Source organism: Sphaerospermopsis sp. FACHB-1094 (genome assembly GCF_014696195.1).
GTDB classification, from domain to species: Bacteria; Cyanobacteriota; Cyanobacteriia; order Cyanobacteriales; family Nostocaceae; genus Sphaerospermopsis; species Sphaerospermopsis kisseleviana.
This window is the reverse complement of record NZ_JACJPT010000039.1, coordinates 1-42,210: the sequence shown is the minus strand read 5'-3', so window position 1 is coordinate 42,210 and position 42,210 is coordinate 1. Positions and strand designations below refer to the sequence as shown.

The 42,210-nt window shown below is 37.2% G+C and carries 30 protein-coding genes, 2 pseudogenes and 2 CRISPR repeat arrays; of the genes and pseudogenes, 22 read left to right on the top strand and 10 right to left on the bottom strand.

All coding sequences use genetic code 11. The annotated features are described in order from the left end of the window. Nucleotides 1-65 precede the first annotated feature (65 nt). A complete protein-coding gene (locus H6F47_RS13855; protein ID WP_190346978.1) occupies nt 66-272 on the top strand; it encodes a DUF29 family protein in 207 nt (68 codons plus the stop codon). On the opposite strand, the gene H6F47_RS13850 is transcribed toward H6F47_RS13855, so the two are convergent. After that, the gene (locus H6F47_RS13850) at nt 269-1,723 is read right to left on the bottom strand and encodes an NAD(P)/FAD-dependent oxidoreductase (RefSeq protein WP_190346979.1); all 1,455 of its coding nucleotides are present in this window, start codon (nt 1,721-1,723) and stop codon (nt 269-271) included. The two genes, H6F47_RS13855 and H6F47_RS13850, sit on opposite strands and share 4 nt — an antisense overlap. 475 nt (nt 1,724-2,198) lie before the next feature. Here H6F47_RS13850 and H6F47_RS13845 point away from each other — a divergent pair, with 475 nt between their 5' ends. Next, nucleotides 2,199-3,353: an XdhC/CoxI family protein gene (locus H6F47_RS13845; protein ID WP_190649619.1), complete on the top strand. Its 1,155-nt coding sequence runs from the start codon at nt 2,199-2,201 to the stop codon at nt 3,351-3,353. 43 nt (nt 3,354-3,396) lie between these two features. Continuing rightward, nucleotides 3,397-4,032, top strand: coding sequence for a nucleotidyltransferase family protein (locus H6F47_RS13840; RefSeq protein ID WP_096569867.1), 636 nt, complete (start codon nt 3,397-3,399; stop codon nt 4,030-4,032). A gap of 68 nt (nt 4,033-4,100) precedes the next feature. Here H6F47_RS13840 and H6F47_RS13835 read toward each other — a convergent pair whose 3' ends face one another. After that, entirely contained in the window at nt 4,101-6,920 is a 2,820-nt protein-coding gene (locus tag H6F47_RS13835) for a substrate-binding domain-containing protein (protein ID WP_190649616.1), read from the bottom strand. Between the two features lie 794 nt (nt 6,921-7,714). Further along, nucleotides 7,715-9,646, bottom strand: coding sequence for an ATP-binding protein (locus tag H6F47_RS13830; protein ID WP_190649614.1), 1,932 nt, complete (start codon nt 9,644-9,646; stop codon nt 7,715-7,717). A gap of 381 nt (nt 9,647-10,027) precedes the next feature. Between H6F47_RS13830 and H6F47_RS27935 the strand changes: the two are divergent. The 11 genes and pseudogenes from H6F47_RS27935 to H6F47_RS13775 all read left to right on the top strand — a co-directional run. Next, nucleotides 10,028-10,258, top strand: a pseudogene (locus tag H6F47_RS27935) (dihydrofolate reductase family protein); the annotation flags it as partial. A gap of 219 nt (nt 10,259-10,477) precedes the next feature. Beyond that, a complete protein-coding gene (locus tag H6F47_RS13825; RefSeq protein ID WP_190649612.1) occupies nt 10,478-11,659 on the top strand; it encodes a GNAT family N-acetyltransferase in 1,182 nt (393 codons plus the stop codon). 75 nt (nt 11,660-11,734) lie between these two features. Next, the gene (locus H6F47_RS13820; protein WP_096569859.1) at nt 11,735-12,118 is read left to right on the top strand and encodes a DUF4346 domain-containing protein; all 384 of its coding nucleotides are present in this window, start codon (nt 11,735-11,737) and stop codon (nt 12,116-12,118) included. A gap of 122 nt (nt 12,119-12,240) precedes the next feature. Further along, entirely contained in the window at nt 12,241-13,011 is a 771-nt protein-coding gene (locus tag H6F47_RS13815) for a COP23 domain-containing protein (protein ID WP_096569857.1), read from the top strand. A 1,350-nt stretch (nt 13,012-14,361) separates the two neighbouring features. Next, nucleotides 14,362-16,575: a calcium-binding protein gene (locus H6F47_RS28545; RefSeq protein ID WP_277877153.1), complete on the top strand. Its 2,214-nt coding sequence runs from the start codon at nt 14,362-14,364 to the stop codon at nt 16,573-16,575. A gap of 708 nt (nt 16,576-17,283) precedes the next feature. Continuing rightward, on the top strand, nt 17,284-18,000 hold the full coding sequence (locus H6F47_RS13800) for a peptidylprolyl isomerase (protein ID WP_137669413.1): 717 nt from the start codon (nt 17,284-17,286) through the stop codon (nt 17,998-18,000). A 230-nt stretch (nt 18,001-18,230) separates the two neighbouring features. Then, nucleotides 18,231-21,233, top strand: coding sequence for a peptidase domain-containing ABC transporter (locus H6F47_RS13795; RefSeq protein WP_190649610.1), 3,003 nt, complete (start codon nt 18,231-18,233; stop codon nt 21,231-21,233). A gap of 485 nt (nt 21,234-21,718) precedes the next feature. Next, nucleotides 21,719-23,296: an HlyD family efflux transporter periplasmic adaptor subunit gene (locus H6F47_RS13790; protein ID WP_190649608.1), complete on the top strand. Its 1,578-nt coding sequence runs from the start codon at nt 21,719-21,721 to the stop codon at nt 23,294-23,296. Between the two features lie 465 nt (nt 23,297-23,761). Further along, nucleotides 23,762-25,003, top strand: a complete 1,242-nt coding sequence (locus H6F47_RS13785) for a glycosyltransferase family 4 protein (RefSeq protein ID WP_190649620.1) — start codon at nt 23,762-23,764, stop codon at nt 25,001-25,003. Between the two features lie 485 nt (nt 25,004-25,488). Next, on the top strand, nt 25,489-25,719 hold the full coding sequence (locus H6F47_RS13780; RefSeq protein ID WP_190649605.1) for a hypothetical protein: 231 nt from the start codon (nt 25,489-25,491) through the stop codon (nt 25,717-25,719). Then, nucleotides 25,700-25,981, top strand: a complete 282-nt coding sequence (locus H6F47_RS13775) for a type II toxin-antitoxin system YafQ family toxin (protein WP_137669284.1) — start codon at nt 25,700-25,702, stop codon at nt 25,979-25,981. The genes H6F47_RS13780 and H6F47_RS13775 overlap by 20 nt, the downstream gene beginning before the upstream one ends. A 581-nt stretch (nt 25,982-26,562) precedes the next feature. On the opposite strand, the gene H6F47_RS13770 is transcribed toward H6F47_RS13775, so the two are convergent. The 5 genes from H6F47_RS13770 to csx18 all read right to left on the bottom strand — a co-directional run bounded on the left by H6F47_RS13770 (nt 26,563) and on the right by csx18 (nt 30,661). Then, nucleotides 26,563-27,609, bottom strand: a complete 1,047-nt coding sequence (locus tag H6F47_RS13770; protein ID WP_190649604.1) for a DUF1611 domain-containing protein — start codon at nt 27,607-27,609, stop codon at nt 26,563-26,565. Continuing rightward, nucleotides 27,593-28,645 (bottom strand): dipeptide epimerase, encoded by a 1,053-nt coding sequence (locus tag H6F47_RS13765; RefSeq protein ID WP_190346986.1) that lies wholly within the window; start codon nt 28,643-28,645, stop codon nt 27,593-27,595. The genes H6F47_RS13770 and H6F47_RS13765 overlap by 17 nt, the downstream gene beginning before the upstream one ends. Nucleotides 28,646-29,051: 406 nt before the next feature. After that, nucleotides 29,052-29,330, bottom strand: a complete 279-nt coding sequence (gene cas2, locus H6F47_RS13760; RefSeq protein ID WP_096569840.1) for a CRISPR-associated endonuclease Cas2 — start codon at nt 29,328-29,330, stop codon at nt 29,052-29,054. A gap of 7 nt (nt 29,331-29,337) precedes the next feature. Beyond that, the gene (cas1, locus tag H6F47_RS13755; RefSeq protein ID WP_096569838.1) at nt 29,338-30,330 is read right to left on the bottom strand and encodes a CRISPR-associated endonuclease Cas1; all 993 of its coding nucleotides are present in this window, start codon (nt 30,328-30,330) and stop codon (nt 29,338-29,340) included. Between the two features lie 73 nt (nt 30,331-30,403). Then, entirely contained in the window at nt 30,404-30,661 is a 258-nt protein-coding gene (csx18, locus tag H6F47_RS13750) for a CRISPR-associated protein Csx18 (RefSeq protein ID WP_096569836.1), read from the bottom strand. A gap of 284 nt (nt 30,662-30,945) precedes the next feature. Continuing rightward, nucleotides 30,946-31,507: a CRISPR direct-repeat array (repeat unit 36 nt; unit sequence ACCGCTTCCTTAACAAGAAGTGGAATTAATGGAAAC). Between the two features lie 72 nt (nt 31,508-31,579). Further along, nucleotides 31,580-32,519: direct repeats of the CRISPR family, unit length 36 nt; unit sequence ACCGCTTCCTTAACAAGAAGTGGAATTAATGGAAAC. Between the two features lie 41 nt (nt 32,520-32,560). Here csx18 and H6F47_RS13745 point away from each other — a divergent pair. The 3 genes from H6F47_RS13745 (at nt 32,561) to yidD (ending at nt 34,143) form a co-directional block, all read left to right on the top strand. Beyond that, complete coding sequence (locus H6F47_RS13745) at nt 32,561-32,722, top strand: hypothetical protein (RefSeq protein ID WP_190649602.1); 162 nt, start codon at nt 32,561-32,563, stop codon at nt 32,720-32,722. A 299-nt stretch (nt 32,723-33,021) separates the two neighbouring features. Beyond that, nucleotides 33,022-33,387, top strand: coding sequence for a hypothetical protein (locus tag H6F47_RS13740; RefSeq protein WP_096569834.1), 366 nt, complete (start codon nt 33,022-33,024; stop codon nt 33,385-33,387). A 219-nt stretch (nt 33,388-33,606) separates the two neighbouring features. After that, entirely contained in the window at nt 33,607-34,143 is a 537-nt protein-coding gene (gene yidD / locus H6F47_RS13735; RefSeq protein WP_199291168.1) for a membrane protein insertion efficiency factor YidD, read from the top strand. Nucleotides 34,144-34,690: 547 nt separating this feature from the next. Here the strand turns inward: yidD and H6F47_RS13730 are convergent. After that, nucleotides 34,691-34,843 (bottom strand): annotated as a pseudogene (locus tag H6F47_RS13730) (tetratricopeptide repeat protein); the annotation flags it as partial. 171 nt (nt 34,844-35,014) lie between these two features. On the opposite strand from H6F47_RS13730, the gene H6F47_RS13725 reads away from it, so the two are divergent. The 3 genes from H6F47_RS13725 to H6F47_RS13715 all read left to right on the top strand — a co-directional run bounded on the left by H6F47_RS13725 (nt 35,015) and on the right by H6F47_RS13715 (nt 37,894). After that, nucleotides 35,015-36,718: a histidine kinase gene (locus tag H6F47_RS13725; RefSeq protein WP_190347185.1), complete on the top strand. Its 1,704-nt coding sequence runs from the start codon at nt 35,015-35,017 to the stop codon at nt 36,716-36,718. Between the two features lie 101 nt (nt 36,719-36,819). Further along, complete coding sequence (locus H6F47_RS13720) at nt 36,820-37,281, top strand: BON domain-containing protein (RefSeq protein WP_096565443.1); 462 nt, start codon at nt 36,820-36,822, stop codon at nt 37,279-37,281. Between the two features lie 172 nt (nt 37,282-37,453). Beyond that, nucleotides 37,454-37,894: a CAAD domain-containing protein gene (locus tag H6F47_RS13715; protein ID WP_096565445.1), complete on the top strand. Its 441-nt coding sequence runs from the start codon at nt 37,454-37,456 to the stop codon at nt 37,892-37,894. A gap of 207 nt (nt 37,895-38,101) precedes the next feature. On the opposite strand, the gene H6F47_RS13710 is transcribed toward H6F47_RS13715, so the two are convergent. Beyond that, nucleotides 38,102-39,070 (bottom strand): YegS/Rv2252/BmrU family lipid kinase, encoded by a 969-nt coding sequence (locus H6F47_RS13710; protein ID WP_096565447.1) that lies wholly within the window; start codon nt 39,068-39,070, stop codon nt 38,102-38,104. Nucleotides 39,071-39,669: 599 nt separating this feature from the next. Here H6F47_RS13710 and hemC point away from each other — a divergent pair. Both hemC and glgA read left to right on the top strand, forming a co-directional pair. Beyond that, nucleotides 39,670-40,638: a hydroxymethylbilane synthase gene (hemC, locus tag H6F47_RS13705; protein WP_096565449.1), complete on the top strand. Its 969-nt coding sequence runs from the start codon at nt 39,670-39,672 to the stop codon at nt 40,636-40,638. A 121-nt stretch (nt 40,639-40,759) separates the two neighbouring features. Further along, complete coding sequence (gene glgA / locus H6F47_RS13700) at nt 40,760-42,145, top strand: glycogen synthase GlgA (RefSeq protein WP_096565451.1); 1,386 nt, start codon at nt 40,760-40,762, stop codon at nt 42,143-42,145. The last annotated feature ends 65 nt before the right edge of the window (nt 42,146-42,210 follow it).

Genomic DNA, 42,210 nt, shown 5'->3' with positions numbered 1-42,210 from the left:
ACACTTTTTCCGGTATACCCTTCAAAACCCTTGCACTAATTTCTGTGTTTATCAGCCTCTAACCTTTGATATATCAAGGTTTTAGGTTTATTCAGCAAACCCTATATAATTATTTTTTGGGTTGTTTAGATGCTGTTTATCTCAAAGCGAAAAGACAAGCAATTAATAAAACAGGTTTACCAAGTGCAACTTTTCCTGAACAATGTCCTTTTACTCCTGAAGAAATTTTAAATAGTGATTATTTTCCTGATTCAGACAAAAACGAGAATTAACTATAATTTATCATCATCAAAATACCCAATATTATCACTCCTGCTAAAATTGATAAATTCCGAGTAGTTCTATTGCTTTTATGCAATATTTCCCAATACGATAACTCATGATTTTGAATCAATAAAAAGCAATGGGGAGAAAATAAAAACGGAAATAACCGATTTAAAAGTAACCGCAAAAAGAAATTAATACTCCATAATCTTTTTTGTACTTGATCCTGATTATACTGCCAAGGATAACCAATTTGTACTAAACGAATTAAAGCTTTAATATCCAGTTCACGTAAGTTTTGATAACGTGGAAGTGCAGCAGTAAGATTATCTTGAGTTTCTTGTAAAATTTCCTGGAAAATATAAATATCTTCCAATGCAGAATTAACACCTTGTCCAATATCAGGGGGGAAACAATGCACCGCATCCCCTAATAAAATTACTGCTGTTCCTTGGTTATCTTCGGGTTTGCCAAAAATTTGATATAGTCCTGAACAATATTGAGGAACAGGAAATTTACCACCTTCACTAAATGTAAATCTGGCAATTTCTTCAGAAGAGATGATTTTTTCTACAGGAAGTTGGGGAAATGCTTGTTTAAAAAATTCCTCAACTTCTACTGGTGTTGATAATTGCCAAATTTGATGGTTTGGGTAGGTAATAATATTCGCTGTTCTGGGTTGTTGGGGATTTTTGAAAGGTAATAAACCTAAAGAAATTGCTTTTTTAGGTTCTTTAAAACTTGACCGAATCGCATAAGCCATTGTAGATTGTGATAAATCCCCCTCTGTTTCTGATAAGGGAAATTGAGGAGGTAAGGTCAAAACTTTGTATTTTAACCCAGCACTAGGAGAAGGAAATTTTTGCATTTCAAATAAATTTGATTCTCCTGATATTTCAGACAATGTTTTTCTGACAATGGAATTTAAACCATCACAACCTAAGATTAAATTAGGAACAAAAGATACTGGTTCTTGATTTTGAGATTTGGTAATAACTTCTAACTGTTCTGAATTTTGCGAATGGGGTTTAATTTCTACACATTCAGTTTTAAATAAAACTTGAATTTTATCTTGCCAATTTTGCTGAATTTCTTGGTAAAGTAATTCTACAAAAGCTGCTCTAGGTAGCCAATAAGCTGTTTTGCGTTTAGAATCAGCAATAGGTAGTTTTGTGGTTTTACGTATTCCGTCTTTTTGAATGACAGTTAAGTAAAATTCAGTATTAGGAACACTTAAATCCGCAAGTTTATCAGTTATTCCTAAAAAATCTGTTAGTTTTTGTCCTCTTCCATCAATTTGATAATTAAATGATTTATCGGGTTCATAATAATCTGCTGATGGTCGTTTTTCAATGACTGTAATATTTTTCCAGCCTCGTTTAGCTAACATTAACGCTGCACCTAATCCCCCAGGACCACCACCGATAATAATAACGTTTTGTTTGTGAGAATTATTCATTAGACCTCTCCAAAATAGAATTTAGTAATTTGTCATAAGTTGTAGGGGCGAAGCTTATGGGTGATAATTTGACAGAAAAATCAGACATCTCTAGATATCCCATAAGCTTCGCCCTGCCCCCATAAATAAGTTCCATAATTTCTTTTCTGGAGAAGTCTATTGTATTTAGGGGTTGCTGAGAAAGTCTTTCCGTGATGGCATAGGAGTCAGGAGTCAGGAGTCAGGAGTCAGGAGGAGATTTGAAAATTTCTTTGCCATCTCTTGAAATCCCCAAAAATGCACACTTTTTCCGGTATACCCTTCAAAACCCTTGCACTAATTTCTGTGTTTATCAGCCTCTAACCTTTGATATATCAAGGTTTTAGGTTTATTCAGCAAACCCTATTTAATCTTCAGTAATTGGCACTAAACTGTTATACTAAATATAAAATTTATATTCATGATATTTGTTAACATCACAGGATTCTCCAACAATATGAAAGAGATAAATTCTATTATTACATCATTTGTAGACAATCAACATAATAACGAAGAATTATTTCTGGCAACTGTTGTCAATGTTCAAGGTTCTACCTATCGTCAACCGGGTGCGCGAATGTTGATTACATCATCAGGTAAAATAATGGGAACTATTAGCGGAGGTTGTTTAGAAAATGATGTCATTGAACATACCCGCTTAATGACGACAGATGAAAAAGCAAAGATCATTACTTATGATACCAATGCTGAGGAAGATATTATTTGGGGTTTTGGTTTAGGTTGTAATGGTGTGGTAGATATTTTAATTGAGCGTATTTATCACGATGATCCTTTGAATCCTTTAGCTTTTATTCATCAATGTTTATCTCATCAACAACCAGGTATTATTGCTTCTGTTTTTAGTGTTTCTGGTAATATTAATGTTTCTTTGGGGGCGCATTTAACACTTAATTCTGATGGTTTTGTAAATAGTAATATTTCTGAACCTGTGATCAATAATGCTTTAATCAAAGATGCAGAATTAGTATTAAAAAATCAATCCTCTAGTTTTCATAAATATCAACTTTATTCAGGTGAGGTAAGTGTTTTTATTGAGTTGATTCAACCACCACCAAATTTAATGATTTTTGGTGCTGGCCGTGATGCAATTCCATTAGCGGAGTTTGCTAAAGCGTTAGGTTGGAAAGTGACAATTTTTGATTGTCGTGCTTTAGAATTAAGTAAAGAACGTTTTATTATGGCTGATGAAATTATTCTTACTCGTCGAGATATTTTACCTCAACAATTATCTGTGAATGCAAATTCTCTTGCTGTGGTAATGACTCATAATTATTTTGATGACTTGGCAATTCTCAAACTTTTAATACCAGTTAATATTAAATATTTAGGTTGTTTGGGTTCAAAACAGAGAATTGCTAAATTACTGACAGATGTACAGGAAGCGATGGGAGAATTTAACCCTGAAAAATTAGCTAAATTTTATGCTCCTGTAGGTTTAGATATTGGTGCAGATACACCAGAAACTATAGCTTTATCTATTATTGCGGAAATTCAAACTATACTTAAAAATCGCACTGGTGGTTTTTTGAAACATCGGACAAAACCAATAAATCAAAGAAATGAAATTAAGGAAATAGAGATTAATAATTAATTCAGATTTGAGAAAATATAGAAATTAGAAGTTATAAATAAATATGAGCAATTACCAATTACCAATTACCAATTACCAATTACCAAACGTTGGTATTATTATTTTAGCTGCTGGTGCATCAACTCGTATGGGTTCACCAAAACAATTGTTATCCTATCAAGGAGAAAGTTTAGTTAACAAAACTATAAAACAGGCGATCGCTTCAGTCTGTCATCCTGTAATGTTAGTATTAGGAGCAAATTCAGAAAGTATACTTTCTCAACTGGAGCAAATTCAACTACCGAATCTTATAATAGTTGAAAATCCAGATTGGCAGTTAGGAATGAGTGCTTCTATTTGTTGGGGAATGACTGCACTTGTAGACAATTATCCTACCATAGAAGCGGTAGTAATTACTGTTTGCGATCAACCTTTTTTAAATGCGGAAATCATTAATAATTTAGTGGAATCATATCATTCTACAAATCAACAAATTATTGCTTGTGAATATGCAGATACATTAGGAGTACCTGTTTTATTTAGTAGAAAATACTTTTCAGAATTAGCCAATTTAACGCAGGATATGGGCGCAAGAAAACTCATTAAAATCTATAAAAATGATGTTTTTAGTATTCGCTTTCCTTTAGGTGCAATTGATATTGATACACCACAAGATTATCAAAAACTTCTGGAAAATTGAATTGGGAAATGGTCAGCATTCAGCAGTCAGTAAGACATACTGAAATGCTTCACTCCGCTATCCTGGGTTCAGGATGACTCTGAACTTTCTTGGAAAAATTTCTTGAGGATAGTAATACTTTGCTCTCCATCATCAGTAGTAGCTTTCATCAGATAATTAAATAATTTATCTGAAAATGGAACACGCAAATGGAAAGTACCATCAGAGTGGAGTTTAATTTTATGACCATCAATAGTCACAGTTGCACCTGGTTCTGTTGAACCATGAATAACTAATTCCGTATCTGCTACAAACCAAAAGTCTTTACCAGGACGACTGAAAATACGAATTTTACCAGAACGAGCTATACACAACCAATCATTATTATTGGTAACATAACCAATTTCAGTCATATAGTCACGATTGCTTGTGGGAATAGCTACATAACAATCACAAATTACTTCCTCACATTCATACTGCTGAACCAGTTGAGGAAATTGATAACTGAGATCAATATCAGTCGCATCATAAAGTCGCACTGCCAAAATAGTACCCCCTATTTTTTGTGCTGCTTGTTTCTGAGTTTCCGCAACATACCAAGAAACATAAGCCCATTGGGGAGTGCGAGGTGTGAAAACAATGCTACTGTCTCCACTTATATCTGACCAACTAACAATTTCTGTGGTGTGAGTTTGCGCCTTTGAATCGGATAAGTAATCTTCGAGAATATTATCAGCACTAGCTATGTTTTCTGTATCTGCCTCTATTTCCCAGACTTGATGATTAATAGTTTCTGCGGCTAAATCAGCCTTGATTTCAGCTTGATTTTCAAAGGTATTAAATACTTCTTCTAACTCATTTGATAAATCAGATAGTGATTTTTTGATTTCATCTGTTATTGGACCTAAATCTGAACCTTCTGCTTCTGGTTTTAAGCCTAATAATTCTGATAGAGAAGTTAGAGAAGTTCTAGATTCTGGATCAGAATTTGTTGTCGAAACAGGCAACAATTCCCATAGGGAAGTGTGAGAATCAGCATCCTCTGAATTTGCGGTAACACTGAGTAATTCCCATAGGGAAGTGTGAGAATCAGCATCCTCTGAATTTGCGGTAATACCGAGTGCTTCTGTCAGAGAAACGCTGGCTTCTTTAGCAGATGATTCTGTGATATCATCTAATAATTCTGATAGGGAAATGGTGGAATTTTCCACAGGTGAATTTGCGGTAATACCGAGTGCTTCTGTCAGAGAAACGCTGGCTTCTTTAGCAGATGATGCGGCTGGTTCTTCTAGTAATTCTAATAGAGAACTGCTTAACTCATCTGTTGAAAATTCTAAATTATTAAATGATACTGCTGGAATATTTGTAACTGCTGGATAGGGAGTATTCACAACAGCTACTGGTGCTTCTGTATCCCATACCACTTCGCCAGAATCTAGAGCAATTGTTTTATCTGTAAAATGGTTTGTTACCTTTGTTCTTGTGTTTGTGGATTTTGCCGTTACTATGTTTAAAGTACCAGTTAAGGTTTTTGATTCAGTGACAGTGGAATTGTTTTCTGGCTTGGAGATGATTGAGTTTGTGTTTTGATGAGATTGTGATGTACCGTTAGTGCGCGTGGTGTGGTTAACAGGGGAAGTAGTGCTGTATTCGTCAGGTATTGTGAGTATGGTTTCGGTAATTGATGCACCACCATTTGATGTTTCTAATAAAGATATTTTTTTCTCTGCTGATTGTTGTTTTCTCTTTAACCACCAGGCAACAAAGCCTCCTAAACCAACAATGGGCAATAAAGAAAAGACAATCAAAAATTCTGCATTTCTATTTGCCAAAGGATTGACAAACTGCTGATTACCGGAATTATTTGTAGTAGGTAAAGATTCTGTTTGTAAAGAATTTGCTACAGGAGAATCTTCAGAGAATACAGTAGTATCTACAGTATCTACAGATTGAGCCGCTGGTGTGGAATTGGTTGCAGTTTCTAAAGTAAAACTTTGTAATGCACTGGCAGCGATCGCAGATGCTTCTGCATCTCTAGCTGTTGCGATCGCTTTCTTTCCTACAGATGCGGTAGTAAAACCCAAAAAACTAGCTACTGCCGGGCTAGGATTTTGCTTGTAAACATAAACCAAAGGCTGGGAAAAGGGATATTTAGATTCATTGGCTGTAAATCCCTGGATTTTGAGAGTTCGCACATCTGGTAATTTTGATACCTGATTATCTCTCGCATAACTAATACCATCAGTGCCTAATTCTTTGACAATCAGGGCAGTTTTATCTTCAGCTATTTGTATAGCGTTAGCACCAGTCCCAAATTCAGCAGATTTAAAGACTGGATAATTGCGAAAAGAATTACGAATATCGCCATTTAGGGGGCGATCAATCAAGCGAATTTTACCAGGTGCGCCTCCAAGTTCTGACCAATCAGTAATTTCACCCCGAAAAATCTTGGCCAATTGTTCAATAGTCAAACCACCTTGGAAAGGATTGTTTGCACCAACAATAATGGCAATTTTTTCTCTGTATAAGCTAATTTGTTCTAAACCTTGGGCTTTTTCTGCTGGGGTTAGTCCACGAGCGATCGCTGCTATATCAATTTCACCATCTAGCAACGCTTTGAGTGCCGCATCAGTACCATTAACTCTAATTTCTACCTCTGTGCCAGAAAACTGTTTCTCAAAACTATCTTTCAGGCTTTGGTTGATCATTACCAAACTCATTGAGCCATCAATCCGCACCCTGGTTGCATTTTCTACTGTTTGCGGTAATGGGAAAGTAGAAACATCAGTTGTTGATTCTGCTAGTACAGGCAATGATACCAAAACATTTGCTGCCAGTGGGGTGGTAGCTAAGGCTAGTGATAAGGCAAGATGAAGGACTATACTATCGTTTTTCTCTTGTTTCCACATACACACTTTATCAAGGTAAAATAAATAATCAAGCAGTCCAGCTATCAAAATACTGTTTTTGTAGAGGAGACGGGTTAATTATACATCCTTATCCCCAGTAACTTCAGTTACCTAAAAAATTCTATACTGCTGTGTGACTGGGTTGATATAACAGTATTTTTTATTATTGTTGATTTTGGGAAATATTGCCCATCACAGCTTAAATCCAAAATCACTCAGGCTTTCATGGAAAGGGGTTTAGCAATGCTAAACCCCTACTATAGCTGTATACAGAGTAGTTAGGTTTTGCTGAATAAACATGAAAAGATTATAGGTAAAGGGTCTTAGCCTGCTGGAAGTTAAAAAAGTGCAAGCTTTTATGAGGTGGTAACTGAAAAACCTTGCACTTAATTCCTACTTAGGGTTTGCTGAAAAAGTCCCTTCGTTGAGGCAGGGAATAGGGAATAGGGAATAAGGAATAGTTTTAGCTATCTGTTATCCCCAGATTTTCTAATTTATCAGACCCAAAATGCACAGTTTTTAAGGTATACCCTTCAAAAATCTTGCACTTTCTTTCCTCCTGATCAGCCTCAAACCTTTGATTTACGAGTATTTTGGGTTTATTCAGCAAGCCCTACTTAAAGAAAAAATCGTTCCTATCCAACTCTTGAAACTGTTCCCTGTTCCCTGTCTCCACGACAAGACTTTTTCAGCAAACCCTAGTTAGGACATCTTAGGACATCTATTGTTAGCGCAGCAGGGTTTTACTCCAGCCTCTTGCCTTCGTTAACTTGCTACTATATGCTTTTCTAGATTTATTTTGTTTGCAGAAATTTGTCTATTTTCGTAGTTTCTTTTTTCTCCTCTGTTTTCTCTGAGGCAGATAATAAAGATGTGTCAATCAAAGGTAAGATAATTTTCACAGTTGTACCCTGGTGCAAACCCAAACTCTCAAGGGTAATTTTTCCCCCCATCAGTTCGATTAAGTTGCGGGAAATTGCTAATCCTAGTCCAGTACCTTCAAACTTGCGTGTAGTTGTTCCATCCACCATGACAAAGGGACGAAATAATTTATTTTGTTGGTCTGGATCAATACCTATACCTGTATCTTGAACCGCAACAATAACATGAGATTTACCACCTTGCTGCTGAATCTTGGTACTGATAATAATGCTACCTTTATCGGTGAATTTTGTCGCATTACCAATAATATTAATTAGCACTTGTTTGAGTTTAACCTCATCTGCCTTAACAGGAATGATTTCATTACCTATATCACATTTTAATTGCAGTTCCTTTTGTTGGATATTCACTGATTGTAAATTAATAACTTCTAATAATAATTGACGCAATTCTAAAGGAGCAATTACTACCGATAGTTTGCCAGCTTCAATTTTAGAAATATCGAGTAAATCATTAATAATACCTAATAAATGAATAGCTGTATCATCGGCACGCTTGAGAAATTCTAATTCTTCTTCTCGATCATCACATAAACCATCTCTCACTAAACGCACACAGTTAATAATAATATTCAATGGATTCCGCAATTCATGGGAAGTTGTGGCTAAAAACTGACTTTTAACAACATTAGCTGATTTGGCTTCTTTCCAAGCTATTTCTAATTCTTCCGCCCATGCTTTGAGTCGTTCTACCATTTGATCTAATGCTTGAGCAAGTTGATTAAATTCCTTGATTTTAAAGTTACGGGGTATGGGTTGTACGGCATGGTGACTATGAATATTTAAAGCGTAGTCTCTGAGTTCTTCCACAGGACCTGCTAAATAAGGTACTAAATAGAAAGATGCTAACAAACTCGCACCTATTAAACCAACTGTTAAGACAATAAGAATAAGTTTGATTTCATCTAAACCTAGCAGTGCATCTTGAACACTAACGACAGCTAAAATAATCCATTTTTGTTGTTGCTGTTGTGTAATGGGATTAGGAATTGCTGTATACCCTGCAACTGATTCATTACCGTCGCTAAAATTAAAATTTAGGGAATCATTATTTCCCTTAATGGCATTTTTAATTACACTTTGTATTTGTTGAGAATCTGAGTATTTTTTAATATTAGTTCCTATTGTTTCCGGTAATGGATGTGCCAAAATATTCCCATCTTCAGCAATGACTACCAAAGAACCGATTAAAGAACCTTGCTTATTTTCAATTTGTCGGTGCAATGTAGTTTTGATAATTAAGGCGTAAGCTAAATTTCCTCGTTGGTTATAAACTGGGGCTGATAAAAGCAATTGTAATTGATTTTCTGGCTCACGTTTGCCAGTTGTTCCTGGTTTTGGTGGGGAAATTAATGTAATTTGGATTTCATCATTTGTAAATGACAATGGCTGTTCAATAATGGTCTGATCACCACAGCTACTAGCAATAATTTGATTTTTGCGAGCGTTTTTTTGCAGATGTTTGAGTTGAATACAATCAATCTTATTCGGTAATTGCTGGGCTAATTTGGTGATGAATTTTTCAGCTTGAGTAGCTGAACCTGACTGAATTACTTTTGTCTGACTAGCACTGAGTAAATTTGTCTTTAATGTGGCGATCGCGTCAGTTATTTTTTCACCTTTATTAATAGCACTGTCCGTTAAGTTTTGTCGTGCAGTGTTCAAGAGGCTAGAACGTGCCTTATTGAGTGCTGCCATTTCCCCAATTAATAAAACTGGGACAAATACCAGCAATATCCTGGTTACTAAAATTCGTCTAAAAGAGGATTGACGGTACTTAGCCATCGCTTGTCTCACTCCGTATCTGCAAACCACAAGAATAAAAATATGTCATCAGATGGGATAAATGAGACATTTTTGAACGAAGATAGGAGGCATGGAACAGAAGGCAGAAGTCAGGAGGCGGTTTTTGTCATGGGAATTTATACCCCGCTGCAACAATTTTTCGCCTGAAAAGGCATGAGCGTAGCGGGACAAAGTTCGGTTTTAAACCCAATTTTTTCAATAAGGTCAGGACTTACGCAAAAGGGAACGAAAGTAGGGGTAATTCATGAATTACCCCTACGCAAGAATAAGGTTTTCAGTCACATCTTGCGTAAGTCCTAAAGGTGATAAAAATTTGATTATCAATTGCCTCAAGGACGGTTAAGTTTTTCCACCACGCTCCAAAACTCAACCTCAGATGCCGTTTTATTTGGTGCGGGTACTCTTTGTGCCTACGGTACAACACTTACTGTCTCCCATCCAACACTGCTGCAACAGAGAAAAACAGAAAATAAATCTCTCTAGCCGATTCATATAGTGCTTTCAAGTTCTGGAAACCTGAATCCGGATATTAAATTCTTTCCACAACCAGTTCAACCCTGGTTACTGACAACTACAGCAGGGGCGAATTTTTAGCAAGGATCATAAGGATGATTAAGTAAGTTATACAAAATACATTTTATAGTTAGGAGAGGGAACAGGGAACAGGGAAATGGTGACTGGGGATTGGGGAAGAAAATTTTAGATTTTAGATTTTAGATTGGAGTTAACAAAAACAATCCAAAATCCAAAATCCAAAATAAATAACTCCTGCCTCCTGCTGTAATCAAAATAGATATTCACAACCACACGATGGTAAAACCACTCAAATCTAACTATTCTGTAGTTTGGACTCATAAAATTGCCGAAGTTCCTCAAACAGCCTGGGATGCTTTGGCTATGCCACTAAAAACTCCGTTTTTAGAATGGGATTGGTTGAATAATATGGAAACCTCCCATAGTGCTACAGCTAACGCTGGTTGGTTGCCAAATCACCTGACTTTATGGCGAGATAGAACATTAATTGCTGCTGCTCCACTTTATCTTAAAGGGCATAGTCAAGGGGAATTTGTTTTTGATCATCAATGGGCTGATTTAGCTTATCGTATTGGTGTAGAGTATTACCCCAAAATGTTGGGAATGTCGCCATTTACCCCGGCTGAAGGCTATCGCTTTTTAATTTCTCCTGGGGAAGATGAAGCAGAAATTACGGCAATGATGGTACACGAAATTGATGCTTTTTGCATCCAAAATAATATTTCTGGCTGTCATTTTCTGTATGTTGATCCCCAATGGCGGCCTGTGTTGGAAAAACAAGGCTTCACGGCTTGGTTACACCATAGCTATATTTGGGAAAATGCTGATTTTCAAGGTTTTGATGATTATTTAAAAGTATTCAATGCTAACCAAAGGCGGAATATTAAAAGAGAACGCAAGGCGGTAGAAAAGGCTGGTTTACGACTGCAAGCTGTCACTGGTGAAGAAATTCCTAAGTCGCTGTTTCCGTTAATGTATGAATTTTATGCGGATACCTGTGATAAGTTTGGTTGGTGGGGTAGTAAGTATCTGACCAAGGGATTTTTTGAAAGTTTATATCATAATTATCGTCATCGGGTGGTATTTTTCGCTGCTTATAATGATGAAAACCAGCGTCAACCTGTGGGGATGTCATTTTGTTTATTCAAGGATGATAAACTATATGGTCGCTATTGGGGCAGTTTTCAAGAAATAGATTGCTTACATTTTGAAGCTTGTTATTATGCACCGATTGAGTGGGCGATCGCTCACGGTATCCAAACTTTTGATCCCGGTGCGGGGGGAAGACATAAGAAACGGCGCGGTTTTCCAGCTAAACCTAATCACAGTCTACACCGATTTTACAATAATCGTTTAGGACAAATCTTACGTCCTTATATTCTAGAAGTGAATCAAATGGAAGAGGAGGAAATGAAGGCGATCAATGCAGAGTTACCTTTTAGTCAAAATAATCGTTAAAAAATCTGGTTAAAGAATTACACTGGAATTGTAATGTAAAAAACTCTGGAAATAATTTCTTTTTTTAGCATGACTATGGATTTAATACTTGATGATTTAACCGCAATTGATGATAAGCTTTCCCAACGTCATATTGATCTTGACCCCAGTGGCTATTTCATTATTTACATTGACCGCAATGAACGGTTAATTTATGCCAAACATTTTACAAATATAATTGATGAACGTGGTTTGGCTGTAGATCCAGAAACTGGTAAGGTGATTCCGGCACGGGGTAAGGTAGAAAGAACTCACACAACCGTATTTAGCGGCCGCACTGCCAAAGAATTGTGTGTGAAAATTTTTGAAGAAACTCAACCCTGTCCTGTAACTTTCTTTGACCATGCTGCTTATTTGGGAAGGGAATTTGTTCGCGCTGAAGTTGCTTTAGTGACAGGTCAGGAATACGTGCAAGATTAAGGACAGTTATTAGTTATCAGTGATCAGTTATTCTGATCACTGATCAAAAAATTAAGCCCTCAGATGAACTAAATATCAAATTCTGCGTCAAGGAAAATATCAGTATTTGTAGAGGTAAAGTTATGTCATCACAACCGCTGCGGTATTTATTTTTCAGTGGTTTGAGTTTATCCTTATTGATCGGTAACTCCGTGGCCTTCGCTCAAACTGATAGTATTGTTGTTCCCACTGTACCATCAGGCTCAACAACAACAGTACCATCAGGTTCATCCACCAATATACCCACTTCCACCCCCGTTAATACTAGCACCAGATTTAGCTGTCAATCTTACAATGGTAGATATACGGTAATGTATCAACCCCAAAGCCAACCCGGTCAATTTTTTGCTTGGGCTGCACCTCAAGCATTAGGAGGTGGTTGGAATCCGCAAAATCGTTGTCAGGCGATCGCCCAACGCTTAGAATTATACCGTCCAGATGGACTACAAGAACTGCAAATAGCCAGAGAAAATAACGAAAATATTATTTGTGTCACCACCGAAGCTAACCCCGGTTGTCGCATTGTTCTGACAGTACCACGAAATAAAGACCCCTACGCTATCCGCAGTAGTATCTTCAGCAACCTAACTACCGCAGACAACGGACAGCAAACTATAGCCGTTAACACCTACACTAATCGTCATCCAGGAGGAGTCAACGAACTGTACAATTTAGGACGTAGACTTTTAGGAGATAAAAATACTGTTAATTCTTCAAACAATGGCATTAATTTAAAACCTTTTTTAGCTCCTGAAGATGGTGGTACAGCTACACAATTACGAAATGGAGTATCAATTGGTAGTCCATCTCAACCACAAAAACAGACCATCTTAAATCCTCGTTTATTCCGTTGATCAATATCATTATAGCATTTACCAAGCTAGTGAGGTACAGAGTTTTTGATCTTAGGGAATTGGGAATTGGGAATTGGGAACAGTAAATAAATTAGGGTGTACCTCATGAGACTGGGAAACGCTATATAGGGTTTGCTGAATAAACCTAAAACCTTGATATATCAAAGGTTAGAGGCTGATAAACACAGAAATTAGTGCAAGGGTTTTGAAGGGTATACCGGAAAAAGTGTGCATTTTTGGGGATTTCAAGAGATGGCAAAGAAATTTTCAAATCTCCTCCTGACTCCTGACTCCTGACTCCTGACTCCTATGCCCTCACGGAAAGACTTTCTCAGCAACCCCTATATACATCTGTTGGTAATTCAATGTGCATGATTTGCAACCCGTTCTAGGGACAATTCATGAATTGTCCCTAAATTCATTTTCTCCAGAGGTTTATTAAGTGACACTTAAATATGCAAAAATCATAAAATTTTGCAAATTTAGACACAGAGAAACTTAAATTACTATACTTTAAAAGTATGCATTTTTTGAGCCTAAAAATGGCGATTATGACCTTAAATGTTACTGCTATTTTTTTGATATTGTGTATACAATAACGTTTAAAAAAATGGATTTTCGCTTCCTACCTTCCTTTGTAAAAGAAACGTGAATATAATTTAGTTATATAAACAAAATATCTCAATTTATTATATATAGTCGTAGGCAGGATGATCACATCAATTTATGATACAAGTCTTATTAAAATAGAGTTTTAGTCCTCAATTCTGCTATGGTAATCCTACCCCATTTTTGAGAAAATATGTAGTAAAAATCCTTGTTTTATAAGGATTTGAGGCTTTATTAACTCTCAAGGATCATATAGGATTGATTGCTATATATAACAATCATATTTGATTTGGCAGAATAAATCAGTATACCTTGATTCTTTATTTTATTTTCCCTATTTGCCGTTAATAGTTCCTTAAAACCTGTAATTTTATAACTTCTCACTATGGTAAGTGCTGTATAAATTGATAATTTGCAATTAATATAACCGTTTAAAAGTATTTTTAATCAACATCAATAAATCCTTGTTTACATTATTGGCATCTATTATTTGGACTAGCTTAAAATTCAAAAAAACTATATAAAAAATGGATAAGAAAAATATGAAATTCTTGTAAAAGGTTCATTTTAGTTATTGTCCATAAAAAGTTTTTAGATTAAATGAAGGAACTACAAACAGGAAAGCAATATTTGTCAAAAGCTCACAGTCAAAGGATTTAATCACAATGACAATGGGCTGGACAAATACTGCAATTTGAATTTGTTTCAATTTCACTTTACCATTTTATTAAGGTATAGACAATGTCAGATAAAATCTTTGGGGATGATGGCAATGATGTCCTAAGTGGTGGCATTGGTAACAATACTATCTACGGACTAGGAGGCAATGATAGTCTGTACGGACAAGAAGGTAATGACACTCTCATAGGTGGTACAGGTGCTGATAGTCTGATCGGTGGAAATGGTAACGATACCTATGGTGTTGATAACTCAGGGGATCAAGTCATTGAAAATGCTAATGAAGGCACAGATACAGTCGTATCATCTATCAGTTATACCCTGGGAAATAATTTAGAAAACCTTGCTTTAATAGGTAACGAAAATATCAACGCTACAGGTAACGAACTGAATAATGGAGTTTTGGGTAATGATGTTAATAATGTCTTAGATGGTGGACTTGGTAACGATAGTCTGTACGGACAGGGAGGTAATGACACTCTCATAGGTGGCGAGGGTAATGACTACCTCGATGGTGGTACAGGTGTTGATAGTCTCATCGGTGGAAATGGTAACGATACCTATGTTGTTGATGGCTTAGGGGACGTAGTCATTGAAAATGCTAATGAAGGCATAGATGCAGTCATATCATCTATCAGTTATACCCTGGGAGATAATTTAGAAACCCTCATTTTAACAGGTCAGAATGATATCAACGGAACAGGTAATGACCTAAATAATACACTCTTTGGGAATGATGTTAATAATGTCTTAGATGGTGGACTTGGTGATGATACTATCTATGGACAAGCAGGTAATGACACTCTCATAGGTGGTGAGGGTAATGACACTCTCATAGGTGGTACAGGTGCTGATAGTCTGATCGGTGGAGTTGGTAAAGATACCTATGTTGTTGATGAATTAGGGGACGTAGTCATTGAAAATGCTAATGAAGGCATAGATACAGTCGTATCATTTATCAGTTATCATCTGGGAGATCATTTAGAACGTCTGTCTTTGATAGGTGAGAACAATATCAACGGTGCAGGTAACGATCTGAATAATGACATGTTGGGTAATAATGGTAATAATTTCCTAGATGGTGGCAGAGGTAACGATAATCTGTCTGGACAAGCAGGTAATGACACTCTCATAGGTGGTGAGGGTAATGACACTCTCACAGGTGGTGTTGGTATGGACGCTTTCCGTTTCACTGGTTTAAATGGAGGAATTGATACAATTACCGATTTTAAATCTGGAACAGATAAAATTCAAATAGATAGCAATGGTTTTACTGGTTTAGCAATTGGTCAATTAAGCGCCGAAGCTTTTACTTCTGGCGCAGGTGTGACTTCAGCTACTAGCAGCACCCATAGATTTATTTTCAACACTACCAATGGTGATTTATTCTTTGATGCCGATGGTGATGGTGCTGGAGCTAGTGTGAAGATTGCAACTCTGAGTAATTCTGCTAGTTTGAGTCACTCTGATATCTTTGTGAATATCAACGTTACAGGTAACGACCTGAATAATGTGCTGTTGGGTAATGATGATAATAATGTCTTAGATGGTGACAGTGGTAACGATAATCTGTCTGGACAAGGAGGTAATGACACTCTCATAGGTGGTGAGGGTAATGACACTCTCATAGGTGGTACAGGTGCTGATAGTCTCATCGGTGGAAATGGTAACGATACCTATGTTGTTGATGACTTAGGGGACGTAGTCATTGAAAATGCTAATGAAGGCATAGATACAGTCATATCATCTATCAGTTATCACCTGGGAGATCATTTAGAAAGTTTGTCTTTGATAGGTGAGAACAATATCAACGGTGCAGGTAACGATCTGAATAATGCCATGTTGGGTAATAATGGTAATAATTTCCTAGATGGTGGACTTGGTGACGATAATCTGTCTGGAGAAGCAGGTAATGACACTCTCATAGGTGGTGAGGGTAATGACACTCTCACAGGTGGCGTTGGTATGGACGCTTTCCGTTTCACTGGTTTAGATGGAGGAATTGATACAATTACCGATTTTGAATCTGGAACAGATAAAATTCAAATAGATAGCAATGGTTTTACTAGTTTAGCAATCGGTCAATTAAGTGCAGAAGCTTTTACTTTTGGTGCAGGTGTGACTTCAGCTACTAGCAGCACCCATAGATTTATTTTCAACACTACCAATGGTGATTTATTCTTTGATGCCGATGGTGACGGTGCTGGAGCTAGTGTGAAGATCGCAACTCTAAGTAATTCTGCTAGTTTGAGTCACTCTGATATCTTTGTGATTTAGTAAAATCCCTAGTTATATCATGTCCGGTTCAAGACTTATAGGACTTACGCAAGATATGACTAAAAACCTTATTCTTGCGTAGGGGTAATTCATGAATTACCCCTACTTTCGTTCCCTTTTGCGTAAGTCCTGTTGGTTATTGGTAGTTGGAAACAACAATTAAAACAATTATTCACCAATCAGTTATATTCTAAGTAATTACCAGGGCTTGATGCTATTCAGGGTATATTTTGATGATAGGTTAGGATCTTTCTCAAGATCACGGTTAAAAGTTCTGTTTTTGGATTATAGGTTTAATTAGGGTTGGCTAAGTAGATTTGTCTCGGCCAGCCCTAATTGCTACAACTGTTCCTGAAACTGGGATGGACAATTTATTTTTTCCATAATCAGGTAAACTTTATAAGTTTTTTGACTTAAATGCCAGTTTGAGGTTGCAATTTCCCAAAATTGTGATAGCTTGGTACGATATCCTTAAATACTAATACCTCTATCAGTGAGCTATACAAAAGTGTATTAGTTTACTGTATTAGTTTACTGTAGGAGTATTTATTGGCTATATGTGCTATGAACCTATAGAAAAAGGACTGAAGTAGAAAAACCAGTGATAAAAAGAACATTGTTTTAAACCAGAGATCAACGGAACATAATCTAGTTTTAATGTAGTTGTAATAACAATTGAGACAGGTAGTAAATTTACTGGCAAGTGATATGAATCCAGTGCTGCAATTTGGCGATCGCATAATAACAGCCCCAGAAGTTCTACAACTACTGGGGAAACACCAATTAGTACCACCATTACTGAAAGAGGTAGTAATTGATCAAGCGATCGCAGAAATTGAATGTACACCACAGGAAGAAAAACAAGCCTGTGAACAGTTAGCGCAACAATATCAAGGAAAACAAGAACAGGGAATCAGTACCGAACAGTTGAATAGTATAGCTATTCGCCAACTGAAACTGGAAAAGTTCAAAGAAGCAAGTTGGGGACAAGATTTAGACTCCTACTTTTACCAGCGCAAAACCCAGTTGGATCGAGTTATATATTCCCTGATCACTACTTCTGATATTGGAATAGCCCAAGAAATCTACTTCCGCATCCAAGAAGGAGAACAATCTTTTGCTCAAGCAGCAAGAGAATATGCCCAAGGTCCAGAAGCCCAAACAGATGGTTTAGTCGGTCCTGTGGAATTACAATCTCTTCATCCGATGTTGGCGAGAGTCTTATCTGTCAGCCAACCACAGCAACTTTCACCACCTACTCAAATAGGAGAATGGATAGTAATTGTCAGGCTAGAAAAACTACTACCAGCTCAGTTGGATCGGCAAATTCGTCAAAGATTGCTGAATGAGCGGTTTCAGACTTGGCTGCAAGGGCAAGTAGCTCCACAAAACTGGCAAATTAAACTATCAGAAGATATGCAATGACAACAGGTAATAGGTGAAAGATTAAAACGTCCTTGATTATATCATTTGCATGATAAAGATACCTAATCATATAAGTCAGGGATGAGTAAAAAGCCAACTTACACATTTGGGAAGGCTTCCAGCACAAAAAATATCCAAGGTGTAAAAATTCTAGAAAGAGTTTGTGCAGCTTTTTCTAATCCATGAATCCCGGATAAATAACAAACAGCAGATTATTAAATCGAATAAATATGACTTATAATAGCGAATCCTTTGATCAATTTCTCCAGAGTATTGCAGGATTTGATCAACTATCAGCCCAGGAAAGACGCAATTTACTATCACAACAACAAGCTCTACGCTATCGCATAGGACAAAAAATCATTGGTAAAGAAAAACTACCAGATAGAATAGCGATTCTGTACGAGGGAAAAGTGAGACTGTTGGGATATCACCCCCAAACCCAATTACCAATTACCCTGAAAATCCTAGAACCAGGAGCAATAATTGGGGAAATTAGTTTGATGCGGCAGATTGCTTGTGAAACAGCGATCGCATCCACAGAAGTGATTTGTTTAACCTTGAGTACAGCAGATTATTTAAGTCTACTACGCCAAAATCCAGCCTTTGCTAATGATCGTCAAAACTGTAGTGACATCTCAGAAGTATTTGATATTCTCAGCCCACTGTTAGCACAACAAGCTAATGCCAATTTAAATCTCAAAGACATCAGTCAAGAAATTTTATCAGAGGCAAAAATTCATTACCTACCACCAGGAAAATCCTCTTTTACACAACTAGAAAGTGATAAAATTTGGTTTGTTAGTGGTGGTACAGTAGCTAATTTTCCCCCTAATTCTCCGTTAGAATCTAGTCATACTAGAGGAATGATCGAAGTAACAGGGAGCAGTCCAGCACGGTTATTAGGTATCAATCCCCCAGATTTATCATTCCTCAATCCAGAACTAGTAGAGGCAGAACTAACATATAATCAACAACAAAACACAGATGAAATAGAAATTCCCTACGCCACAGTAGAAGAAGTTATTCCTTCCCAACGCCAAACACCATCAGAGAAAAAACACCACCAACAATACCCATTTTTTCGTGGACAGGGGGAAATAAATTCTACCTTGGCTTGTTTGCAAATGCTGGCCAAGCATTTACAAGTTCCCTTGCGTAAAGAAGTAGTACGTCGGATTTTAAACGACAACATTAAACGTCATGGTAATATATCCCTTCAACTTTGTGCTTATGTGGGAGAATTAATTGGACTGAGATCCCAATTAGTAGATATTCCCGCCACTGCAATTACACGCATTCCTACACCAGCACTAATTCAATATCAAGATAGCTATGCTGTGATCTATGCAGTAGATGAAAATACAGTAGTTTTAGCTGTGCCATCAAAAGGAATAATTAATTGCAAACCAAGCAAACTACTGGAAGAAATAGCAACTGATGAAACCACATTACAACCACAACTGCGGGTATTACTTATCGGTGCTACGCAAGAAACACCGCAACAACGCTTTGGGTTAAGTTGGTTTTTACCTTATCTATCACGTCACCGTCGGGTATTAATAGAAGTCTTTATCGCTTCCTTTTTCGTCCAATTAGCTGCTTTAGCTAATCCTTTGGTTATTCAATTAATCATTGATAAAGTCATTGTTCAAAATAGTATTAATACCCTGAATATTTTAGGGGTGTTATTATTAGCAGTGGGTGTATTTGAAGCAATACTAACTACATTGCGGACATACTTATTTGTGGATACAACCAACCGCATTGACATGAGCTTAGGGTCACAAATTATTGACCATTTACTCAGATTACCTTTACGTTATTTTGAACGTAGACCTGTGGGTGAACTAGCAACTCGCATCAATGAATTAGAAAATATCCGTCAGTTTCTCACAGGGACAGCTTTAACAGTGGTATTAGATGCAGTATTCTCGGTGGTTTATATCATCGTGATGCTGTTTTATAGTTGGCAATTAACTTTAGTGGGTTTGGGAACAATTCCCCTATTTGTGGTGATTACATTAATTGCCGCCCCCACGGTGAGCCGACAATTACGTACCAAAGCAGAACGTAATGCAGCAACTCAATCTTATTTAGTGGAGGTAATGTCAGGTATTCAAACAGTAAAGGCGCAAAATATTGAATTGCGATCGCGTTTTTCCTGGCAAGAACGTTATGCTCGGTTTGTATCCGCAGGTTTTAAAACAGTCATCACTTCCACTTTAGCTAATTCTACCAGTCAGTTTCTCAACAAACTCAGTAGCTTATTAGTTTTGTGGGTAGGAGCTTATTTAGTATTAAAAGGAGAATTAACATTAGGGGAATTAATCGCCTTTAGAATTATTTCCAGTTATGTGACTAGTCCTATTTTGCGGTTAGCACAACTTTGGCAAAACTTCCAAGAAACTGGTTTATCTTTAGAGCGATTAAGTGATATTGTGGACACACCCCAAGAAGCAGAAACAGACAAAGATAATATTCCCTTACCTGGGATCATGGGTGCTGTTAAATATGAAAATGTTTGCTTCCGCTTTGCTCCCAGTGGACCACTGCAACTAAACAATGTGAGTCTTGATTTTCCCTCTGGTACATTTGTCGGTATCGTCGGACAAAGTGGTTCAGGTAAAAGCACAATGATGAAATTACTGCTAAGACTTTATAACATCGAGTCTGGCAGAATTTTGATTGATGGTTACGACATCAGCAAAGTAGAACTTTATTCAGTACGCAGACAAATTGGGGTTGTACCGCAAGATCCGCTTTTGTTTGATGGTACTGTAGAAGAAAATATTGCATTGACTAATCCTGATGCAACTACAGAAGAAATTATCGAAGCGGCCAGGATAGCAGTTGCCCATGAATTTATCATGAATTTGCCCAATGGTTATAACACCAGAGTAGGGGAAAAAGGTTCTAATCTTTCTGGAGGACAAAGACAGAGGATAGCGATCGCTCGTTCCATTTTACAAAAACCTAAATTATTAGTTTTGGACGAAGCTACCAGCGCCTTAGATTATCCCACAGAAAGACAAATATGCCTCAACTTAGCTAGAGCTTTTCAAGGTAAAACAGTCTTCTTTATTACTCACCGTCTCAATACTGTTAGTAATGCAGATACAATCGTTGTTATGGATGGCGGTAGGGTGATAGAACAAGGTAATCATCAAGAATTAATGACTGCTAAAGGTCATTATTTCTACCTATATCAACAACAAGAAGTTAATTTGTAATTAGTTATTAGTGATCAGCTATCAGTTATCAGTGGGAATAGGGAATAGGGAATAGGGAATAGGGAATAGGGGAAGGAAATTTTAGATTTTAGGTTTTAGATTGGAGTTAAGAAAAACAATCCAAAATCCAAAATCCAAAATCCAAAATTAATAACTCCTGACTCCTGTACGGGTGAAGTAGGGGCGAAGCATTCGGAAAATAGCCTGTTGCTAAAATTGATAATTGGTTGCCCGAATGCTTCGCCCTTACAGGAAAATAACCTGTTGCTAAAATTGATAATTGGTTGCCCGAATGCTTCGCCCTTACAGGAAAATAGCCTGTTGCTAAAATTGATAATTGGTTGCCCGAATGCTTCGCCCTTACAGGAAAATAACCTGTTCATAAAATTGATCATTTGTTGCCCGAATGCTTCGCCCCTACGACTCCTGACGCTAAAATTCAAAATCTAAAATCCAAAATCTAAAATCCAAAATCTAAAATTGTTATGACTCAACATAATGGTAATCATATCAACGGTAACGGTAATGGCAACGGAAAAAAACAAAGTAGTGTACAGTTGCTGACATCTGCCAAAAAAGCAAGAACAGACTCTTTAAATTCTGTAGCTTATCAAGATAGTTTTGAACACTCTATAGTTTTACGTCAATCACCAGTTTGGTCACGTACCATCATGATCACCCTGATGGTTATAGCTTGTTTTGGAGTGGGTTGGGCTTATTATGCCAAAATTGAACAAGTAGTTCCCGCGACCGGTCAGTTAAAACCAGAGGGAACAGTAAAAGAAGTGCAAGCTCCTATTAGTGGTGTTGTCAAATCTGTTTATGTGAAAGATGGACAAGAAGTAAAAAAAGGAGACTTGCTCTTAACATTTGAATCCGTTGCCACCTTAGCTGAGTTAAGTTCCTTAAACAAGATTCGTGCTGCTTTAATTAAAGAAAACGATATTTATCGTCGCTTGATGAGTGCAAGTAACGGTATCACCTCAGAATTGAATTTTTTAAGCAGTAACTTGCCACCAGAAACAGCTTTTCTCCTGAAAAGTCGAGCCTCATTAGTCGCTGACAATGATTTATTGCGTTCTCAATTAAGAAATTCTACACCAGGAATAAGTGGTGGAATTGATGAACAACAACGCCTCCTAGCTGCCAGAAAAGAATTAGAATCTCGGTCTAATGCAGCACAATTAGAAGTTGAAAAAATCAGAAAGCAACTATCGCAAACCAAAGTCAAGATCAAAGATACTCAAAATGGTTTAGCAATTCAACAACAAATTTTAGATAAAGTTAAAACCCTAGCAGAAGAAGGGGGGATTTCTCAATTACAATATCTGAATCAGCAACAACAAGTACAAACTCTGAAAGCAGAAATAGAACAATTGAGAGAAGAAGAAAAACGCCTAGAGTTTGATATTAAAAGAGGACAGGAGGAAGTAACGAATACTGTAGCGGTGACAGATAAAAATGTTTTAGATCAGATAGCCAATAATAAAAAGCGAATTGCGGAAATTGACAGCCAATTCATGAGAATTATTTTGGAAAATGAGCAAAGATTGGCAGATGTTAATAGTAGAATTTCCCAGACACAATTAAATGTCAAATATCAAGAACTTCGCGCTCCTGTAAGTGGGATAGTATTTGATCTGCAAGCGAAAAATCCTGGTTTTGTCGCTAATCCTACCGAGAAATTATTACAGATTGTACCTAATGATAAATATGTAGCGGAGGTATTTATCACCAATCAAGATATTGGTTTTGTGCGGGAAGGAATGAAGGTAGATGTGAGAGTTGATTCTTTTCCTTTTAGTGAGTTTGGAGATATTAAAGGTAAAGTGATTAATATCGGATCGGATGCTTTACCTCCTGATCAGACTTATCAATATTATAGATTTCCAGCGAAAGTTAGTTTAGATAGTCAGACGATAAATGCTCACGGTAGAAACATTCCTGTACAGTCGGGGATGTCTATTACTGCTAATATTAAGGTGCGTGAGGAACGGAGTGTGTTGAGTTTATTTACGGAGATGTTTACTAAGCAGGTTGAGAGTTTGAAAGAAGTTAGATAGATGGTTATGGGTGATGGGTGATGGGTGATGGGTGACTCCCTTGCTACCCATGCCACCCATACTTCCCATGCTTCATGTCTGTTAATAAAGAATTTGTAATTGAATTATGAAAATATGATTTAAATATCCTCCAAAAACGCCTCAAAACTTCCATATTAAAAAATCTCAAATAAAATATTTTTGAAATCATAATTAGGGTTTGCTGAATAAACCTAAAACCTTGATATATCAAAGGTTAGAGGCTGATAAACACAGAAATTAGTGCAAGGGTTTTGAAGGGTATACCGGAAAAAGTGTGCATTTTTTGGGATTTCAAGAGATGGCAAAGAAATTTTCAAATCTCCTCCTGACTCCTGACTCCTGACTCCTGACTCCTATGCCTTCACGGAAAGACTTTCTCAGCAAACCCTAATTATATGGCTAAAACAAGCATATTCAAATTGTATGAAAAATGCTACCGGAAATATGAAAAGCATTTTATTTTTACATCCCAACTTCCCCGGACAATTTCGCCACTTAGTTAAAACTTTAGGACAAGATCAGAATTATCAAGTGGTATTTGCCACAAATAATCAACAAGGACATATACCAGGTGTACAGAAGGTAATTTATCAACCTTCCCGCACAGTAGCAAGTCAAACACATTATTATATTCGCAATTTAGAAAATGCAGTTCTTACCGGACAAGCAGTATATCGGATGGCACAACGATTAAAAAATCAAGGTTTTATTCCAGATATCATTTATGGTCATTCTGGTTGGGGACTAACTTTATTTATAAAAGAAGTTTTTCCCCAAGCAGAATTATTATGTTTCTTTGAATGGTTTTATCATAGTCGCGGTTCAGATGCAGGTTTTGATCCTTGTGATCCATTAAGTGTAGATGATATATGTCGTATTAGGGTAAAAAATTCACCGATTTTACTGGATTTATACCATTGCGATCGCGGACTTTCTCCTACTAACTGGCAGCGTCAACAATTTCCCCAAGAATATCATCATAAAATCACTGTTTGTCACGATGGCATTGATACTAATTACTTTATCAGTAAACCAGATACTAAATTATTTTTACCTAGCATCAATTTGGATCTTTCCCACGTCACAGAATTAGTTACCTATTCAGCAAGAGGTTTTGAACCTTATCGGGGTTTTCCTCAGTTTATGGAAGCAGTAGCATTAATTCAACAACAGCGCCCAAATTGTCATATTGTAGTTGATGGGGAAGATAAGGTATTTTATAGTAAACATCTTGCTGATGGGAAAACCTATAAACAGTTAATGTTAGAAAGTCTAGATTTAGATTTATCGAGATTACATTTTACTGGTAGACTGCCTACCCATGAATATCTACAACTTTTACAAGCTTCCTCAGCCCATATTTACTTAACCCGTCCTTTTGTTTTATCCTGGTCAATGTTAGAAGCAATGTCTGTAGGATGTTTACTCATAGCTTCCAACACTCCCCCAGTTGTAGAGATCATTGAAGATGGTAAAAATGGACTTTTGGCAGATTTCTTTTCTCCTGTACAAATTGCTGAAAAGGTAAATCTAGCTTTGGATAATGCAGAAGATATGAAAGTTATTCGTGCAGCAGCAAGAAAAACAATAGTCAATAATTATAATTTAGCAGCATTATTACCAAAACAATTAGATTGGATATTGGGTAAGAAAACTTCTCTTAATTCCTATGGTTTGAGAATTTAGGTTTTATAGAGGTAGAACCTCTAGGTTTCCATTCCCAGTCTGGAGACTGGGAACGAGTGGATAACGAGTGGATAACTAAATTTTGATCTCAAACTGCTGTAATTATACTATATTGATTGTATTAAGCTGTTACACAGCTAAATTGTATTATCCTAATATTCTGAACTCTTGTGGAACAGGCATCTTGCCTGTTCCACTTATACAAATTAAATGCACAACAGCTTATAAATTATATTATGAAAATTACTGAGAAAATTTGCAAGATAAACTAACTTGTATATTATCTAATAGACATCTCCAGAAAAAAATTATAGAACCTATTTATGGGGGCAGGTCGAAGATTATGGGATTTTTAGATGTCTGATTTTTCCGTTAAATTATCGCCTAAAGGCTTCGCTTCGCCCCTACAACTTATGACAAATTAATACATTTTATTTTGGAGAGGTCTAATTGATATATAATTTATAGTAGGGAGGTATTTTTATATGATGACTCTACAAGAAATTATCAACTCTATTGAAAACTTATCAACAGAAGACAGAGAGTATTTATTTGAGTTTCTCCGTCAACAAAGAATTGAAAACCGTCGTTTAGAAATTTTAGCTAATGCAAAAGAAGTAACAGAAGCATTTAACAATGGTACTGCTAAAAGGGGAAGTGTAGATGATTTGATCGCTGACTTACTAGGAGATGATGATGGAAGTTGTCTGGAGTAGTGGATTTAAGCGATCTTTTAAAAAGATTATCAAGAAAAATCCACAATTAAAAAATAAGATTATTGATGTCTTACAGCTATTAGCAGATGATCCTTTCACACCATCTTTAAAGTCTCATAAATTAGGAGGAGATTTAGCGGGTTTTTGGTCTTGTTCTGTGACTTATGATTGTAGAATTATTTTTAATTTATCTGAGGATGAGCAGTTGTTAGAAATGGTTATTTTATTAATTGATATTGGTAGCCACGATGAGGTTTATTAAATAGTAATTTAATAGTAATTTAATAGTAATTTAATAGTAATTTAATAGTAATTTAAAATAAAATCTCAGTTTTCATCCTGAAAATCCTGAAATCCTGTACTTCGACTTCGCTCAGTAACCAGACATCCTGATTCAGAAAAATATTTAGATCCCTAACTTATTGACTTATTCAAGAAGTCGGGGATCTAAATCATCTCATAATTAGGGTTTGCTGAATAAACCTAAAACCTTGATATATCAAAGGTTAGAGGCTGATAAACACAGAAATTAGTGCAAGGGTTTTGAAGGGTATACCGGAAAAAGTGTGCATTTTTTGGGATTTCAAGAGATGGCAAAGAAATTTTCCAATCTCCTCCTGACTCCTGACTCCTGACTCCTATGCCCTCACGGAAAGACTTTCTCAGCAACCCCTAATTATCTCTCAACTAACTTCCCATCACTGCATCTCAATACTTTTCGGTTAAGCCCAAAAAATAAAATTCTGTAGGTTGGGTTGAGGAACGAAACCCAACATTTATAAGCTTTTGTTGGGTTGCGCTATCGCTTAACCCAACCTACAAAAACTCATAATTATCTCTAAACTAACTTCCCATCACTGCATCTAATAACAACTCACCACCAAATCGCACCGGATCTGTACAAGGTAAACCTGTTTGATCTGTAACTTGGGCGATCGCATTTTTAGCAGCAACTTCATCTAAATCTCTAGTATTTAAAGCTATCCCCGCTACCGGAACTTTAGCAAACGCACCCGCACCACTAGCAATAATTTCATACATTTTAATTACCTCCGGTAAAGGAGGAATCGGAACATGAGGATTATTATGATTGTGAGTTTGTCCGGCTCGATGCACTAAAATTAAATGTGTAGGTTGAGAACCCCGAATTAAAGGTAAAGTTGCAGTTGAACCAGGATGTAATAAAGAACCTTGTCCTTCTATTTGCAGAATATCGTAATTTTTACCAAACCGCATCACCAACTGTTCCACCGCACCCGCAGCAAAGTCTACCCGCACTGCATCTAACGCTACACCATCCCCTTCTAACATTAACCCAGTTTGACCAGTAGCTAAAAATTTCGACTTCCAACCCCGTAATTTTGCAGAACGATGTAATTCTAAACTGGTAGACATTTTACCAATGGCCATATCTGTTCCCACCGTCAACACCCGACGACAGGGAAGAGTCCGCGCTAAACCGGAAGCTATTTCTAAGTTAGCAGGTTCTTTTCGCACATCCCAAATTAACTGACCTGGTTTTAAGAGAGCATTTAATTCTGGTATATTCCCTAAAGGTGTGTGTAGACCATTAACCAAAGACATTCCCCCTTTCAAAGCATCTTTGATATCCGGCCAATAATGATCAGGAATTATCCCACCTTTGGGAGCAATACCAATAACTAAAACTTCTGGTTGATATTGCAAAGCCGCACTCACTGAACCCACAACAGGAACATCACGTTTTATTCCTGTTAACTCTGATACAGATTTACCTACACATTCCCGATCTATCACTGCAACTATCGGTGATTCACTATAGCGTAAAATGGATAAACCGGTTTTTCCCTGAGTTCCACTCAGTCCTTCATGCAATAAAATTGCTATCTTTTTATTAAGTGGCAGACGCACTGTATTGTACTCCTAAACCTGGTAAATTATTAGGTAAAATTCGTCCTTTTTCAACTGATGCACCCACAAAAGGATCATCTATTAAATTTAAATGACTATCTAAATCTAAATAATCTGCTAATGGTGCAAGTTGGGAAGCTGCTGTATTGGCTAATGAACTATCAGAATAACAGCCAAACATCACTTGTAAATTATGTGCTTTGGCTGTATTTACCATTCTCCAAGCTTCACTTAAACCCCCAGATTTCATGAGTTTAATATTAATTCCATCTACATAATCTGCTAAGGGGGGAATATCCACACTGGTAAAGCAACTTTCATCCACAAAGATGGGTAAAGGTGAATGTTCTTTCAGGGTGGCTAATTTATTTTCTTCACCTCTTGGTAATGGCTGTTCTATATATTTTATCCCTAAATCTGCTAACCACAGAGACATAGAAATTGCATCTGCTAAACTCCAACCTCCGTTAGCATCTACAAATAAATCTATTTTTGGTGCTGTTTCTTTCACTGCTAAGAGCATTTTTCTGTCTGCTTCTATTCCCTCTTTTGCTCCTAATTTCACTTTTAATAATTTCACATCCATATATTCTAACCAGTCTTTGGTTCTGGTTGCTGCACCTTCTGGGGAGTTAATACCTATGGTTACGGATGTGGGTACTATTTTATTGAGATTTAGTCCCCACATTTTCCACAATGGTAAATTTACACTTTTCCCCATCCAATCATACAACGCCATGTCTATAGCTGCCTTGGCTGCGGAAGGGATTTGATACTGTGTTAAAATTGTTTCAATTTCCTGTCTTTGCCAAGGATTGTATAATTCTAACACAGGGGTGATTTTTTGCAAGGCATCTGTGATCATTTCGGTGGTTTGACGGTGATTTCCCACACCAAAGGGTGATGCTTCTCCCCATCCTTCAATGTCGTTTTCGATGATTTTGATGCTGATATTTGTTGTTTGTGTTGTTGTTCCTCTACTTATTGTTAACGGGAATCTTTTGTTAACTGTAAATTGACTGACTTGTATTTTCATTTTAGCAACTTATACTTATCAACTATTTATCAGCCATAATACACTAAATAAACAAGATTATAATTTTAGGACTTACGCAAGATGTGACTGAAAACCTTATTCCTGCGTAGGGGTAATTCATGAATTACCCTTACGTTTGTTCCCTTTTGCATAAATCCTGAATTTATTAGCTTCTGCATTGTTTGAAGAAATCCGGTATCCAATACTTTTCGGTTAAGCCCAAAAAATAAAATTCTGTAGGTTGGGTTGAGGAACAAAACCCAACATTTATCAGCTTTTGTTGGGTTGCGCTATCGCTTAACCCAACCTACAAAAACTCTTAACCGAACAGTATTGATCCCGTATCTGAATATTATCTATATTTTATTTATCAAGAAATTTAAATAATTTAAATAATTTAAATAATTTAAATAATAATAGAACCTGGAATTTCTGTTACGGGTGGTTCTCCCCAAGTTTCAATTTGGTTAAATGTATGTTTACTTAATGGATAAAATCTGATACTGTCTTCCAGGGAATTGATTTCTTTACCTAATCGTTGTTTTAATTCTGTATATTTCTGTGAATTGAGCAGACATTCAAAAACTGAATATTGAACTCTTTGACCATATCCTTCTAATAATTCTGAGATTTTTTGGCGACGTTTATCGTCAGGAATATCATAAACTATTACATAAAATAACATTTAAAAATTAACGAATTTGATAAGGTTGATAAACTTGACTAGGTTGATAGACAAATTCTTTAAAAATTTTAATTTGTTGAGTCATTAAATCCCATCGGGGTTGATTTTCACCTTTTTGATTTTGTACATCTTCCTCTAATTTCTGGAGAAAGTATTTTATATATTTTTCCCTACCATGATTATTGAGATAACAACCACCATCATGATAGACAAAATCTTGAGTATCATCCATAATTTTACTGTTGATTAACCACAACACCAAAGAATCAATAATTGGAGCGCGAAATTCTTCTATTAAATCAGAAGCTAATGCTGCATGACGTTCTGTTCCTTGATGCAAACAAGCATAATAGGGATCTAATCCTTGGATTTCTATTAATGTTAAAATATGATTCCACAGAATTTGATAACCAAAACTCAACATAGCATTAACGGGGTTTCCTGGGGGACGACGACTACGGGCTAAAAATATGAAATTAGGATGATTTAAGCATTCTCCAAAAGCGGAAAAATATTGAGCCGCACCAGCACCTTCTAATCCCATTAATCGTTCTGTTGTTTCTGCTTCCCGTGCTTTTTGAATTAATACAGCTAAACTTTTAATAGCCATTTCTGTAGTTGTTGAGGGATTGCGTCGTTGTTGACGTTGTAGAAAAGTCCGGCTATTTTTTAATTTACCTGCGACTATATTTTGAGCTACTATTAATTTATCGGTTGTTGTTAATTGTTGTTGATAACGGGAAAGTTGACGATATCCTCTAGCGATGGGCATTAATCGCCCATAACAATATCCCATTCTCGATAAATAAGCAATAGGAATATCTCGCCATAAACAGCTACGAATTGCTTCAGTAGTCATTTGTGATTTACCGAAAATTAATATTTGTTCTAATAGCGGTAATTGAATTTCTCCATGTATTGTTTCTCCTTGTTTGACTATTAAGGTTTCTGCTTTGAGAGAGATATAACAACCTTGACGGGAAATATATAATGTTCGCATAGTCGGTTAAGGGTAAGATTATTGATTACAAAAATTGATCTTTAGTTTGAGTACAAATTTTTTTCTAATGTTGTTAAGAATGATTAATTATTTTTGATTGTTGAGAAATGATTTCTGCTATCATATTTTTGATGTGAGTTGGTTGTAAAAAAACCACAATTTTATCAGATGCTGTAGCATTTATAAAACTAGCCAAGGTAACTAATAATGTATTGACAATAACTGCTGCTAATCCTAATGGGGCAATTAATAGGATTATAAGTGTAATTGACCCATTAAATATAGCGACTCCTAAATTTCTGACTAAAGCCGCACGATGAGAAATGTACATATTTTTTGTGAGTTGATGATTTTTTTAAAATAGACCTAATTGCCAGGTAATGTAAGGGGGTTTCATGCGAATAAGGAATTTTTTTGTTAGTAATGGTTTTTTTGCGGCCGGGTAGGGGAGGGGGTGCAAATGTTGATTCTTTCGTTGACCCTGCCGATCCCTTGCTGGGTAAGGGTTTCAGGTGTTTTAACATCATGGTTTATGGTGCTGGTTGACTCTTTTTTTAGACCCGGCCGAAAATTGCCTCTAGACAGTAGGCAGGGTAAGGGTTTATAATGGTGGCTACCGCTTCCTTAACAAGAAGTGGAATTAATGGAAACACCTGAGCAGGTAAGGAAATACGTTCTTCTATTTGTTGTACCGCTTCCTTAACAAGAAGTGGAATTAATGGAAACAAGGAGACAAGGTGCGGAGAGCTAGGGAAGAGTATTCTTACCGCTTCCTTAACAAGAAGTGGAATTAATGGAAACTTTAACCAAGCCTCTTGCAGTGGCAGGGGTGCCACCGCACCGCTTCCTTAACAAGAAGTGGAATTAATGGAAACTGTGAAGCTTTGGGTGTGGAAATTCAGCCCGGCTTAACCGCTTCCTTAACAAGAAGTGGAATTAATGGAAACTGTATCACTACCTAAAGGAGTGGGTAGAAACCACTCCTGAGCCCACCGCTTCCTTAACAAGAAGTGGAATTAATGGAAACTCCTAAAGAGATGTTGAGTACATCCTCTATAGAAACTGAACCGCTTCCTTAACAAGAAGTGGAATTAATGGAAACAAGCCTTCACAAAAGCTTATATAGTTGATTAATTCTTGTACCGCTTCCTTAACAAGAAGTGGAATTAATGGAAACGAGCTGGAGCAGGGGCTGGAGCAGGGGCTGGAGCAGGCTGGCATTGAACCAGGGATGCAAGCCTACCCGCAAACCGCTTCCTTAACAAGAAGTGGAATTAATGGAAACAACATAGTGGCGCGTGATCAGCATCCTTGTGTAAACCGCTTCCTTAACAAGAAGTGGAATTAATGGAAACGTCAGGTGAACTACTTTTATAAATCCGTTCAATCATGTCACCGCTTCCTTAACAAGAAGTGGAATTAATGGAAACTTTTGGGTAACTCTTACTGGTACACCAACAACAAGCTCTACCGCTTCCTTAACAAGAAGTGGAATTAATGGAAACTTAGCAAGATTTGCTTTGTTAATAGACTCTTGAATTTCTTACCGCTTCCTTAACAAGAAGTGGAATTAATGGAAACAGCTACGTGGTCGCCTAAGTCGTGCCGTAGGGGCACTCACCGCTTCCTTAACAAGAAGTGGAATTAATGGAAACCAAGCTAGTAGCAAAAAATTACTAGCACTCATATCAGAGATGGGGACACCGCTTCCTTAACAAGAAGTGGAATTAATGGAAACTTGGAGGTTTTCTTGCTCCTCTTGTTTTAGAGCAGCAATTCTCACCGCTTCCTTAACAAGAAGTGGAATTAATGGAAACGTATTTTCTACTTGAGAATATTTCCTGAAGACCATGAAAACCGCTTCCTTAACAAGAAGTGGAATTAATGGAAACGTTCTTCCTGCTCAAGATCAGCAATGCGCTGCTCAAACCGCTTCCTTAACAAGAAGTGGAATTAATGGAAACTTGAGGAACTCCTGCTTCAATAGCTAAGTTTAGCAAAGACAACCGCTTCCTTAACAAGAAGTGGAATTAATGGAAACGTTATATTTACAGATTAAAGTTGGCGCGGCAAGACGCAACCGCTTCCTTAACAAGAAGTGGAATTAATGGAAACTGTCCTTAGTGGTTTACTAACAGTCAATACCTATGAAGACCGCTTCCTTAACAAGAAGTGGAATTAATGGAAACTAGTAATTAAGAGCGTTAAGAAGGTCGCTCCTTCTGTGTCTATGAGAAACAAAATTGCTAAAGCTTCCCGCAAGGCTCAACATCGCTTGGCAGCAGCTAAACGCCGCCGTCGGCAAGCAAAAAATGGCCGGGTTTGCAGCCCAGCCTACCAAGCTCTCTGCAGAACCGCTTCCTTAACAAGAAGTGGAATTAATGGAAACTGAATTACGAGAGAATCTTTCGGCTCAAATGTGCCACCGCTTCCTTAACAAGAAGTGGAATTAATGGAAACACCCCAGCCATCCACGCTGGAAGATCAGGACGCGCACCGCTTCCTTAACAAGAAGTGGAATTAATGGAAACCCACTATCAGATCCCGGACTTCTTTGAGAAGTCCGGGATCTACTGCTTAAATGAAGATTTTCCTCATTCGCATGAGAAGCATTGAATCACGAGAAAATTGCGAGTATGTTGTTACAGGAGATGTAAACAAAACTACCGCCAGGGTGAAGGAATATCTGTTATGGGAGAAAATAATGACAATAAAAAACTGTTGCGTCAATCTTTAGATGCAATTAATGAACAAGAAGAACGGAAAAAAGCAGATAAAATTGTGCGGCTTTCTCGTTTAAATATAACCATTGCAGTTTTATTATCTTTATTGATTCCCCTTGCTGGATATTGTTACACACGACGTTGGAAAGCACTGTTGTGGCTGGGTTTGAGTCTTGGTGTAACAGGTGCAATAATTGGATTATCTTCCTCTACAGAAGAAGAAGCAATGGAAAGAGGTTTTGCTATTGGTTCTATTGCTAGTTTAATTGCGCCTATTGATAATGGTTTAGCTATTTCCCGTGCTAAAAAGCAGATCGAAGATATTAATAATTAGGATTTGCTAAAAAAGTATTCTCATGGGAATTGGGAATTGGGAATAGATGAAAGAGTTTAGCAGAGAAAAATGTCCTAATTAAGGTGTCTTGATAACTACATCAATAATCTAGATTAATACATGAATAATTTAGATTATTAATTTAGATTATTAATTTAGATTATTAATTTAGATTAATAATATTGATGTCTTCTTTTATTTATTGAGTTAGTCATGGAAATGTTTAATAAATTAATCCGTAAAATATCGGTTTTTGGTATTAACTTTTATCAAAAACATCTCTCACCTTACAAGGGTTATTGTTGCGCTCATCGAATTTTGCATGGTGGTGATTCTTGTTCTGAATATGTCAAAAAAGCTTTTTTAGAACAGGATTTAAATACAGCAATTCAACTTTCCCGTCAACGATTTACAGAGTGTGGACAAGCTGCGGAAAATTTAGCATCTCAAAAACCACGTCAACAGGAAAATTTAAATGTAAGATTAGGATCGGCAAATTTACAGCGCAGAAGTTCTCGTTTATTCAATCGTCGATCATTTTTGTATTTAATCATTCCTGCATTCTTTACTTTTGGTTTAGTAACTCCTGCATTAGCAAGTAAAGGAAAAGCTTATAGTCAATGTTTGAAAATGGCAACAAAATCAAGTGTAAGACAAGATCAAAAAGATGGTAAATGTGGTAATGAACCAGAGTTATATTATGGTTTATGTTGTTTGGGAATTGTGGGTTTAGGTATTGCTAATGACGATAAATAGGGGTTGCTGAAAAAGTTATTTGTGGGAATTAAGAATGTGCTGTAAATGCAAGGTTTTTGATTTCCCATATCATAAAAGCTTGCACTTTTTCAGTTTTTGATTATTTAAAATCTTTGTGGGGAAAATTCATAAATTTTCCTGACATTCATTCATTTTTACCTGATGTTTATTGATTGGCAATCTACTGAAAACTTTATTCTTGCATAGGGGTAATTCATGAATTACCCCTACTTTTGTTCCTTTTGGCGTAAGTCCTATGATTCTATTTAGGGTTTGCTGAATAAACCTAAAACCTTGATATATCAAAGGTTAGAGGCTGATAAACACAGAAATTAGTGCAAGGGTTTTGAAGGGTATACCGGAATGTGCATTTTTGGGGATTTCAAGAGATGGCAAAGAAATTTTCAAATCTCCTCCTGACTCCTGACTCCTGACTCCTGACTCCTGACTCCTGACTCCTGACTCCTGACTCCTGACTCCTGACTCCTGACTCCTGACTCCTGACTCCTATGCCCTCACGGAAAGACTTTCTCAGCAACCCCTAAATAGCTACACCACGGGATAAATAAGCACCTGCATAGTCTGGTTTGAGAGCGATCGCTTGACTAAAATAATCAATAGCCTGTTTGAGATTACCTTTTTCTGCTGCTGCTACACCCCAAGTATAAAAGTCTTCTGGTTTAGCTATTTGTGCAGGTAATACCACGGCTCACTCGATTTTCTTATAACCAATGGCATAAATATAACTTCATCCAAGAGATTGATGATACTTGCATTCAAAAACGTAGTAATAGAGTTATGGCCTTAAAGTCATTCAAAAATAACAGGAATATCAAAAGATTTCTGTTTTGCTGTTGGAGGAATATAAAGCATGGTTATAGGTATAGATAGGCGTGCTGTAGGCGTATTTCCAGATCGCCATGATGCTGAACAGGCGCTACATGAATTGAGACATTCAGGCTTTCCAATGGAAAGAGTTTCTGTTATCGCTAGACATCACGAAAATGAAGAAATTGCTGGTCATCAAGTCCGTGAGAAAGTTGGTGATCAGGCGGAAGAAGGTGCAACAATTGGGGCAATTTCTGGTGGTGTTTTAGGTGGTATAACTGGTTTATTAGTAGGACTAGGAACGTTAGCTATTCCCGGAGTCGGTCCAATTATGTTGGCTGGTGCTACAGCTACAGCTTTAATAACAACCCTTGCTGGTGCTGGTATTGGTGCCGCGGCGGGAGGTTTAATTGGTGCGTTAATTGGTTTAGGAATTCCCGAAGAAAAAGCCAAAATTTATCATGATAGAGTACAGAGAGGAGAATATTTAGTCATTATTGATGGCACAGATGCGGAAATTGCTAGAGCTAAAGAAATTCTGCATCATTGGCGAATAGAAGAATTTGAAGTTTATGATCAACCGGATGGTAAACAACCAACTACAGAAGTTGTTCATCAGGATGTAACTGTTCCTAGAGAAACAACTGTTCCTAAAGAAACAACTGTTCTTAAAGAAACAACTGTTCCTAGAGAGACGACTGTTCCTAAAGAAACAACTGTTCATAGAGAAACGACTGTTCTTAAATATGCAATTGGCTATTTTTCACTGCTGCAAGATGCGGAAACTGCTATTAATGATTTAAGAAATGCAGGTTTTCCCTTGAACCAAATTGCTTTAATACACAGAGAACGTCAACACAGAGATGCTTTTGGGGGTGTTCATTGGAGCGATCGCTTTGAGTCTACTCGTTTTAATATTCCCGATCATCAAACTCAGTTTTACAACGAACGCATCCATCAAGGAGACTATATCATTATCGCTGGTGGTACAGATACCGATATTCACCGGGCTGCAACTATTCTCAACCGACATGGAATTAAACAATGGCAAGTTTACGAAGCAAATGGTCATGTAAAAGCACCTTCGCCAGCACCTTTACAAACTACTAAAAGAGCAGTTGGTGTATTTTCCCATCGTCGTGATGCAGAAACAGCACTCAGAGACTTGAGAAATGCAGGTTTTCCCATGAACCAAGTTTCCCTTATTGCTAAAGACACAGACAACAGTGAAAAAAGGAATTTAGAGGGTAATAAAGCAGATGAAGGACTAAAAGCCGGTGCTGCTACAGGTGGTGCAATTGGTGGTATAGGTGGTTTATTAGTTGGTTTGGGAACTTTAGCAATTCCTGGAGTTGGACCTGTCATGGCTGGTGGTGCGGTAGCAACTGCTTTAGCCACAACCTTAACCGGTGGTGTTGTCGGTGCAGCAGTGGGAGGTATTGCAGGGGGGTTAATTGGTTTAGGTATTCCTGAAGAAAGAGCGCGAGTTTATAGCGATCGCTTCCAAAGAGGTCATTATTTAATCATTGTTGATGGTACTCAAGTACAAATTCACCAGGCTGAAACTATCCTCAAAGGTTTGGGAATTGAAGAATTTGATATTTATGATGCCCGTGATGTCAACGAATATCAACCGAGTGAACATCAACGCAGTTTTGAAACTGTCAAACCTACAGAAACCGTTCATGGTGATTTTGCTGGAGAAGCACCAGTAATTATTATTGACCATCGCCAAAAAACAGTTTAATTCCCATTAGTTTCACCACATTTGAGGAGCAATAAAATTAACAGTTTAAATTTTGCTCCTGCCTCCTGAATTTTGCTATATCAAAATCAAACAATAAACCAATGAAAAAGTTAACTTCATTCTTAATAGGTTCACTTTTACTTTTTAGTGCTGCTTGTGATAATACCGCTAAAACAACTGTGACTGCACCTGAACCGGGAGAAGGAGAAGTTCCAGTCAGTCCAGCAGCAGAAACCAGACAAGAAGCTAAAGAAGACGCTCAAAGTGAACTTCGCAGAAGACAACTCAACGCTGATATTCGCGCTCGTGAAGAACGAAATCTGCTAACTACTGATCGTACAGAAAGAACAGCAGCAGACTTAGCTAGTGAAGTCCGTTCTAAGTTAGAAGCTAATATTCCTGGTGGTGCATTAACAGTTAAAGCTACCGATGATGGTACTGTTACTGTATCAGGAACTGTAAATAATCAGGATCAGTTAGCTAAAATTGAACCTTTGGCTAAAGAAATTAATGGAGTGAGAAATGTAATTGTTAATGCAACAGTCGCACAACCAGGAAGGTAAAACTGCTCACAATTAATATCTGTTAATATCTCTAAGTTGATGGACTGAAATAAGTTTTTCTGGTCAATCCTCAGTAATCAAGATACAAACTGAAATATTTTTGACTTGGTATTCTGAGTCAAGACTGTTATATTGATTTACGTCCAGTCACTTATCAACACTGTTGTGCCAAATGGCAAACATTATGGAAACTCAACAACAGCAAGACTCTGCTACTTCCGTTTCACCACCAGGGGTATTATCTCTTGAAGGTGCAGAAACTGGAAATTTGCCTAAACTGCAACCAGCTAAAGCGCCTAACAGTCAATGGCAACGAATTAGCTCACAAATAGTTGACTTATTAGATCAACTACCAAATTATGTGGGTAGTTTTTTTGCTAAAAATCAGCAAGCTATCTTAACAATTGTGTTAATTTTGTCTGCCTTTGTTACGGTTAAGGTGGCGATCTCCGTTTTAGATGCTGTTAATGGTGTGCCTTTATTAGCTCCCATTTTTGAGCTAATTGGCATATTCTATGCTATGTGGTTTGTCTTCCGTTATCTCCTGAAAGCGGAAACTCGACAAGAATTATCCCACAAAGTTAGTGCATTCAAACAACAACTTTTAGGTTAATCATAGGTTAATAATTCAGAAGTCAGAAGTTCTGAATTTGGGATTTTAGATTTTGGATTTTGGATTGTTTTCATTTAGCACAATCTAAAATCTAAAATCTAAAATCTAAAATTTTTTATTTTTTTGCCCTATACCATAAAATTGTGATAAAAATTGATAATTATTCGCCCGAATGCTTCGCCCCTAAGACTCCTGACTCCTGACTTTTTATGTAGATTCCTCTTTTATTTCTACAGTTAGGTTAGGTAAACCATCTAATTTTTCTGTGGGAATTTCTTCTTTTACATAAGGAACAAAAACCGTTAACCCTGCTGGGATACATTTAATTTCTACAGGAGTTGTACCTACTATTTCCCCATCTATAACTACTTTTTGCGGTGGTTTTGTGGTGATTTTAAATTGTTTAGCTCGCAAATAACCAATATCATCTCTTTTCACTGGTGTACCTGTAGCAGCAGTTTGGAATAAATGAAATGTGGCAGCGATCGCACCTGTTTTAGTTTCTGGAGCTACTATTGTTAAATCTAATAATCCATCATCATAAATAATCCCGGAAGGTCCTTGAGCTAAAACAGAAGTTGGAGGTGCTGCATTTGCTACCGTCACCGCTGATGCAAGAGTTTGAATGATCTTATCTTCTGTTTCAATTTCCACAGCAAATCTTTGTAAATTTCCCAGTTCTTGAATACCAGCTAAGATATAAGCTATCATCCCAAAACGATTTTTAGTTTCTCGATCTGCTTTTTCTACAGTTTCTGCTTCAAAGCCAATACCTGCTAATAATATCATTGGATGATCATGACAATAAGCAACATCTACTGTGCGAGTTTTACCTTGTAAAATGGTTTGACAAGCTGCGGCAATTGTATTAGGAATATTTAATGCTGCGGCAAAAGCGTTTGCTGTTCCTCGTGAAATAATCCCAAAAGGTATATCAGTATTAACTACTGCTTCCGCTGCTGCTGATAATGTCCCATCTCCCCCAGAAACAATGATCGCTTCTACTCCCCTTTCTACTGCTGCACGTGCGAGTTCATCAGCATCAACTTCTTCAGTGGTGAGATAAATATCTAAATCAATTTCTGGTTCTAATATTGACCTAATTTGCTCTAATTCAAAGTCTGGATCACCTTGACCGGCAACTGGGTTAAAAATTAAACAAGCAGAACGAATCATAGAGATAATTGATAATTGATAATTGATAATTGATAATTGATAATTGTTTCAGTAATGGTCAATTGTTCATTGTTCATTATTGAATATTAGCATATCTTGAAAATTTCAACTTCTCTCTCAAGACTACTTTGGCTGATGATTTACTACAATTTATTTTCCTGTTTCCTATTCCTTTACCTAAACTATAACTATAATTTCTCAATGTGTAAATTTAATGTGTAAATTTATTTTGATCTCACGAAATAAATAAAATGATCTGAGACTTGATATGATTGAACCACAAAGGGCGCAAAGGACAGAAAGGGAAGAAATTTTCAGAGATTTTTTAGTGTTGCTGCGGTTGTTTTTTCTTTGATTGAGCTTGTCCTCATCAATCTTTGTTGTAGTATCTAAAAAAAATCTGCATATAGGTAGATGCGGAAAAATAAAATATGTAAAAATATACATAACGTTATACATAACGTTTTATCAAACTGGTAGCCGCTGTTGATATAAGAAAAATGTAACCGAATGTAAAGAGAGTGATTCCATCCGGTAAGTCACTTGCTGCGGTAGTCTAGATCAATGTGAATTTATCGCCTGGTTTGACAAATTGTTTTATGACTTCAGTTTCTAGCCCTCCACGCACTATTCGTATTGGTTCACGTAAAAGCCAACTAGCTCTAGTTCAAACATACTGGGTAAGAGAGCAACTTCAGAAAAGTTATCCTGATATCAATTTTGAAGTCCATACCATGTCTACCCAAGGCGACAAAATCCTGGATGTAGCATTAGCTAAAATTGGTGACAAAGGATTATTTACCAAGGAACTCGAACTGGGAATGATCGAGAAAAGTATTGATTTTGCCGTTCATTCCCTTAAAGATTTGCCTACCAACTTACCAGAAGGTTTGGCACTAGCAGCAATTACAGAACGGGAAAATCCAGCCGATGCGGTAGTATTCCATGAGCAATACAAAGGACAAACTCTGGAAACTTTACCAGCAGGTGCGGTGATTGGTACATCTTCTTTAAGAAGACTGGCACAACTACGCCATAAATTCCCCCATTTTACCTTTAAAGATGTGCGGGGAAATCTGAACACACGCATGGCTAAGTTGGATGCGGGTGAATATGACGCTTTGATTTTAGCCGTAGCTGGTTTAGAAAGATTGGAAATGAGCGATCGCATTCACCAAATTTTACCCCCTGATATTTCCCTGCACGCAGTTGGCCAGGGTGCTTTAGGTATAGAATGCCGTGCTGATGATGCTGAACTAATCACCATTCTCAAAGCTATTCAACATCCCCAAACACGCGATCGCTGTTTAGCAGAACGATCTTTTCTGCGCTCTTTAGAAGGGGGTTGTCAAGTTCCCATTGGTGTCAACACAGAAATCAATGGTGATAATTTAACACTAACTGGTATTGTAGCTAGTGTAGATGGTCAAAAACTGGTAAAAGATACCGTTACTGGTTTAGCCAAAGATGCAGAACAACTGGGAACACAACTAGCCAATACCTTACGTCAACAAGGTGCAACTGAAATTTTAGAAGAAATCTTCACCGAGATTAAACGCGGATCATAAAGGGAATGGGGACTGGTGACTGGTGACTGGGTAATCAATTTTATCTTTACCAATTACCAATTACCAATTACCAATTACCAATTACCAATTACCAATTACCAATTACCAATTACCAATAATTATGCGAATTTTATTTGTTGCAGCGGAAGCTGCTCCCATTGCCAAAGTAGGTGGAATGGGTGATGTTGTCGGTGCATTACCAAAAGTTCTCAGACAAATGGGGCATGATGTACGGATATTCCTGCCTTATTATGGCTTTCTGCCAGATAAGATGGAAATTCCCAAAGAGCCAATTTGGAAAGGCTTTGCCATGTTCCAGGACTTTTCAGTTTATGAAAGTGTCCTCCCTGGAACTGATGTTCCTTTGTATTTATTTGGACATCCTGCTTTTTCACCCCGTCGTATTTATGCCGGAGAAGATGAAGATTGGCGTTTCACTTTATTTGCTAACGGTGCGGCGGAATTTGCCTGGAATTATTGGAAACCGGAAATTATCCACTGTCACGACTGGCATACAGGGATGATTCCGGTATGGATGCACCAAGATCCAGATATTACCACTGTGTTTACTATTCATAACCTTGCCTATCAAGGACCTTGGGAATGGTATTTACGGAAAATTACTTGGTGTCCCTGGTATATGCAAGGACACAACACTATGGCCGCAGCGGTGCAGTTTGCTGACAGGGTAAATACAGTTTCCCCCACCTATGCAGAACAAATCAAAACTCCTGCTTACGGTGAAGAAATCGAAGGTTTATTGTCTTTTATTAGTGGCAAGTTATCAGGGATTATTAACGGTATAGATACGGATGTTTATGATCCGGCAACTGATAAATACATTAATCAAACTTTTACTACCGATACCTTAGACAAACGCAAAGCTAACAAAATTGCCTTGCAAGAAGAAATGGGATTAGAAGTTAATTCTAGTGCCTTTTTAATGGGTATGGTGAGCCGGTTGGTAGAACAAAAGGGTTTAGATTTGGTGATCCAAATTCTTGACCGCTTTATGGCTTATACAGATGCTCAATTTGTGTTGTTGGGAACAGGCGATCGCTATTATGAAACCCAAATGTGGCAGTTAGCATCCCGCTATCCTGGCAGAATGGCCACCTACCTTTTATATAATGATGCTCTTTCCCGTCGCATCTATGCCGGTACTGATGCTTTCTTAATGCCAAGTCGTTTTGAACCTTGCGGTATCAGTCAAATGATGGCTTTACGTTATGGTTCTGTTCCTATCGTCCGCCGTACAGGGGGATTAGTTGATACTGTCACCCACCACGACCCCGTAAATACCGCAGGTACAGGTTATTGCTTTGACCGCTATGAACCTTTAGACCTATTTACCTGTATGATTCGGGCTTGGGAAGGTTTCCGTTACAAACCCCAATGGCAAGAATTACAACAACGGGGTATGAATCAAAACTTTAGTTGGTATGAATCTGCTAAACAGTACGATAGTCTATATCGTTCCATGTATGGTTTACCACCAAACGAGTAGGTGACTGGGGACTGGGGACTGGGGACTGGGGACTGGGGACTGGGGACTGGGGACTGGGGACTGGG

Excerpts from the sequence above, each read along its gene's own strand:
- H6F47_RS13765 (WP_190346986.1), bottom strand. The coding sequence starts at position 28,645 with ATGAAAATACAAGTCAGTCAATTTACAGTTAACAAAAGATTCCCGTTA.
- H6F47_RS13845 (WP_190649619.1), top strand. The coding sequence starts at position 2,199 with ATGAAAGAGATAAATTCTATTATTACATCATTTGTAGACAATCAACAT.
- H6F47_RS13715 (WP_096565445.1), top strand. The coding sequence starts at position 37,454 with ATGGCAAACATTATGGAAACTCAACAACAGCAAGACTCTGCTACTTCC.
- H6F47_RS13830 (WP_190649614.1), bottom strand. The coding sequence starts at position 9,646 with ATGGCTAAGTACCGTCAATCCTCTTTTAGACGAATTTTAGTAACCAGG.
- hemC (WP_096565449.1), top strand. The coding sequence starts at position 39,670 with ATGACTTCAGTTTCTAGCCCTCCACGCACTATTCGTATTGGTTCACGT.
- H6F47_RS13740 (WP_096569834.1), top strand. The coding sequence starts at position 33,022 with ATGGGAGAAAATAATGACAATAAAAAACTGTTGCGTCAATCTTTAGAT.
- H6F47_RS13745 (WP_190649602.1), top strand. The coding sequence starts at position 32,561 with ATGAGAAACAAAATTGCTAAAGCTTCCCGCAAGGCTCAACATCGCTTG.
- H6F47_RS13850 (WP_190346979.1), bottom strand. The coding sequence starts at position 1,723 with ATGAATAATTCTCACAAACAAAACGTTATTATTATCGGTGGTGGTCCT.
- H6F47_RS28545 (WP_277877153.1), top strand. The coding sequence starts at position 14,362 with ATGTCAGATAAAATCTTTGGGGATGATGGCAATGATGTCCTAAGTGGT.
- H6F47_RS13795 (WP_190649610.1), top strand. The coding sequence starts at position 18,231 with ATGACTTATAATAGCGAATCCTTTGATCAATTTCTCCAGAGTATTGCA.
- H6F47_RS13820 (WP_096569859.1), top strand. The coding sequence starts at position 11,735 with ATGGATTTAATACTTGATGATTTAACCGCAATTGATGATAAGCTTTCC.
- H6F47_RS13785 (WP_190649620.1), top strand. The coding sequence starts at position 23,762 with ATGAAAAGCATTTTATTTTTACATCCCAACTTCCCCGGACAATTTCGC.
- H6F47_RS13725 (WP_190347185.1), top strand. The coding sequence starts at position 35,015 with ATGGTTATAGGTATAGATAGGCGTGCTGTAGGCGTATTTCCAGATCGC.
- cas1 (WP_096569838.1), bottom strand. The coding sequence starts at position 30,330 with ATGCGAACATTATATATTTCCCGTCAAGGTTGTTATATCTCTCTCAAA.
- H6F47_RS13840 (WP_096569867.1), top strand. The coding sequence starts at position 3,397 with ATGAGCAATTACCAATTACCAATTACCAATTACCAATTACCAAACGTT.
- H6F47_RS13710 (WP_096565447.1), bottom strand. The coding sequence starts at position 39,070 with ATGATTCGTTCTGCTTGTTTAATTTTTAACCCAGTTGCCGGTCAAGGT.
- H6F47_RS13800 (WP_137669413.1), top strand. The coding sequence starts at position 17,284 with ATGAATCCAGTGCTGCAATTTGGCGATCGCATAATAACAGCCCCAGAA.
- H6F47_RS13815 (WP_096569857.1), top strand. The coding sequence starts at position 12,241 with ATGTCATCACAACCGCTGCGGTATTTATTTTTCAGTGGTTTGAGTTTA.
- H6F47_RS13780 (WP_190649605.1), top strand. The coding sequence starts at position 25,489 with ATGATGACTCTACAAGAAATTATCAACTCTATTGAAAACTTATCAACA.
- glgA (WP_096565451.1), top strand. The coding sequence starts at position 40,760 with ATGCGAATTTTATTTGTTGCAGCGGAAGCTGCTCCCATTGCCAAAGTA.
- yidD (WP_199291168.1), top strand. The coding sequence starts at position 33,607 with ATGTTTAATAAATTAATCCGTAAAATATCGGTTTTTGGTATTAACTTT.
- H6F47_RS13790 (WP_190649608.1), top strand. The coding sequence starts at position 21,719 with ATGACTCAACATAATGGTAATCATATCAACGGTAACGGTAATGGCAAC.
- cas2 (WP_096569840.1), bottom strand. The coding sequence starts at position 29,330 with ATGTTATTTTATGTAATAGTTTATGATATTCCTGACGATAAACGTCGC.
- H6F47_RS13720 (WP_096565443.1), top strand. The coding sequence starts at position 36,820 with ATGAAAAAGTTAACTTCATTCTTAATAGGTTCACTTTTACTTTTTAGT.
- H6F47_RS13775 (WP_137669284.1), top strand. The coding sequence starts at position 25,700 with ATGGAAGTTGTCTGGAGTAGTGGATTTAAGCGATCTTTTAAAAAGATT.
- H6F47_RS13835 (WP_190649616.1), bottom strand. The coding sequence starts at position 6,920 with ATGTGGAAACAAGAGAAAAACGATAGTATAGTCCTTCATCTTGCCTTA.
- csx18 (WP_096569836.1), bottom strand. The coding sequence starts at position 30,661 with ATGTACATTTCTCATCGTGCGGCTTTAGTCAGAAATTTAGGAGTCGCT.
- H6F47_RS13825 (WP_190649612.1), top strand. The coding sequence starts at position 10,478 with ATGGTAAAACCACTCAAATCTAACTATTCTGTAGTTTGGACTCATAAA.